Annotated in this window: 48 protein-coding genes (2 of these 48 cut by a window edge); 28 read left to right on the top strand and 20 right to left on the bottom strand. The window is 39.5% G+C overall.

Going from position 1 to position 57,671, the window contains the following annotated elements; translation table 11 throughout:
• The 3 genes from ABI125_14465 to kbl all read left to right on the top strand — a co-directional run.
• Positions 1-2,632: the 3' portion of a TonB-dependent receptor gene (locus ABI125_14465; GenBank protein XCF05907.1), read on the top strand. Its footprint begins 422 nt before the window's first position; only the last 2,632 of its 3,054 coding nucleotides appear in the window; the start codon falls outside the window, past its left edge; it ends in the stop codon at positions 2,630-2,632.
• 15 nt (positions 2,633-2,647) lie between these two features.
• Positions 2,648-4,390 carry a RagB/SusD family nutrient uptake outer membrane protein gene (locus tag ABI125_14460; protein XCF05906.1) on the top strand — a complete coding sequence of 581 codons (1,743 nt, stop codon included), beginning with the start codon at positions 2,648-2,650 and terminating at the stop codon, positions 4,388-4,390.
• A gap of 406 nt (positions 4,391-4,796) precedes the next feature.
• Positions 4,797-5,984 carry a glycine C-acetyltransferase gene (gene kbl, locus ABI125_14455; GenBank protein ID XCF05905.1) on the top strand — a complete coding sequence of 396 codons (1,188 nt, stop codon included), beginning with the start codon at positions 4,797-4,799 and terminating at the stop codon, positions 5,982-5,984.
• A 194-nt stretch (positions 5,985-6,178) separates the two neighbouring features.
• On the opposite strand, the gene ABI125_14450 is transcribed toward kbl, so the two are convergent.
• The 4 genes from ABI125_14450 to ABI125_14435 are packed head-to-tail and all read right to left on the bottom strand — an operon-like array spanning position 6,179 to position 12,864.
• Entirely contained in the window at positions 6,179-9,706 is a 3,528-nt protein-coding gene (locus ABI125_14450) for an efflux RND transporter permease subunit (protein ID XCF05904.1), read from the bottom strand.
• A gap of 11 nt (positions 9,707-9,717) precedes the next feature.
• Positions 9,718-10,890, bottom strand: a complete 1,173-nt coding sequence (locus ABI125_14445) for an efflux RND transporter periplasmic adaptor subunit (protein ID XCF05903.1) — start codon at positions 10,888-10,890, stop codon at positions 9,718-9,720.
• A gap of 24 nt (positions 10,891-10,914) precedes the next feature.
• A complete protein-coding gene (locus ABI125_14440) occupies positions 10,915-12,255 on the bottom strand; it encodes a TolC family protein (protein XCF05902.1) in 1,341 nt (446 codons plus the stop codon).
• Between the two features lie 3 nt (positions 12,256-12,258).
• On the bottom strand, positions 12,259-12,864 hold the full coding sequence (locus tag ABI125_14435) for a TetR/AcrR family transcriptional regulator (GenBank protein ID XCF05901.1): 606 nt from the start codon (positions 12,862-12,864) through the stop codon (positions 12,259-12,261).
• Between the two features lie 123 nt (positions 12,865-12,987).
• Between ABI125_14435 and ABI125_14430 the strand changes: the two genes are divergently transcribed.
• Both ABI125_14430 and ABI125_14425 read left to right on the top strand, forming a co-directional pair.
• Positions 12,988-13,962 carry a polyprenyl synthetase family protein gene (locus ABI125_14430; GenBank protein XCF05900.1) on the top strand — a complete coding sequence of 325 codons (975 nt, stop codon included), beginning with the start codon at positions 12,988-12,990 and terminating at the stop codon, positions 13,960-13,962.
• On the top strand, positions 13,962-14,315 hold the full coding sequence (locus ABI125_14425) for a hypothetical protein (protein ID XCF07915.1): 354 nt from the start codon (positions 13,962-13,964) through the stop codon (positions 14,313-14,315). The genes ABI125_14430 and ABI125_14425 overlap by 1 nt, the downstream gene beginning before the upstream one ends.
• Positions 14,316-14,321: 6 nt before the next feature.
• On the opposite strand, the gene ABI125_14420 is transcribed toward ABI125_14425, so the two are convergent.
• The gene (locus ABI125_14420) at positions 14,322-14,852 is read right to left on the bottom strand and encodes an alpha-ketoglutarate decarboxylase (protein ID XCF05899.1); all 531 of its coding nucleotides are present in this window, start codon (positions 14,850-14,852) and stop codon (positions 14,322-14,324) included.
• 157 nt (positions 14,853-15,009) lie between these two features.
• On the opposite strand from ABI125_14420, the gene ABI125_14415 reads away from it, so the two are divergent.
• From ABI125_14415 to pth, 3 genes are all read left to right on the top strand, one after another.
• On the top strand, positions 15,010-17,751 hold the full coding sequence (locus tag ABI125_14415; GenBank protein XCF05898.1) for a 2-oxoglutarate dehydrogenase E1 component: 2,742 nt from the start codon (positions 15,010-15,012) through the stop codon (positions 17,749-17,751).
• Positions 17,752-17,785: 34 nt separating this feature from the next.
• Complete coding sequence (gene odhB, locus ABI125_14410; protein XCF05897.1) at positions 17,786-18,997, top strand: 2-oxoglutarate dehydrogenase complex dihydrolipoyllysine-residue succinyltransferase; 1,212 nt, start codon at positions 17,786-17,788, stop codon at positions 18,995-18,997.
• Positions 18,998-19,102: 105 nt separating this feature from the next.
• Positions 19,103-19,729 carry an aminoacyl-tRNA hydrolase gene (gene pth / locus ABI125_14405; GenBank protein XCF05896.1) on the top strand — a complete coding sequence of 209 codons (627 nt, stop codon included), beginning with the start codon at positions 19,103-19,105 and terminating at the stop codon, positions 19,727-19,729.
• 257 nt (positions 19,730-19,986) lie between these two features.
• On the opposite strand, the gene ABI125_14400 is transcribed toward pth, so the two are convergent.
• Positions 19,987-23,025 carry a reprolysin-like metallopeptidase gene (locus ABI125_14400; GenBank protein ID XCF05895.1) on the bottom strand — a complete coding sequence of 1,013 codons (3,039 nt, stop codon included), beginning with the start codon at positions 23,023-23,025 and terminating at the stop codon, positions 19,987-19,989.
• A 173-nt stretch (positions 23,026-23,198) separates the two neighbouring features.
• On the opposite strand from ABI125_14400, the gene ABI125_14395 reads away from it, so the two are divergent.
• The 15 genes from ABI125_14395 (at position 23,199) to ABI125_14325 (ending at position 36,817) form a co-directional block, all read left to right on the top strand.
• Positions 23,199-23,717 carry a hypothetical protein gene (locus ABI125_14395; GenBank protein ID XCF05894.1) on the top strand — a complete coding sequence of 173 codons (519 nt, stop codon included), beginning with the start codon at positions 23,199-23,201 and terminating at the stop codon, positions 23,715-23,717.
• Positions 23,718-23,773: 56 nt separating this feature from the next.
• A complete protein-coding gene (locus ABI125_14390) occupies positions 23,774-24,706 on the top strand; it encodes a bifunctional riboflavin kinase/FAD synthetase (GenBank protein ID XCF05893.1) in 933 nt (310 codons plus the stop codon).
• Complete coding sequence (locus ABI125_14385; protein XCF05892.1) at positions 24,699-26,036, top strand: HTTM domain-containing protein; 1,338 nt, start codon at positions 24,699-24,701, stop codon at positions 26,034-26,036. The genes ABI125_14390 and ABI125_14385 overlap by 8 nt, the downstream gene beginning before the upstream one ends.
• A 24-nt stretch (positions 26,037-26,060) precedes the next feature.
• Positions 26,061-27,332 (top strand): serine--tRNA ligase, encoded by a 1,272-nt coding sequence (gene serS, locus ABI125_14380; protein ID XCF05891.1) that lies wholly within the window; start codon positions 26,061-26,063, stop codon positions 27,330-27,332.
• A gap of 512 nt (positions 27,333-27,844) precedes the next feature.
• A complete protein-coding gene (locus ABI125_14375) occupies positions 27,845-29,620 on the top strand; it encodes a tetratricopeptide repeat protein (protein XCF05890.1) in 1,776 nt (591 codons plus the stop codon).
• 195 nt (positions 29,621-29,815) lie between these two features.
• A complete protein-coding gene (locus ABI125_14370; protein ID XCF05889.1) occupies positions 29,816-30,139 on the top strand; it encodes a DUF4286 family protein in 324 nt (107 codons plus the stop codon).
• Positions 30,140-30,165: 26 nt separating this feature from the next.
• On the top strand, positions 30,166-30,618 hold the full coding sequence (locus ABI125_14365; protein ID XCF05888.1) for a GNAT family N-acetyltransferase: 453 nt from the start codon (positions 30,166-30,168) through the stop codon (positions 30,616-30,618).
• 60 nt (positions 30,619-30,678) lie between these two features.
• The gene (rsmA, locus tag ABI125_14360; protein XCF05887.1) at positions 30,679-31,473 is read left to right on the top strand and encodes a 16S rRNA (adenine(1518)-N(6)/adenine(1519)-N(6))-dimethyltransferase RsmA; all 795 of its coding nucleotides are present in this window, start codon (positions 30,679-30,681) and stop codon (positions 31,471-31,473) included.
• A gap of 18 nt (positions 31,474-31,491) precedes the next feature.
• On the top strand, positions 31,492-32,868 hold the full coding sequence (mgtE, locus tag ABI125_14355; GenBank protein XCF05886.1) for a magnesium transporter: 1,377 nt from the start codon (positions 31,492-31,494) through the stop codon (positions 32,866-32,868).
• A gap of 269 nt (positions 32,869-33,137) precedes the next feature.
• Entirely contained in the window at positions 33,138-34,118 is a 981-nt protein-coding gene (locus ABI125_14350; GenBank protein ID XCF05885.1) for a 2-hydroxyacid dehydrogenase, read from the top strand.
• A gap of 24 nt (positions 34,119-34,142) precedes the next feature.
• Positions 34,143-34,598 (top strand): DUF1801 domain-containing protein, encoded by a 456-nt coding sequence (locus ABI125_14345; GenBank protein XCF05884.1) that lies wholly within the window; start codon positions 34,143-34,145, stop codon positions 34,596-34,598.
• A gap of 17 nt (positions 34,599-34,615) precedes the next feature.
• A complete protein-coding gene (locus ABI125_14340; protein ID XCF05883.1) occupies positions 34,616-34,987 on the top strand; it encodes a VOC family protein in 372 nt (123 codons plus the stop codon).
• A gap of 154 nt (positions 34,988-35,141) precedes the next feature.
• The gene (locus tag ABI125_14335; protein ID XCF05882.1) at positions 35,142-35,528 is read left to right on the top strand and encodes a VOC family protein; all 387 of its coding nucleotides are present in this window, start codon (positions 35,142-35,144) and stop codon (positions 35,526-35,528) included.
• Positions 35,529-35,577: 49 nt separating this feature from the next.
• Complete coding sequence (locus ABI125_14330; protein ID XCF05881.1) at positions 35,578-36,342, top strand: sulfite exporter TauE/SafE family protein; 765 nt, start codon at positions 35,578-35,580, stop codon at positions 36,340-36,342.
• A gap of 106 nt (positions 36,343-36,448) precedes the next feature.
• A complete protein-coding gene (locus ABI125_14325) occupies positions 36,449-36,817 on the top strand; it encodes a TM2 domain-containing protein (protein XCF05880.1) in 369 nt (122 codons plus the stop codon).
• A gap of 177 nt (positions 36,818-36,994) precedes the next feature.
• Here the strand turns inward: ABI125_14325 and ABI125_14320 are convergent, their stop codons facing one another.
• On the bottom strand, positions 36,995-37,288 hold the full coding sequence (locus ABI125_14320; protein XCF05879.1) for a hypothetical protein: 294 nt from the start codon (positions 37,286-37,288) through the stop codon (positions 36,995-36,997).
• Between the two features lie 99 nt (positions 37,289-37,387).
• The gene (locus ABI125_14315; GenBank protein XCF05878.1) at positions 37,388-38,629 is read right to left on the bottom strand and encodes a glycosyltransferase N-terminal domain-containing protein; all 1,242 of its coding nucleotides are present in this window, start codon (positions 38,627-38,629) and stop codon (positions 37,388-37,390) included.
• A 258-nt stretch (positions 38,630-38,887) separates the two neighbouring features.
• Between ABI125_14315 and ABI125_14310 the strand changes: the two genes are divergently transcribed.
• Complete coding sequence (locus ABI125_14310) at positions 38,888-40,021, top strand: DegT/DnrJ/EryC1/StrS family aminotransferase (GenBank protein ID XCF05877.1); 1,134 nt, start codon at positions 38,888-38,890, stop codon at positions 40,019-40,021.
• Positions 40,014-41,033 carry a UDP-glucose 4-epimerase GalE gene (galE, locus tag ABI125_14305; GenBank protein XCF05876.1) on the top strand — a complete coding sequence of 340 codons (1,020 nt, stop codon included), beginning with the start codon at positions 40,014-40,016 and terminating at the stop codon, positions 41,031-41,033. The genes ABI125_14310 and galE overlap by 8 nt, the downstream gene beginning before the upstream one ends.
• A gap of 55 nt (positions 41,034-41,088) precedes the next feature.
• On the opposite strand, the gene lspA is transcribed toward galE, so the two are convergent.
• From lspA to ABI125_14275, 6 genes are all read right to left on the bottom strand, one after another.
• Positions 41,089-41,604 carry a signal peptidase II gene (lspA, locus tag ABI125_14300; protein XCF05875.1) on the bottom strand — a complete coding sequence of 172 codons (516 nt, stop codon included), beginning with the start codon at positions 41,602-41,604 and terminating at the stop codon, positions 41,089-41,091.
• A complete protein-coding gene (gene fabD / locus ABI125_14295) occupies positions 41,605-42,498 on the bottom strand; it encodes an ACP S-malonyltransferase (protein XCF05874.1) in 894 nt (297 codons plus the stop codon).
• Positions 42,499-42,534: 36 nt separating this feature from the next.
• The gene (locus ABI125_14290) at positions 42,535-43,095 is read right to left on the bottom strand and encodes a sugar O-acetyltransferase (protein ID XCF05873.1); all 561 of its coding nucleotides are present in this window, start codon (positions 43,093-43,095) and stop codon (positions 42,535-42,537) included.
• An 18-nt stretch (positions 43,096-43,113) separates the two neighbouring features.
• Positions 43,114-43,530 carry an SRPBCC family protein gene (locus ABI125_14285; GenBank protein ID XCF05872.1) on the bottom strand — a complete coding sequence of 139 codons (417 nt, stop codon included), beginning with the start codon at positions 43,528-43,530 and terminating at the stop codon, positions 43,114-43,116.
• 222 nt (positions 43,531-43,752) lie between these two features.
• Positions 43,753-45,309, bottom strand: a complete 1,557-nt coding sequence (locus ABI125_14280) for an FAD-dependent protein (protein ID XCF05871.1) — start codon at positions 45,307-45,309, stop codon at positions 43,753-43,755.
• A 419-nt stretch (positions 45,310-45,728) separates the two neighbouring features.
• Positions 45,729-46,649: a dihydrofolate reductase gene (locus ABI125_14275; GenBank protein XCF05870.1), complete on the bottom strand. Its 921-nt coding sequence runs from the start codon at positions 46,647-46,649 to the stop codon at positions 45,729-45,731.
• Positions 46,650-46,964: 315 nt separating this feature from the next.
• On the opposite strand from ABI125_14275, the gene ABI125_14270 reads away from it, so the two are divergent.
• Positions 46,965-47,261 (top strand): isoamylase early set domain-containing protein, encoded by a 297-nt coding sequence (locus ABI125_14270; GenBank protein XCF05869.1) that lies wholly within the window; start codon positions 46,965-46,967, stop codon positions 47,259-47,261.
• Between the two features lie 73 nt (positions 47,262-47,334).
• Here ABI125_14270 and ABI125_14265 read toward each other — a convergent pair whose 3' ends face one another.
• The 6 genes from ABI125_14265 to ABI125_14240 all read right to left on the bottom strand — a co-directional run bounded on the left by ABI125_14265 (position 47,335) and on the right by ABI125_14240 (position 54,814).
• A complete protein-coding gene (locus tag ABI125_14265; GenBank protein XCF05868.1) occupies positions 47,335-48,159 on the bottom strand; it encodes a thymidylate synthase in 825 nt (274 codons plus the stop codon).
• A gap of 247 nt (positions 48,160-48,406) precedes the next feature.
• On the bottom strand, positions 48,407-50,494 hold the full coding sequence (locus ABI125_14260) for a M13 family metallopeptidase (protein ID XCF05867.1): 2,088 nt from the start codon (positions 50,492-50,494) through the stop codon (positions 48,407-48,409).
• Between the two features lie 117 nt (positions 50,495-50,611).
• The gene (locus ABI125_14255; protein ID XCF05866.1) at positions 50,612-52,135 is read right to left on the bottom strand and encodes a nucleoside transporter C-terminal domain-containing protein; all 1,524 of its coding nucleotides are present in this window, start codon (positions 52,133-52,135) and stop codon (positions 50,612-50,614) included.
• Positions 52,136-52,150: 15 nt separating this feature from the next.
• Positions 52,151-52,771, bottom strand: a complete 621-nt coding sequence (locus ABI125_14250) for a bifunctional nuclease domain-containing protein (protein ID XCF05865.1) — start codon at positions 52,769-52,771, stop codon at positions 52,151-52,153.
• Between the two features lie 209 nt (positions 52,772-52,980).
• On the bottom strand, positions 52,981-53,940 hold the full coding sequence (locus tag ABI125_14245; protein XCF05864.1) for an electron transfer flavoprotein subunit alpha/FixB family protein: 960 nt from the start codon (positions 53,938-53,940) through the stop codon (positions 52,981-52,983).
• 127 nt (positions 53,941-54,067) lie between these two features.
• Positions 54,068-54,814, bottom strand: a complete 747-nt coding sequence (locus ABI125_14240) for an electron transfer flavoprotein subunit beta/FixA family protein (GenBank protein ID XCF05863.1) — start codon at positions 54,812-54,814, stop codon at positions 54,068-54,070.
• 497 nt (positions 54,815-55,311) lie between these two features.
• Here ABI125_14240 and ABI125_14235 point away from each other — a divergent pair, with 497 nt between their 5' ends.
• Together ABI125_14235 and ABI125_14230 are read left to right on the top strand one after the other, a co-directional pair.
• Entirely contained in the window at positions 55,312-56,292 is a 981-nt protein-coding gene (locus ABI125_14235; GenBank protein XCF05862.1) for a pyruvate dehydrogenase complex E1 component subunit beta, read from the top strand.
• Positions 56,293-56,356: 64 nt separating this feature from the next.
• Positions 56,357-57,671: the 5' portion of a DUF5686 family protein gene (locus ABI125_14230; protein XCF05861.1), read on the top strand. 1,190 nt of this gene lie beyond the right edge of the window; the window shows 1,315 of its 2,505 coding nt (coding positions 1-1,315); its start codon is at positions 56,357-56,359; its stop codon lies beyond the right edge, outside the window.

Raw genomic sequence — 57,671 nt, 5'->3', positions numbered from 1 at the left:
CCTGGCAGTTACGCTAGCTGGACGATTACCTGGGCTTACATCAATTCAAACATCTGGTGAACCAGGGAGAGACGTTACCCAGCTTTTTATTAGGGGGCAAGGTACCATCAATGCCAGATCTCCAATTATTTTGGTAGATGGGGTAGAGCGTGATTTAACCTATATGGATCCAAACGAAGTAGAGTCGGTAACCATTTTAAAAGATGCATCATCGACGGCAATTTTTGGAGTTAGGGGGGCTAATGGTGTGATTTTGGTAACTACTAAGCGCGGAAGTTCTGAAATTCCAGAGGTTAATTTGTCGGTAGAGTCGGGTGTTCAGAGTTTTACTCGAGTAGCAAAACCAGTAAACGCTTTTGAATTTGCCACGTTGCGAAATTTGGCTCAAAACAATGACGGCCTAGGAGATGCTTATTCAGCCGAAGCGTTGGAGGCATACCGAACACATTCTGATCCAGAACGATATCCCGATACCGATTGGGCAGGTCTTTTAATGGAAGATTTTGCTCAGCAACAGAGGGTAAATCTTAATATCTCTGGTGCAGGTAAGGCTGTTAAGTACTATGTTAATGCAGGGTATTTAAATCAAGGAGGGTTATTTAGAACTGAAAAGAATCTAGATTACGACCCTAGTTTTAAGTTAGATCGTTATAATTTTAGGTCTAATATTGATATGCAGGTAAACCCAAGTCTAAAAGCATTTTTAAACTTGGCTGGTTACGTTGAAAAACAGAATTCGCCATTTTCTGTGAGTACAGCATCTACAGGACAAGGAGGTACCTCCCCATCTGTTAATATATTGGCGGGTATTTTAGATATACCATCAAATGTGCCTGGGCCAACATCTCCAAGTGGTGCTGTAGTAACAACTCCTGAACTTCCTAACCCAGCATACGGTCTGCTTAACAGAACGGGGTATAGACAGCAAACACGAAACAATATAACCTCTACTTTTGGAATAGAGCAAAAATTGGACTTTATCACTAAAGGATTGTCGGCCAAGGCAGTAATGTCTTTTGATACTAGGGCTACCAATAATTTAGATGCCAATAAAAATTATGTGCGTGAAGTTCAAGTTATAGAACAAACAACGACAGGAAAAGATACGATTTACTACAGAAATTTTTCTGACGATGTAGAAACCCCTCTTAACATTACCGGAAGCCGGTCGTTTCAAAGTTTTTCCAATTTCCAGGCATATTTAAATTATAAGAGGTCTTTTAAAAAGCACGATGTTAGTGCTCTTGTGCTTTATCAGCACCAGAAAAGAATAATCAATGAACAGTTGCCTTATAACCTTATTGGGGTGTCCTCAAGGTTTACGTATGGGTACAATGGTAAGTATTTCTTTGAATTTAATGCTGGTTATAACGGGTCAGAACAGTTTGCACCTGGAAGACGTTTTGGTTTTTTTCCAGCTGTTTCTGCCGGTTGGTTAATCTCAAAAGAAAAGTTTTGGAATGTAAAAGGTATAGATCGATTAAAAATTAGAGGATCTTACGGTGAGGTAGGTAATGACCGTATTGGAAACGACAGGTTCCTTTACCTGGATGATATTTCAGTAAACGGAGGAGGATATTCTTCAAGTTTGAACGAAGGACGAAGAATAGCGATCAACCAGCTGAAAAATGGAGAGTTACAATGGGAAGTAGCCAAAAAAGTAAATATTGGTTTTGAAATGGGCTTTTTAAATGCATTTGATTTAATAGTGGATGTGTTTACTGAAAATCGAGACAATATTTTAAGGAATAGAGGAACCATTCCAATTCTAAACGGATTGCCCAACGGAACCTTGCCTCCTGTTAACATTGGTGTTGTAGAGAACAAAGGATTTGAGGTAGAACTTAATTACAAAAAAGCATTTTCGCCAGACTTTTTTGTTAGAGGAAGGGCATTTGTTGGTTACGCCACAAACAAGCAAAAATTTGCAGATGAACCCTTGCTCCCAGAAGATTATGCATACAGGTACAGGCAAACAGGTTACAGAATTGGGCAGAATTTTGGGTATGTGGTTGAAAAATATTTTGAAACACAGGAAGAAATCGATAACTCGCCAGAACAAATTGTTGGAGGGCATGAATCCAGACCGGGAGATTTTAAATATAAAGACCTTAACGGCGATGGTGTTGTTGATCAAAGAGATATTGCTCCTATAGGGGCTTCCACCGTGCCCGAAACCTCATTCGGTTTGGGGTTAAGTACTACTTATAAAAACTTCGATTTGAGTGTGTTGGTTCAAGGTGTTGCTAATGTAGACAAGTTTTATAGAGGTAGAGGTACTTACGCCAGCGGGCAAAACAACTTTTTTAGCCAACATTTGTCTAGTTGGACGCCCGAGCGTGCTGCAAATGGAGAACACATCGGTTTCCCTAGATTAAGTACAGAGCCTTCGCCAAGTGAAATTGAAAATTCCTTTTTTATAAGAGATGCCAGTTATGTGAGGTTAAAAAACTTAGAAATAGGATACCGAGTACCTTTAAAAGGTGTGGCAAACATGAGGCTGTACGTAAATGGTTTAAACTTGATAACTTGGGATAAACTACCAAACAAAAATTACGATCCTGAAGCTGCTAACGGACTTACATATCCACTTATTAAAGTTTACAGTTTAGGGGTTAATGTAAAATTTTAAAAATAAAATAGAAAAATGAAAAATAAATTTTTATACATACTAGTTAGTGCTGCACTCATACTGGGTTGCGACAAAGCATTGGATATAACACCTGATGGCAGGTTAACCTTAGATGATGTGTTTCAAGACGAAAACCATACTGAAGCATATTTAAATACTGTTTATTCCAGCATTCCGTCTTATTCTTATTATTATCACTTTTTTACATTTTTGGCAGGAGTTACCGATGAATGCCAAGATGCCGATGTAGGGAACACACCCGGTAATATTGCGAATATTTGGATAACTGGGTCCATGACGCCCAGCTTCAACCCTTTGGAAAATGGCCCTGCTGGTCACGGAAAGAATCATTACAATACATTCTGGACAGGAATAAGAAATGCCAATGTATTTTTGGCAAATATTGAAACTGCCAATATTAGCGCCGAAAAAGATAGAGAAAGGTACAAAGCAGAAGCACAATTACTAAGAGCATTTTATTATTTAGAGTTGATAAAACAATATGGACCAATGCCAATAGTCGATGAACCGTTTTCGCCGGCTTTCGATTATACATCATTAACTAGGCCTACATTCCAGGAGTGTATCGATTTTATAGTAAATGATTGTGATGAAGCTATAGCCAATCCAAACTTACCAATTAGGATAACACTAGAGCCAGAACGAGGACGTTTTACCAAAGCCGTAGCTCATGCAGTAAAATCGCAAGCTCTGCTTTACAATGCTAGCCCACTATGGAATCCTGAAAACAATACCGCTAAATGGCAAGCTGCTGCAACTGCTTCAAAAGAGGCTTTGGATGCATTAACACAAGGAGGTGAGTATCAGCTTTTCCCTGATTATGAAGAGTATTTTTTCTCAAGATCCGACGTGAACCCATCTCCAAGAGATAGAGAAACCATATTTGAACGAATGACCAATGGGCACCCTAGCTTTAGAAACACAAACGCACTACCTAGCATGCCAGGTCAGTTTAAGGTAGGGGTAACACCTACCCAAGAATTGGTGGATAGCTATGATATGGTAACAACTGGAGAACCTGCTATTTTAGGTTACAACGATGAAGATCACCTAGAACCCATAATTAACACAGAATCAGGATACGATCCAGATAATCCTTATGAAGGGAGAGATCCTAGATTTTACGCAACTGTTTGGTATAACGGAGCACTTTACGACAATATCGCAGGAAGGATTCATGTGGTGGAAACTTTTGCAGGAGGAGCAGATGCGCTTAAAAAAACACCTCCAAATAAAAAGAATACCCATACAGGATACTACTTAAGAAAGTTTCATGACCCTAAGCTTCAAAATAGACAAAATGCTCAATCAAGATGGAAAAAATATCATTTAGCAGAAATCTATCTTAATTATGCAGAAGCAGAGAATGAAGCCAATGGGCCTACAACAGAGGCTTACAATGCCATTAATGCCATTAGGCAAAGAGCCGGTATGCCAAATTTACGAACTGGTTTGTCGCAAGACGAATTCAGACAGCGAATCAGGAACGAACGAAGAGTAGAGCTAGTTATCGAAGAACATCGCTTTTGGGATGTAAGAAGATGGAAAATACTTGATCAAACTGACAAGTTGGTAACAGGTATGGAGGTTATTAAAAACGGAAATGATTTTGATTACAAGCGTTTTGTAACAGAAAGACGTAATGCATGGCAAGACAAGTTTCTTATTTTCCCTATTCCAATTAAAGATACTTCAATTATTCCAGATTTTAACCTTAACCAAAACCCAGGATGGTAATCATAATTAACATTGCCAAATAGTACAAGGTTTATTTACAGCCTAATGATTATTCATAAGGTTGAGATATAAACTTTAGTTTGTTGAATTTTAAAAACCTGTAGGCGAAATACTTATTTGGCTTGCAGGTTTTTTGTTTTTAAGCATTTTATTCAATGAATGAAAACATATAAATGAACGCAGGTAAAGGTTGTTTGAATCGGTAAAAACTTTCTCTCCAAGATGGACTGTCAAATCAGTAAATTAAATTTATCTTTATAAACTGTTTGGCTTTATTTGAGAATTAATAAGGGATATACCATGAAAAATCAAAAAAAACGCTTTTAAAGGCTCAAAATGTTAAATTGAACAAAAGGAGAAGATGGCTACATAAAAAACAGTCTATAATCATTAAAATATTAGAAATATGTACGGAACGGTTAAACAACAACTTGAAAACGAACTGAACGACATAAAAGCATCTGGACTTTATAAAAAGGAACGCATAATTACTACGCCACAAGGCGCCGAAATCAAGACCACGGCTGGTGGTGAAGTACTTAACTTTTGTGCCAATAATTATTTGGGGCTATCATCACATCCAGATGTGGTTGAAGCTGGTATTGAGGCCATGAAAACGCATGGTTTTGGCCTGTCGTCGGTACGGTTTATTTGTGGTACGCAAGATATCCACAAAGCATTGGAACAAAAAACCGCAGAGTTTTTAGGCATGGAAGATTGTATTCTCTACGCTGCTGCTTTTGATGCCAACGGTGGGGTTTTTGAGCCTATTCTTTCAAAGGAAGACGCCATAATTTCAGATGAATTAAACCATGCCTCTATTATTGATGGGATCCGGTTGTGCAAAGCTGCAAGGTATCGCTATTCGCACAATAATATGGAAGCGTTGGAAGAACAGTTGAAAGCTGCTTCGGGAGCGAGAAGAAAATTGATTGTTACCGATGGCGTGTTTTCTATGGACGGCACCATTGCCCAGCTTGATAAAATATGCGATTTAGCCGAAAAATACGAAGCCATGGTGATGGTTGATGAGTGCCACGCTACAGGATTTATTGGGAAAACAGGTCGTGGCACCCACGAATACAGAGCCGTTATGGGCAGGATAGACATCATCACCGGAACCTACGGAAAGGCCCTTGGAGGTGCTTCCGGCGGATTTACGGCGGCTAAAAAGGAAATAGTGGAGATGCTAAGACAAAAATCCCGACCATATTTATTTTCCAACACTTTGGCGCCTGCCATTGCAGGAGCTTCAATTGCTGTACTTGATAAGTTGAAAACTTCAACCGATTTAATTGAAAAAGTACAGAACAATACCAAGCGTTTCAGAAGTAAAATGACCGAAGCGGGATTCGATATCATTCCTGGTGAACATCCCATTGTTCCGGTGATGTTGTACGATGCTAAATTGGCACAGGAATTTGCTGCACAATTGCTGGACGAAGGTATTTATGTAATTGCTTTTTTCTATCCAGTTGTGCCCAAAGAAAAGGCTAGAATCCGAGTACAGCTTTCTGCTTCGCACGATACAGAGCACATCGATAAAGCCGTAGAAGCTTTCACCAAAGTAGGCAGAGCTTTAAATGTTATTTAATGTAATGTTAAAAGTGATTTTATTCTGTTTTGTAATTACAATAGGGTAGATAAAAGTTTTCGGCCACTCAGTGAAATCAAAAAGCCCCAACAATTGTTGGGGCTTTTCTTCGCTATTAACTAATCCTTTTTTATCTAAGAAAAAGGATCTCTTTAAAGCAACTAAAAGCTGTTGCTTTAAACTGTGACTAGATGTTACTCTAGCCTTTTATCCATATTAAAAACTTCTTCATTAAGAGGTTCTTCCTGTTTGGCAACACGATTTTTAAATAACCACATTTTCAATTTCATTGAAAGGAAAAACAAAACGGGTACAATTATTAGTGTTAAGAAAGTAGCAATTAATAATCCGTAAATTACTGTCCATGCTAACGGACCCCAAAATACTACATTATCTCCACCCATGTAAATATTGGGGTTAAAATCTTTAAACAGCGAAAAGAAGTTGATGTTCAAACCAATAGCCAATGGGATTAAACCTAGTATGGTGGTAATGGCTGTAAGTAACACCGGGCGCAAACGTGCTTTTCCTGCTTTTACAATGCTTTCAAACAGATCTTCATTGGTTAAATATTGGTCGTCTTCCAAATCTCTAAGCGCTTTCTTTCTGTCAATCAGCAGTTGTGCGTAATCGAGCAGCACCACCCCATTATTTACCACGATTCCGGCAAGTGAAATAATACCTACCATGGTCATCATAATAACGAAGGCTTTTCCGGTGATAACCAATCCACCAAATACTCCAATAAAACTTAAGAAAATAGCCAACATAATGATGGCAGGTTTTGAAACGGAGTTAAATTGGAAAATCAAAATAAAGAAAATCAACCCAAGACCAGTAAAAAACGCTCCCATCAAAAAGGCCATTTGCTTTTGCTGTTCTTCAATCTGTCCGGTGTAGTCAATTTTAATGCCTTCGGGAAGTTCTTCAAAACTTTTCATTTCGTTTTGAATTTGGTTTACGATTGCCTGTGCATCTGTGTAGCCCGGTGCCAATGCAGAATACACCGTTACCACTCGCTTGGTGTCTTTGTGCTTGATGGCACTGAACCCTGAAGTGTTTTCGTATTTTGAAACTGCCGAAAGTGGAATCTCCTTCAACTGCCCGGTATTATCCCTAAAAGTGATATTCTGGTTGAACAGCGCACTGGTGTTGTATCGGTTGTCTTGATTGAAACGCACGTAAATGTCGTAATCATCACCACCTTCTTTGTAAATGCCGGCTTTAGCTCCAAAAATGGAGTTTCGCAATTGTTGGCCCACTTGTGCGGCACTTACTCCTAATTCGCCTGCTTTTTCTCTGTCTACCGAAACTTGCATTGATGGTTTGTCTTTATTCACATCAATTTTAAGCTCATCAATTCCCGGGATATTTTTGGTGTTGATGAACTCGCGCATGTTTTCGGCCACGGCAATCAATTCGTTGTAATCGTCACCTTCAATTTCAATATTGATGGGCGAACCTGCTGGCGGACCGTTGGCATCCTTTTCAACTGAAATTAAAACTCCCGGATAAATGCCCACCAAGGCTTCCTGTACTTTTTGACGCAACAGCTCACTGTCTTCCCCGCGACGGTATTTGTACTCGCGCATGGAGGCCGTAATTTTTGCTTTATGAGGCATTTCGGCAGCAGAACCGCCATCGGTTTGAGGGTTCCCGGCACCTTCGCCAACTTGCGATACGGCACTTTCTACCAAAAAGTTGTAGCCGTTGTCTTGGTATTGATCTTGGCTGATAACTTTATAGACCCGTTTTTCAATTTCCTTGGTAATGGCGTTGGTTTTTTCAATGGCCGTACCTTGAGGGTATTCAATATAGACAATAATCTGGTTGGGCTTATTGTCTGGGAAAAACTCGACTTTGGTACGTTGCGTTGCCAATGAAATTCCGAATGTAATAAACGAAACAATGAGCAACAGAAATATGCCGACGCTTAAAAAATAGGGCTTTCTACCTGAAAGGGCCCATCGTAACTGACTTTCGTACCATCTTTCCAATTTTACCAAGGTTTTGGTCTGGAAGTTGTTTGCCCATTTTCTTAAAAACAGTCGATACACCCAAAGCATAATGGCGGTAAATACCATAAGCGTTCCCAGTGCACGGTACTCGCCACCTGTAATGAATACCAGTATGCCGAGAACGGCCATGATAACCGTAGTTCTGATTATTTTGTTTAGAGGCATGTCTTTGTCTTCGGTATTCATAAATTGGGAAACCAATACCGAGTTGAAAAATATGGCTACGAATAACGATGACCCTAAAACAATGGATAATGTGATGGGTAAAATCATCATAAACTCACCCATAATGCCCGGCCATAGCCCCAGCGGTATAAAAGCAGCTACCGTAGTTGCCGTAGAAATGATAATAGGAAAGGCAATTTCTCCAATTCCTTTTTTGGCGGCTTCAATACGGCTCATGCCTTCTTCATCCATCAATCGGTACACGTTTTCAACTACCACAATACCGTTGTCCACCAGCATACCTAAGCCCATAATTAAGCCGAAAAGCACCATGGTATTCAAACTATAGCCAAAAATGTTCAGAATCATGAGCGACATGAACATAGACATCGGGATGGCAAAACCAACGAAAATGGCGTTTTTAAATCCTAAAAAGAACATTAAAACGGTTACTACCAATAGTACCCCGAAAATGATGTTGTTTACCAAATCGTCCACCTGGCCAATGGTTACGGAAGATTGGTCGTTGGTGATGCTCACTTTTAAGTCTTGCGGAAATACATTTTCAATGGCATCTTCAACAATAACTTGAATTTGTTCGGCCGCAGCCACCATGTTTTTTCCGGCGCGTTTTTTAACGTCGAGCATCACAACGGGCTCACCGTATTCGCGCGCATAAGTGGTTTTGTCTTCTTCTTTAAACGATACTTGGGCCACATCTTTTAGGTAAATGGCGTTTCCGTTTTCTGATTTTACAACAAAATTTTCTAAATCGGAAGGCTTATCTATTTCACCTAAAATACGGATGGTGCGTCGTTGCCCACTAGCTTTTAAGTTTCCGGCAGACATGGTAACGTTGCCATTATTTATGGCGCCAATAATATCGCCAAAGGTTACTTTGGCAGCCATCATTTTGTAAATATCAACCGCTACTTCAACTTCTTTTTCCTGAGCACCACGGATATCGGCCTTTTTAATTTCCAATAAATCTTCAATTTCGTCTTGAAGGTATTCGGCGTATTCCTTTAGTTTTTCTATAGGATAATCGCCAGAAATATTAATGTTTAAAATGGGCATTTCTTCCGAAAGGCTCAACTCGAACACGTCGGGTTCTACTTTGGCACCGTTAAAGGTTGGCCAATCTTCACCAGAGGTTTCGGTGTCAATTTCGTCCTTAACCTTTTGTTTGGCTTGTTCAACGGTGATGTTTTCATCGAACTCGACCATAATCATTCCGTAATCTTCTTGGGAAGTAGAGGTGATTTCTACCACATTACTCACCGTTTTTAACTTGTCTTCAAGCGGGTCTGTAATGAGTTTTTCAATGTCTTCAGCCGTATTTCCAGGAAACACCGAACTCACGTAGATTTTAGTCTCGTTTACTTCGGGGAAATTTTCTCGGGGCATATCGAAAAATGCAGATGCACCAATGTAGAAGAATACAGCAATAAGTACATACATCGTGGTTTTGTTGTTGATGGCCCACGACGACAAACCAAATTCTTTATCGACTTGTTTTTTGTTCTTTTTGTTAGTCATTAGTCTTCCGGTTAGTAGTTAATCACTTTAACGGTTTGTCCGTCTTTAACGCTTCGAGCGCCTTCTTTGATAATTTCGGTGCCATTGCTAACACCTTCTAAAATTTCAATGACATCGCCTTGGGTTTTGCCCGTTTTAACAATAACGCGGTTGGCAACGCCCTCGTTGTTTCCATTTTTATCTTTTATGGTGTAAACGTATTGCTCGCCATTGGCATTTTCTGAAATGATACTCTGCGGTACCAAAATAGCCTCGTTATTGGTGTAATCGTTAATCTTCAGTTTTGCTGTTAAGTTGGGCTTGATGTTTTCGTTTTTATTGGGAATCCCCACTTCGATTTTAAATGTTCTGTTGTCCGGATTGATGAAATCGCTGGCTTGGCGCACTTCGGTTTCAACGCTTTCGCCCAAAATAGGAAACTCGACCACAACGTGTTTTCCTTTGGTAACATCGGGGATGTAGCTTTCCGGTACGCTGGTTTCAATGTACATATCGTTGAGGTTTACCAAGCGCATTAAAGGGGTTTGCCCAGCTGCAACTACGCTACCTTGTTCGGTGATAACATCGTCGATAGTACCAGAAAATGGAGCCGTTACACTAGTTTTGGCCACTTGTTTTTTAAGTTGGTTGACTGTTTCCTGTTGCGCTTCGTAATTTGATTTAGCCTGTAAATATTGAATTTCACTACCAATGTTCTGTTCCCACAAACGCTTTTGGCGCTCGAAGGTGGTTTTTGCTAAATCGGTTTGAATTTGCAATTGAGCCAGCTGCTGGCTAAGTCCGCCATCATCTATTTTTGCAAGTAGTTGCCCTTTGTTAACGCGTTGTCCTTCTTTTACGTAAACCTGTGTTAAAATACCGTTGTACTCTGGGGTGATTACTAAAAGGTTTTTTGTGGTAACGTTACCTTGGATTTCCAGAACGTGTTTAAAAACTTCTTGCTTTGCCAAAAATGTTGTGATTAACGGTACGTGTCTTACCGTATCTAATTTTGATATGGCGGCGTCCAACTGCTTTATTTTGCTGTTGGTCATTTCCTGTTCGTTAACCAATTCCGCACGTTTTTGGCGAATGGTTTCTAAATTATTGCTTTCTAAAACGTTTTCAACAGAGTTTTTTTTGTTTTCGCCACCACAGGATACTAAAAGCAGCGCGATTATGATTAAAGAAAATGTATGTTTCATTTTTAGTGTTTTTCTGATTGGTGATTAGTTAATGGTATTAAGCGCGGTTTCTAAAGCGGCCTTTTTATTGATGACATCGAGCATGGCTTGAAGAAATTCCTGTTGCGCCGAATAGAGTTGGGTTTGAGCTTGGCGCAGTTCGAAACTGGAGCCCACACCCTCAAAAAACTTAGTTTGGTTTTTCGCTTCAATGCGTTCGGCAAGGTTTAGGTTTTGCTTTTTGTTGTCGTAATCTTCAACGGCGTATTGATAATCGCTTTTCGCGGAAGCAATTTGTAACCTGATTTTTTGCTCGGTTTCCGTAAGATCATCTTTGGCTTTTTCTAAGTTGATTTTGGCACGTTGCGTAGCGACACTTCTTCCCAATGAACTGAAAATGGGAATATTTAAACTTACGCCAAATAAAGAAAAGCCAAACCAATCTTGGTCGCTGTTTGCAAAATTAAACTCGTTACCAAAACCCGAATAACCTCCATTGATAAATGAATTTAAAGTAGGGAGCGCTTTGCTTTTTTCAAGTTTTAAAAGCAACTCTTTCGATTTTGTGTCGTTTTCTGCAATTCGGTAATCGATGGTGTTTTCAACGCTTTCTTCGGCGGCGAGCAAATCCAAGGTAATGTTTTGTGCTGTTAATTGTTCCAATTTATCGGTTAACACCGTTGGGTTATCAATGTCGAGGCCCAAGTTGATATTCAGCATTTGGTATGCTAAATCTTTTAAGCGGCTTACATTTTTTAGGTTGCTCTTCACACCCGAAAGGGTGATTTGAAGCTGTTCCACGCTTTCCTGTTCTTCCAATCCGTTTTCGTAAATTTTTTGGGTTTCGAACAGGTTTTTTTCCAAAGTTTTAATATTCCGTTGTAAAATATTTACACTTTCTTCGGCCATAAGCACATTGCCATAAGCTTCAATAACCGCTTTCCTAACTTCAAGGTCAGTTTTTTCCTTGGCGTTTTTTGAGATTTCCAAAAACACTTTAGCCGATTGTAGCCCAACAAGGTAAGAACCATCAAAAATCTTTTGGGTTAAGGTGGCTGTAGCCGTCATGTTTTGTTTCGGACTGAAGATAACGTCCTGAAACTCGCCGGGGTTTCCTCCAAAAAACTCTGCAGGAATTAGCGATACCTGTTGTTTTAAAAAGTTTTGGTAGTCAATTTTTGCATCAATTTGAGGCAAACCCGTTGCTGTGGTTTCCCATTTTTGTTTTTTTGCGGCTTCAATGTCGCGGGCGGCATTTTTGGCCGTTCGATTATGTTCCAAGGCATAATCAATGGCTTCCTGTATTGAGAATTGGGTTGGGGTTTCTTGTGAAAATCCTTTTAAAGCCAATAGAAAACCAAAGATTAAAATGAGTTTGTGCTTCATGTTTTATGATTGATTTGTTGTTAAATGATGATCTAATTGTTTAAGGCCCTCTGGGGTGCAAATACCACGCAAATGGTACTCTAAATAATTGTTGTTGAGTGTTAGCATTGAGTAATTATTTAAAGGGAAAAGTTCTTTGTCTTTTAGGGCAATCATGCAGGTAAAATAGATTTTAGAGATAAAATCGATATTAATATTTTTTCGGTATAGGCCAAGTTTTACGCCACGCTCCAGGTTACAGGCTACGCAATCTTCCATAACGCAAAATTGTTTTTCTTTAATGTCCTTAAATATCTTTGGGTAGTATTTCTCCAACTGATATTGGGGCGACGATTTTTCATCTTTTAGATGTTGCATCAAGAATTCTTTGATTTCCAAAATCTCCTCAATAGGGTTTTTCTCTAAGTCGCGAATGTCTTCAATGCCGCTCGAAATGGTTTGGAACAAATACATAACGGCCTCTTCAACAAGAACCGTTTTGTTTTCAAAATATTGATAAATCGTTTTTTTTGAGATGCCTTGGGCACTGGCTATATCGTCCATGGTCACGCTTTTAAACCCATAGTTTAAAAATAAATCAACAGCACTTTTTAAAATATCTTCCTTCATAATTTGGAGGCAAAAGTACAATAGGAAACTTTAAAAACAAAAAAAGTTTTCTGAGTTTTAACGATAATTTAATATTGTTGTTTTTTACTTTGTATAATGACGACAAAAACCGATTTTTGTTTCATGCTTTCAATAGAAGAATACCAACAGCATGTTGTTGCTTATTTAAAAGAATACGCCACAGCAAAAGAACCCGAAAACCTTTACCGTCCCATAGATTATATTTTAAATTTAGGAGGGAAGCGCCTGCGACCAGTGTTAACATTAATGGCTGCCGAAATTTTTAACGGAGATTACAAAGAAGCCCTCAATGCCGCATTGAGTATTGAAGTGTTCCATAATTTTTCGTTGGTGCACGACGATATTATGGACGGAGCTCCACTGCGCAGAGGCCAAAAAACTGTGCACGAAAAATGGGATGTCAATACGGGGATTCTTTCTGGCGATGCCATGCTGATTATGGCTTACCAATTGTTTGAGAATTACGAACCAATCACGTTTCAGGCGCTGGCCAAGTTGTTCAGTAAAACGGCATTGGAGGTTTGCGAAGGCCAACAATACGATATGGATTTCGAAACCCGAAACGATGTGTCGGTTCCTGAGTATCTCAAAATGATTGAGTACAAAACGGCCGTTTTAGTGGGGGCTGCGCTGCAAATGGGAGCGATTGTGGCTAAAGCGTCAGATGAAGACCAGCAAGCCATTTATGAGTTCGGTAGAAACTTGGGAATTGCATTTCAGCTTCAGGACGACTACTTAGATGCTTTTGGAGACCCGGAAACTTTTGGGAAGCAAGTGGGCGGCGATATTATAGAAAACAAAAAAACCTATCTGTACTTGAAAGCCTTGGAGTTTTCAAATGAAACTGAAAGGAAAGAATTAATGGCTTTGTTTTCGGAAACCCCAAAAGATACCAACGCTAAAATTGAGGTTGCTAAAAGGGCTTTTGTGTCTTCCGGCTCAGCTGAAGCCACAAAAAAAGCGATTGATGAATACACGCAAAAGGCATTCAAAACTTTGGAAAGCTTGAATATTTCAGAAGGTAAAAAAGAGCTTTTAAAACGTTTTGGTGTTAGTTTAATGAATCGCACTGTATGATGCAATTGCCAGCAACTTTTGAGGATTTGATTGTGGAAGCCAATCAATCCAATTTATACCAAAAATTGATTCTTCAGCTCAATAAAGATTTCCTTTTGGCTAATATCGATTTAGATTTTCATGAGGATATTTTGCCTTCCAGCTTAAAATTGATGCTTCACGAAACCGTTTATAAACTCATTCAAGAAAAATTTACCGAATACCTCAATTTACTTTATATCATCGATGTTTCGGAACATGCCGTTAAAGCTTTGGATGGTGAAGATGTGCTGAAACTTTCGGAAGACGTTTCGTTTTTAATCCTAAAGCGCGAATGGCAAAAAGTGTGGTTTAAAGAGCGTTATTCTAGCTGAAAAAACTTAGAAATAAAACCGTACGAAAGGCATCCAAGGGTCGGCATAAATACTTTTGCTACTGTCGTACAGCACGTCGTATCTCACCCCAAAGGTGACGTTGCCGCTTCTGTAACCAGCTCCTAAAAATAGGGCGGGCGACCAATAACTGTCGTCTTCGGTATTCAGGTTTACATTGTATCTTCGGTTAACATGTAATTGTTCAAATTCTGCCGAAAGCTGAAGCACGTTTAAAATATTGCTAAGCCCAATTAAGCTGCCTCCCAAGATGGTAGATTTATAAACACTTTTCTGATTGTTAAATGTCGCGTTTAGTCCCAAACCTGTCGCAAACGTACTGTTAAACTGATAGATAGCACTCGGGGCAACGGTAGCGCTAAAAAAGTTGTCGCCAAAGTTTAAGCCAAGGCCGCCACCAAAACGAACGTTTTCCCAAAACGCATTGTTGCTGCTTTGAGATATTCCAACGGAGGTAAAAAACGAGAAGATGCTAAAAAGCAATATGTATTTTTTGTTAATTGAGAAAAATGCATTCATAAAAGTAAGGAATTGATAAAAAATTAACAAATAATTAAAACATGTTTATTTAACAAGTTTTCGTGCTATAAATATAGTTAAACCAACTTCTAGTTTTACCAAATGTTGTATTTTTGAAAAATATTTTGACTAAACCTACACGGGATTAAAACAAACAATGGATAAATTTTCATTTTTAAACGCAGCACATACCGCATTTTTTGCAGATTTATACGAACAATATCTTGAAAACCCCGATGCCGTAGAGCCAAGTTGGAGAGCTTTTTTCCAAGGTTACGATTTTGGCAGTGAAAACTACGGATTGGATGGTGAAATTGTAGAGGGTGTTTCGGCCCAAATGCCAGAATATCTTCAAAAGGAATTCCAAGTTATCAAACTTATTGATGGCTACCGAATGAGGGGGCATTTGTTTACCAAAACTAACCCTGTTCGCGACAGAAGAACCTACTCGCCAACCTTAGATATTGAAAATTTCGGACTCACAGAAGCCGATTTGGATACCGTTTTTAATGCCGGTGAAATTTTAGGTATTGGTGCGCAAAGCCTACGTAAGATTTTAGTGCACTTAGAGCGTATTTATTGTAGCTCTATTGGTGTAGAATATATGTACTTGCGTAACCCGGAAGTGATTGCGTGGTGGCAGGAAAAATTGAATTTAAATGATAATCAACCTAATTTTTCGGTTGATAAAAAGAAATACATTCTATCAAAGTTAAATCAAGCCGTAACCTTCGAAAACTTTTTGCAAACCAAATATGTAGGGCAAAAGCGTTTTTCGCTTGAAGGAGGCGAGTCGTTGATTCCAGCCATTAGCAACGTGCTGTTTTATGCTTCAGAAAAATATGGGGTTAAAGAGTGCGTTTTAGGGATGGCACACCGCGGCCGATTGAGTACTTTGGTGAATATCTTCAGAAAACCGTTAAACGAACTGTTCAATGAGTTTGATGGTTTGGATTTCGAAGATGAAAATATTGATGGCGACGTAAAATACCACTTAGGTTTAACGCTTGATAAAACCTACCAAAACGGTAAAAATATCAAGATGAATTTGGTGCCAAACCCGTCGCATTTAGAAACCGTTGCTCCAGTGGCCGAGGGAATTACCCGAGCCAAAATCGATAACGATTATGATGGCGACGATTCTAAAATCATTCCTATTATCGTTCATGGTGATGCTGCAGTTGCAGGTCAAGGTGTGGTTTACGAAGTGGCCCAAATGAGCCAATTAAACGGTTATAAAACCGGTGGTACGGTTCATATTGTGGTGAATAACCAAATTGGATTTACTACCAATTACCTCGATGCCCGTTCCAGTACCTATTGTACCGATGTGGCCAAAGTAACCCTTTCGCCCGTTATGCACGTTAATGCTGATGATGCTGAAGCTGTGGTTCACGCTGTTGAATTGGCTTTGGAATACAGAATGCGTTACAAAAAAGACGTTTATATCGATTTGTTGGGCTATAGAAAATATGGGCATAACGAAGGGGATGAACCTCGATTTACCCAACCTAAATTATATAAAGAAATCTCAAAACACCCGAATCCATTTAAACTTTATTCCGATAAGCTAATTGCTGAAAATACGGTAGATAAAGATTATGTGGATGGTATTGTAAGTGAATTTAAAGACACTTTAGAGTCGGAATACGAAAAATCGAAAGAGGCTGAGTCGTCCAAAGTAAGAGAGTTTATGCAAGAGCGTTGGAAAGGGTTCGAACGTAGAGGCATTGAGGCGATGTTGGAATCGGATGAAACTGGCTACGATGAATCTAAGTTGAAAAACATTTCAAAAGTAGTTTCCACAGTTCCCGATGGCGTTAAGTTTTTAAGAAAAGCTGAGCGTATTTTGGAAGGTCGTGCCAAAATGGTTTTCGAAACCGATACTTTAGATTGGGGTATGGCCGAGACTTTAGCTTACGGAAGTTTGTTGGAAGAAGGCTATAACGTGCGTATTTCAGGTCAGGATGTGGAGCGTGGTACCTTTAGCCACCGTCATGCTATTTTAAGGGACGAAAAGTCTGAAGAGCGTATCAACCTACTAAATACCAACCCAGAGAATAAAGGCGAAATGTACATCTACAATTCGTTTTTATCAGAGTATGGCGTGTTAGGTTTCGATTACGGTTATGCATTGGCCAACCCAAATACATTAACTATTTGGGAGGCTCAGTTTGGTGACTTTAGTAACGGTGCACAGATTATTTTCGACCAATATTTATCGGCTGCCGAAGACAAGTGGAAATCGCAAAACGGCATTGTGGTATTGTTGCCACATGGTTACGAAGGGCAAGGTTCAGAGCACTCGTCTGCCAGAATTGAGCGTTATCTTCAGTTGTGCGGAAACGACAACATGGTTGTGGCGGATTGTACTACACCGGCAAACTTCTTTCACTTGCTGCGTCGCCAAATGAAGCGCAATTTCCGTAAGCCGTTAATTGTCTTCACACCAAAAAGTTTATTGCGTCACCCAAAAGCAGTGTCGTCCATTAGCGAGTTAACCTCTGGGAACTTCCAAGAAGTTATAGACGATACTGTAAACCCAGAAAACGTAAAGAAATTGGTGTTCTGTACCGGTAAATTCTATTACGATTTGTTGGAAGAAAGAGAATCGTTGGGCAGGGAAGATGTAGCATTGGTAAGAATAGAGCAGTTGTTCCCGCTTCATTTAGATAAAATACAAGGCGTGATTAATCGTTATAGCAACGTTGAAAAATACGTTTGGGCACAAGAGGAACCTAAAAATATGGGGGCTTGGACGCACATGGCACAACGCATGGATTTAGTGAAATTAGAAGTGTGCTCAAGACCATACAGTTCAGTTCCTGCACCAGGATCCAGCACCAGAGATAAAAGAAGACAAAGACAAGTAATTAACGCTGTTTTTGATATAGAATAAAAATTAGATTTAGATACCATTAAAATTATAAAGAATGATTTTAGAAATGAAAGTTCCCTCGCCAGGGGAATCCATCACAGAAGTTGAAATAGCAACATGGTTGGTTGAAGAAGGAGATTATGTTGAAAAAGACCAAGCCATTGCAGAGGTAGATAGCGACAAGGCTACTTTAGAATTGCCTGCCGAAGCCAGTGGAACCATTACTTTTAAAGCAGAGGAAGGCGATGCCGTTGCAGTTGGTGCAGTGGTTTGTTTGATTGACACAGCTGCCGAAAAACCAGAAGGTGGCGACGCTCCAAAGGCTGAGAAAAAGGAAGAAGCTCCAAAAGCTGAAGCGCCTAAAACACCTGCTGCCGAAACCAAAACTTATGCTACTGGTAGCGCGAGCCCAGCTGCAAAAAAGATTTTGGCCGAAAAAGGTATGGATGCCGCTTCTGTTACCGGAACAGGTAAAGATGGTAGGGTAACTAAAGATGATGCCGTTAAAGCGGTACCGTCTATGGGAACACCAACTGGTGGAAACCGAGGAACTTCACGTACTAAAATGTCAATGCTGCGCCGTAAGGTAGCCGAGCGTTTGGTGGAAGCCAAAAACACTACGGCTATGTTAACGACCTTTAACGAGGTAGACATGTCGCCTATTTTCGCATTGCGTTCAGAATATAAAGAAACTTTCAAATCCAAGCACGGTGTTGGTTTAGGGTTTATGAGTTTCTTCACTTTGGCTGTGGTTAGGGCATTAAAAATGTATCCAGCCGTAAATTCCATGATTGATGGGAAAGAAATGCTTACTTACGATTTCTGTGATATCAGTATTGCCGTTTCTGGACCAAAAGGTTTAATGGTACCTGTAATCAGAAATGCCGAAAACTTAAGTTTTAGAGGTGTGGAATCTGAAGTAAAGCGTTTGGCTTTGCGTGCCAGAGACGGACAAATCACTGTTGATGAAATGACTGGTGGTACTTTTACCATCACCAACGGTGGTGTATTCGGTAGTATGTTGTCAACGCCAATTATCAACCCACCACAAAGCGGTATTTTAGGTATGCACAACATTGTTGAGCGTCCAGTAGCGGTTGATGGTAAGGTTGAAATTCGCCCAATAATGTACGTAGCGCTTTCTTACGACCATAGAATCATCGACGGTAAGGAAAGTGTTGGGTTCTTGGTAGCGGTTAAAGAAGCTTTGGAAAATCCAACCGAGTTATTGATGGATAACGACGTTAAAAAAGCGTTGGAGTTATAAAGACAGAAAAGGAAACCTCCCCTTTTTAAAATTCAAATTATAGAACAAAGAGCATTCCGGTTTATTCGGAATGCTTTTTTATTTTTGCAACCAAAATGAATGTTTATGTGGTCATTTTTAAAAGGGTTATTTGCAAAGAAAACAAAGGTTGAAGAACAGGACGTTATGAAGAAATTTTTAATAGTTGGTTTAGGGAACATTGGTGAAAAATATGAAAACACCCGTCACAATATCGGTTTTAAGGTGTTGGATTATTTTGCCGATAAAGAAGGCTTTTCGTTTGAAACCCAAAAACTGGGCGATGTAGCTACTTATAAATTAAAAGGGCGAACGTTTATATTTATGAAACCCAATACTTATATGAATTTAAGCGGAAAAGCGGTGCTGTATTGGTTAACCAAAGAAAACATCCCGATGGAAAACCTCTTGGTGATTACTGACGATTTAAACTTGCCTTTCGGGAGCATCCGATTAAAAACCAAAGGTAGCGATGGCGGCCACAATGGGTTGAAAGATATTCAAGATAAACTCAATACCGTAAAATACAACCGCTTCAGATTTGGCATTAGCGATGCCTTTAGCAAAGGCCGACAAGTGGATTACGTGTTGGGCGAATGGACCGATGAGGAAAGCAGCAAACTTAAAGAGCGCTTGGAAAAATCAAACGAATTGATAAAATCATTTGTGTTGGCCGGGGTCAATAATACCATGAATGCTTTTAATGGGAAGTAATCCTTAAATAGTAAAAAGAAATTCTGTTGAAATTGTTGGTTTCAAGTTTTGATAGTTATTTTCACTAAAGTAGTATTGGAATAAAACCTCTTTGTTTTTTTGAATGTACACTTTAATAAAATTCGTCAATTCGAGTGGATTTCACGAAAAAATGAGTGAAATTTGTATCGAGAATTAGAATTTTAGTAAACAAAAAAGTTCTCGATATAATTTTTCGTTCCTCAAAATCACTCGAACAGACGATGCTAAACTAAACTTTATCGATCAACAACAATCTTTTTAGTAGCCCGTCTTAATCCATCACTCACGCGTAAAAGATAAATGCCCGATTGCGCATGTTTTAATGAAACGGTTTCATTAAAATCGCCCCCTTCTTCATAAAGATTTTGATAAATCATGCGTCCGCTAACGTCGTAAACTTCCACATTTATTTTGCTAGTTGAAGCGCTATTCAGTTTGATGTTGAATTCACCTTGATTCGGATTGGGGAAAACGTTGAAATTGGCAAACCCAAATTCTTGAATGCTCAATGCAGCTTCAACGTTTATGGTATAATCTTCCACTTCACCGTCAAAATCATTTTCACACGAAGTTGGGGCCCCATCCTGTTTATATTTGGTGGCTACACGCATGATGGTGTTTCCAAGAACGGCATTATTCGGAATGGTTATTGAAACCGGTGAATTGCCCGTTGGTCCATCAGAAACATCGGTAGCATCTCCTAAATTGTATTCTTCATCAGGGTCGTCAAAACTACAGTTTTGGTTCCAGTCTATCCATACTTTGGTGCTAACGGTAAAGTTGCCATCTGTGTTGGCGTTTACGGTTAAATCGTAACTGCTGTTTCGGTTAACATCGGTTGAAATGTTCGTGAAATCTGAATAGGCAGATTTTGCAGAAGCATTATCAATAGTATTGAACTGAACGCGTGTTGTACTGGTTTGATACTCCAAACTGCCCGATGCGGTGCAGATGGAATTGAAAAAAGGAAAGTCCACATTTTTATTTTTGGTTTGCGTAGTGGCCGTTCCTGTGATAATAATCGTGTAATCGCCTTGGGATACATCATCTAAGTTTCCGAGGGTCAATGTGACTGCGCCCGAGCTGCTCAAATTGGTTGGTGAAAACGTAGCGGTGGCGCCGCCCGGAATGTTGGACGCACTAAACGTAGTATTTTCAGAAAACCCGTTGGCTATTACGTAATCAAAAGTAAATACCGCACTATCGTCACCACAATTTACAGGTGTTAGTTCTTCTTCAACTATAAAGAAATCAGGGTTGGCGGAAATACTGAAATCAAAATCAGAAATATCATAAAAAATATTGTCGGCAGCCTCAATAAGCAATCTTGCAGAACTGGTATCTGAAATAGACGGAACAGTAAAAGTATGTTCGCCGTCGTTTGGTGTGTTTGACGCGATTGTGGTTGGGAAGGTCAATCCGCCATCTGTCGATAGTTTGATGTTTACAAACTGGCAATTAATAGTGCCAACATCAGCGGTTTGCCCCACATTCCAGTTAATGGTTTCTGTGGTGGTTTGAGCCCAATTTACGGGGTTGCTAACTGTGAAAGGTTCGGTGCTGTTTACGGTAACGTTCATAAAATCAACAGCGGTTTGTCCGCCGCCGTTAGTGCCAACAACGTCATTGTCTCTTACCGTTAAAGCAAAACGCATGGTTCTGTTAACTGCAGGCAGTTTTTCCCAATCGGTTGAACCGTTTGTGGTGAGGTAATCTTCAAAATCTGGAAAATATCTTACGGGGTCGGTAGTGCCTTCAAAAGAACGAAACAACGGGCCCGTAACGTTGGTTTCTTCCGGAGCGCCTGCTGCGCCTAAGTCGTATTGCTCCCAAGTGTAAGTGTGGGTACTGGTGCCGTCTGGATCGGTTGAATTTCCTGTAAGTTTGAATGCTGTTGAAATAGGAATGGTATAATCGGCACCTGCATTGGCAATAGGTGCGTTATTTCCGGTTGCGGTTTGTGTGCCGCAGGTACTGCTGCCAGTGGTAATGTTATCCCACATCATTTGGATACTTTTTTGATGGAAATATGCGTCGCTGTTTGATTGAACATTTTGTGAAGAACATAGCCCGGCATAGCCCATAATGGTACTGCCGCTTCCGGGTTCGTAAGCATTGCTAGCTGTTCGGTTGCCACTTCCACAACCTCCGGCGTTACCATTGAAAGTATGTGGCGCCCCAAATTGATGTCCCATTTCGTGGGCTACGTAGTCAATGTCATAAGCATCGCCCACGGGAATTTGAGAGCCTGTATAACCCATCGCTTTTACATCGTTTACACAGACTGAGCCTAACATTTGTACAATACCGCCATTACCGGTCATAAAAGTATGGCCTATATCGTAATTTGCAGGCTGTATTAGGTCGTCTGTTAAAGTTTGTATTTGACTGAATACAGTTTGTACTTCATTATCATCAGGGTTGTTGGTAATGTTATCCGTATTAATAAAGATAATATCGGTATTGTCCACCAAAACCATTTTTACGGACAGGTCGCGCTGAAAAATGCCATTTACTCGTGTCATCGTCACGACCATGGCATTGAGCACAGCATTTTTTTTGTCGGCTTCGCTGTCGCCGGCATTAAGTCCGGCCGCTACCCAATGGTATTGGGAATATTCAACGGTAGATGCTAATGCCAATCGAAACGTTCTTAACATGCTGTCGTTCGCATTAGCCAAAGCTTTAGAGTGGTTTTCCGATTTACTGGCAACGGTAATATCTTCAGGCAAGTGGCATTCAAATCCTTTTTTCAAAGTAGGCAGGTCGCCTTTATTGTAAACAATATATTGATTGGTGCTTTTTGAATACGGATCAATAAACTGTACGCCATTATCTGTGGCAAATGTCATGGCGTGCAGTCCCTGCGATGTTAAACTAAAAGTTATGGTTGAGGCTGGATGGTTAACGTTTTGCCCGATATAGGTTCTAATTTCGGGATGTTTCGCTTGGAAATCGGCTTCCAAAATAGAAGATTCGGTGATGCGGAATGTTTCCAAATTCCCATTGCTATTGGGGAAATTTACCAGAATATTTTCCGCCGCTTTTGTTTTGTTTTTATGGGCTTTACTCAAAACCGTTTTTAAACTTTCAATATCCAATTGATAAAACTGTGCTTTTTTTGGCTCTGTTTTTCTAGCCAGTTTCTTTGCGTTTGATGCTTTTTCAGAAGATATTGCTGTCCAAATTGGATTTTGGTTTTGTGCTGCAAGATTAAAAACAAGGCAGAAAAAAAACAGAGACTGTAGGGCGGTTTTTGAGTAAAAACGTTTCATTCGGTTAAATTTTTGTGGCAATTTACTTTTTAAATTGTTGACAATCCTTGCCAAAAGGCCGTTGAGGGCTATCATGGCAATTGCGATTTGGGCGTTACAATTGGCTAAAAATACTCTGTATAAATATCAATTGCAAAAAATAATCCGTCATTTTAAAATACATATATTTGTTTATGAAGCATTTGTACCTACTTATTTTACTTGTTTTTACACTTTCCTGTAAAAGTGAAAACACAGCGGTAACCCAAAAGAATAGTGAGTTAAATTCAATTGTTTGTCCTGAAAACGGCGTTTGTGCATTTAAAGTTTTGCAGAACAAATCATTAGCGATTAAAACCGATGGATTGGGAGATTTGTTTTTGGAAACCGTTGAAGGTAAAAAACTAGTTTTAAAATTTGAGTACAGTAAAAATCACGATAAAAAACTCGAAGACGGCAGTTACAGAGAGGAAGTTTTTTTAGAGCTGAACCCAAACGATTTAAAAATAGAAACAAAAGACTTGGTAAATCAGAAACTCTATTTTGCACGATGGTGTTATTGTAAGGGGGAAACCGGGTACTATAAAATCAAGGAAGGCCTGTTGAAAGTTGAGAAATTGAATGATGGGAGTTTTCAGCTTTATTTAAGTTTTAAAATAGACGAAGTGCCGCAGGTAGTTACCCAAATAAATGAAACCTTCAGTTTACAATAAATGCTTTCAGTTTGTTTTAAAAGGGATTATACCTAGTTTTGTAGAAAATTCATAGCTTGGAAACGAAGAGTAATTTAAACGCCCTGGGCAAAGAAGGTGCCGTAGTAACCATCGGTACTTTTGACGGTGTGCACATTGGGCATCAAAAAATAATAAAGCGACTTATAAAAACGGGAGAGGAATTTGGTTTAAAATCGGTAATCCTTACGTTTTTTCCGCATCCTCGAATGGTGCTGCAGAAAGATTCCAATATAAAACTCATCAATACTATTGAGGAGCGCCACCGCATTTTAAACGATTTAGGTTTAGATTACTTGCTTATAAAGGAGTTTACACAGGAGTTTTCAAGACTTTCGGCCGAAGATTTTGTAAAACAAATTTTGGTTGATAAACTACACGCCCGAAGAGTGATTATTGGTTACGATCATCGTTTTGGACGAAACAGGAATGCCGACATTAACGACTTAAAACAGTTTGGTGAAACCTACGGTTTTGAAGTGGAAGAAATTTCGGCTCAAGATATTGATGATGTTTCGGTAAGTTCCACAAAAATTAGAACAGCTCTGCAGGAAGGCGATATTGCCAAAGCAAATGCTTATTTGGGCTATCCGTTTATGTTAACTGGAGTGGTGGCAAAGGGAAAAGGTTTGGGAAGGCAACTCAATTTCCCCACGGCAAACATTCAGATTCCCGAAGACTATAAGCTTATTCCCAAACAGGGAGCGTACATCGTCAGTTCAAAAATCAACAATAAAACGGTTTTTGGAATGATGAATATTGGTACTAATCCCACGGTAAATGGCAGCCAACAAACCATAGAGGTGCACTTTTTTGATTTTGATGCCGATATTTACGGCGAAACCATCCAAGTAGATTTGTTGCAACGCATCCGTGACGAGCAGCGATTCGAATCGGTGGAAGCACTAAAAGCACAATTATCGCTCGATAAACAAACCGCACTACATTTTATTTCAAACCAAAATGGGTAATAACGGGCTGTTCAAGCGAATTGATAATTCGGCATTAATTGTATTCCGAATTATTTTTGGACTGCTTTGTTTTTTAGAATCGGTGGGAGCTATTTTTACCGACTGGGTAAAAACAACCTTAATCGATCCGCAATTTACCTTTTCCTTTATTGGTTTTGAATGGTTGCAGCCATTGCCGGGGAACGGCATGTACATTTATTATGTATTGATGGGCGTTTTCGGTTTGTTCATTATGCTGGGCTATAAATACCGATTTAGTATGTTGGCGTTTACGTTGATGTGGTCGGCCACGTATTTAATGCAGAAGTCGTCGTACAACAACCATTATTATTTGTTGATGTTAGTCAGTGCCATTATGGTTTGTCTTCCAGCCCATCGTTATGCTTCACTCGATGCTAAACGCCATCCAGAAATTAAAAATATTTCCATGCCGCAATGGTGCCGTTGGGTGATTATTTTACAACTTTTTATTGTTTACACTTATGCTTCGGTGGCTAAGTTTTATCCCGATTGGTTGGATACCACGGTTATTGAAGTGTTTATGAAAAACAAGCAAAACTATTTTTTGGTGGGCGATTTGCTCCAACAAAAATGGATGCACTATATTATGGCTTACGGTGGCATTTTGTTCGACGGATTGATAGTTCCACTGCTATTGTACAAACCCACCCGAAAATATGCATTTGCGGTTGCGGTGTTTTTTCATCTGTTCAATTCGGCGGTATTTCAAATTGGTATCTTTCCGTATCTGGCTTTGGCGTTCACATTGTTCTTTTTTGAACCGAAAACCATTCAAAAGTTATTCTTAAAAAAGAAACCGTTTTATGAAGGAAATGAAATTGAACTTCCGAAGTATAAAGACGCATGGATAACGGTTTTTTCAATCTATTTTATCGTCCAAATAGCTTTGCCGTTGCGACATCATTTTTTTGAGGATGATGTGTTATGGACAGAAGAAGGCCACCGATTGGCTTGGCGCATGATGCTTCGGACCAAAGGAGCCCAAATTGCTTATTGGGTTGAAGATAAGCAAAGCGGCAAGCGCGAACACATTAATTTAAGTGAGTACCTTACCCCAAAACAAAAGCGGGCCGCCAGCACCAAACCCGATGTGATTTGGCAATTTGCACAACATTTAAAAAACAAGTATAAAGCTGAAGGAAAAGATGTTGCGGTTTATGTAAATAGTAAAGTTAGCGTTAACGGAAAGCCGTTTAAAACCTTGATAAATCCCGATGTGGATTTGGCCAGTGTAGAATGGCAGCACTTTAAACACAGCGACTGGATTTTACCTTCAAAAACGGCGGTAATTGAGGAAGTAATTCCTTAAATTTGTCGCTTAAATTTTCATTGCATGTTACAAGTTCCCTTTATTAGAGAAAACAAAGATTTAGTGATAGAGCGGTTGGCAAAACGAAACATTGATGCCACGCAAATGATAAACGGTGTCATTACTTTTGATGAGGACAGAAGGCGTCTTCAAACGGAGTTGGACAATACTTTGGCCGAATCGAACACCCTTTCAAAAGAAATAGGAAACTTGTACAAATCCGGCGAAGTTCAAAAAGCCAATGTGCTCAAGGATAAAACGAGCCAGTTGAAAGAGGCCTCGAAAGAATTGACCGAAGCTTTAAACCAAAAAGCCGAAGCGCTTAACGAATTGCTTTATAAAATACCCAATGTGCCCAACGACATTGTGCCACAAGGCGGTACCGATGCCGATAACGAAGAAGTTTTTCGTGCAGGCGATATCCCCAAACTTCATCAAGGGGCATTGCCGCACTGGGAATTGGCGAAAAAATACGATATTATCGATTTCGAATTGGGCAATAAAATTACAGGTGCCGGATTTCCCGTTTACAAAGGAAAAGGAGCACGATTACAACGCGCGTTGATTGCTTATTTTCTGGATAAAAATACTGCAGCTGGTTATACCGAATATCAATTGCCGCATTTAGTGAACGAAGCTTCTGGCTTTGGCACCGGGCAGTTGCCCGATAAAGAAGGGCAGATGTACCAAGTAACGGCCGATAATTTATATTTGATCCCAACAGCCGAGGTGCCTGGAACCAACATTTTTAGAGATGTGGTTTTAAATGAAAGCGATTTGCCTATTGGCATTACGGGCTATACACCGTGTTTCCGTCGTGAGGCTGGAAGTTACGGGGCGCACGTTCGCGGACTCAACCGTTTGCACCAATTTGATAAGGTGGAGATTTTACGTGTAGAGCACCCAAGTAAATCTTATGAAGCTTTAGATGGTATGGTGGCGCATGTAAAAACCATTTTGGAAGAATTAAAATTACCTTACAGAATTTTAAGGTTGTGTGGTGGCGACTTAGGGTTTACGTCTGCACTGACTTACGATTTTGAAGTGTTTTCAACAGCGCAAGACCGTTGGCTGGAAATTTCATCGGTGTCTAACTTTGAGACTTTCCAGGCCAATCGTTTAAAATTGCGATTTAAAAATAGCGATGGAAAAAACGAATTGGCTCATACCTTAAACGGAAGTTCTTTGGCATTGCCGCGCGTACTGGCCGGGATTTTGGAAAATTTCCAAACCGAATCGGGTATCGTTATTCCTGAGGTTTTACAACCGTACACTGGTTTCAAAATTATTGATTAAAATGTAGGTTAAAACGTTCTTTTTTAGGGTGTTTGATTTAAAATAATCGACAAAATACACAAAACACATGTTGTTTGGTGTGTTTTTTGTCGATTTTCTTGTTTTTTTAAATTTTATTTCCCAAGTTCGTCTTCCCAAATCTAATTAACCTGCTGATTATGAAAAATGTTAAACGCATTGTTTTATTAATTGCTCTCATTTTTTTCGCGACAAAAGTTTTGTCTTCAGATTTTAAGCTATTTAAATCTGAAGGAGAAACAAGAGCGATTGTTAGCAAATAAATATTTCCTGTTTATTTACTTGATAAGAAAAATAGCCTGTCTTGCAGAGCAGGAGTATAATGGCTGTCCCCAATCGAGTAGTTAATTAACAAGTAGTTAATGGAACATTATTTTTGGTTGGTTAGTGCCCGGATTGTTGTCCGGGCATTTTTTGTTACTCAGATTTCCAAAAACTGCCAAAAATATCCCGTCTTATCTAAAACTGAAATTCACATTTGTTATATTTACCGCATGAGGCCTCTATTTATCATATTGTTTTTCATAACTACAAGCGTTTTCTCCCAAAATGAGCTAATTGCAAATGAATATTTTAAGAACGGTGAATTCGAAAAAGCCTTATTGGAGTATAAAAAAGTCTATGCCCAGTCGCCGTCCAATATTAACGTTATCAATCAAATTATAAGTGCGCACCAGCAGTTGGAGCAATATGATGAAGCCGAAAGCTTTTTGGTACAGCTTATGGATCGGGTAAAATATCCAGCGTTTTATGTAGAGCTGGGTTATAATTACCAGCTTAAAAGCGATTTGGAAAATGCTAAGGTAAATTACAATATGGCATTACAATCGATTGACGAGCGACCGTCGAATGTATTTTCGGTTGCCCGAGGATTTCAAAACCATACGCTTTTAGAAGAAGCAGCAACAGCTTATGAAAAAGCCATGACCCTAAACCCCGATTATAATTTTAACGTGCAATTGGCACAGGTTTACGGTGAACAAGGGCAGATTGAAAAAATGTTTGGGAGTTATCTGGATTTTGCCATGTCGAACCCTATTGTTTTGAGTGATGTAAAACGTAATATAAACGAGTTTGTATCTGAAGATGCCAACAACGAAAACAATATTCTGTTCCGAAAAATGCTACTGAAAAAAATGCAGGAACAGCCAGATGTGTTATGGAATGAGCTGCTCAGTTGGTTGTTTATTCAACAAAATGACTATAAAAAAGCATTTATTCAGGAAAAAGCCATTTATAACAGGGAGCAGGCCGGCTTGCAACGCATTGAGGAACTGGCAGCGATTTGCGTAAATGAAGACGAGCCCGAAACCGCCAAAGAAATTTATAATTACCTGATTGAAACGGCACAAAACCCCGATACGAAACTCAATGCCCATTATCATTTGCTTCAGATTCAAATAGGGGAAAGTTCGGCTAAAGATTATCCTCAGATTAAAAATCAATATTTGGAATTGTTGAATGATTTTGGAAATGAAGCCAATCTGCTGAGTTTGCAAATATCGTATGCGCATTTTTTAGCCTTTTATATGGACGACCCTAAATCCGCCAGTGCATTTTTGGAAAACCTTTTGGAAGAACCTTTGTCGCAAATGGAACAGGCGCAACTTAAATTGGAACTCGGCGATATTTTAGTGCTTCAGGAAAAATTCAATCAGGCGTTGATTTACTATACGCAAATCCAGCGTAATTTAAAAAACAGTACCATTTCGCAAGAAGCACGCTTTAAGGTGGCCAAAGCCAGTTATTACAAAGGCGATTTTAAATGGGCCGAGTCGCAATTGAAAATATTAAAATCGTCTACCTCGCAACTCATTGCCAACGATGCACTCGATTTAAAGTTGCTAATAACCGATAACAAATACGAAGATTCGCTTCAAACGGCATTGAAAAAATACGCAAAGGCTGATTTACTGGCCTTCCAAAACAAAAATAATGAAGCCATAAACTTGCTCGACGGCATTTTAAACGAACATAAAACTGAACCCATTATTGCTCAAGCATTATACAAGCAAGCCCAATTGTTCGAGTTGAAAAAAGAATTTGAAAAAGCCAAAGCCAATTACGAAGTGCTTATTGAAAATTACCGTGATGGAATTTTGGTGGACGATGCCCTGTTTCATTTGGCTAAAATTTTTGAGAACAAATTAAGCCAACCCGAAAAGGCCAAACAGCTTTACGAAAGCATTATTTTTAACCACGCTGATAGTATTTATTTTGTCGATGCCAGAAAACGTTTTAGGGCACTTCGGGGCGATGCGATTAATTAATTTTCAAATCTCAAAAACTAAATTCCAAAAATATTCATTCTTGTGATTTAGAATTTAAACATATTCTCAAATTTCACTAATATTGTCACCTTGAGCGGAGTCGGAAGGTAATAAAACATCTCGACTCCGCTCGATGTGACGACTTTTTGGAACTACTGCATTATAGAGTATTTACAAATTAAATATTGAAATTTTATGATAATTTACAACGTAACCGTAAATATTGACGAAAGCATTCACGGCGAATGGCTAAAATGGATAAAAGAGCACATTCCGCAAGTATTGGGCACGGGCAAATTTGAAAAAGCCACATTAACCCGAGTGTTGGTTGAAGAGGATATGGGCGGTGTAACCTATTCCATTCAATACCGCACATATTCCCGCGAAGCTTTAGATGCTTACTACCGAGAAGATGCTGACAGACTGCGCACGGAAGGTTCAAAAAAGTTTGCCGATAAAATGCTGGCATTCCGGACTGAGCTTCAAATCATCGATGAATATTCGGTAGATTTTAATTGATTTTTCGGCACTAAAAAACGAAACCTATGAACTTTAGAAAAGCAACCGAACAGGATGTTCCTGAAATAGTGGCTTTGTATGCTGACGATGAACTCGGTAAAACCAGAGAAGACTACCAATTGCCATTGCCCAAAGTTTATTTTGATGCTTTTAAAAACATCGTGGCCGATCCTAATCAAGAATTGGTGGTGGCTGAAAATGACGACGGAGAGATTTTGGGCACGCTACAACTTACATTTATTCAATATTTAAACCGCTTGGGTGCGTTAAGAGCCCAAATTGAATCAGTGCATGTAAAATCAAACCAAAGAGGAAAAGGCTTGGGAAAAGAAATGTTTAAGTGGGCTATAAACCGAGCCAAGGAAAAAAATGCCATAATCATACAGTTGACATCCGATAAAAAAAGACCTAAAGCCATTAAGTTTTACGAGCAATTAGGTTTTGAAGCTTCCCACGAAGGACTCAAATTACATTTTTAAGTATAAGGCTAATAGAAGTAAGCGCTTTTGTATCTTTGCTAACTTAAATTGTTATATCCCGTGGCGCAACATTCCAATCAACATCAAGTAAAGGCAAAGAAACATTTAGGTCAGCATTTCTTAAATGACGAATCGGTGGCCCAAAAAATAGCCGATACCTTAAGCTTAAACGGCTATAAGAATGTTTTGGAAATTGGCCCGGGTATGGGCGTGCTCACCAAGTATCTTTTAAAAAAGGACATCACCACTTATGTTATTGAAATCGATACCGAGTCGGTGGAATATTTAAAAGCCAATTACTTGAATTTGGCACCTAGAATCATTGGAAAAGACTTTTTAAAGTACGATTTAAACGAGGTGTTTAAAGGAGAGCCGCTTGCCATAATTGGAAATTATCCTTACAATATTTCGAGCCAGATTGTTTTTAAGGCTTTGGAAATGCGCAATCAAATCCCTGAATTTTCGGGGATGTTCCAAAAGGAAGTGGCACAGCGCATCTGTTCAAAAGAAGGGAGCAAAGTGTACGGAATCCTTTCGGTACTTACCCAAGCGTTTTATGATGCCGAATACTTATTTACCGTACCGCCAAATGTGTTCAATCCGCCACCTAAAGTAGATTCGGGTGTATTGCGACTCACCAGAAAAGAAAACTTCACGCTTCCATGCGACGAAAAACTATTTTTCAGAGTGGTGAAAATGGCTTTTCAGCAGCGCCGAAAAACCATTCGTAACAGTTTAAAAACATTGAATTTGTCCGATAATTTAAAAGCAAATAGTATATTTGGCAAGCGTCCCGAACAGTTGAGTGTTCCGGAGTTTATAGAGCTAACCCAATTAATCGAAGCAGATATTTAATCCTTAAAACTTTTCCATTTGTCAGAAGAAAAAGAAAACATACAATTTCAACTCACAGATGAACTCTTAGAGCAGGTTGAGCAACTTATCGAATCGCAAAGTGATAAGCAGCTCAAAAAGCTTATGGATGATTTTCATTATGCCGATATCGCCGAAATCTTGGATGAGCTCGATTTAGACGGTGCCATGTATGTAATCAAACTTCTGGATTCTGAAACCACTTCCGATATTTTAATGGAATTGGATGAAGACAACCGTGAAAAAGTTTTAAAAAATCTATCGGCACAAGAAATTGCAGAAGAAGTTGAAGAGCTCGATACCGATGATGCTGCCGACATCATTGCCGAACTTCCCGAAGAACGCCGGCAAGAAGTTATTTCTAGAATTGAAGACGAAGCCCACCAAGCAGAAATCAGGGAACTTTTGGCTTACGATGAAGATACCGCTGGTGGACTCATGGCTAAAGAGTTGGTTAAGGTTTACGATACTTGGACGGTGGCCGGTTGCTTGCGCCGTATTCGTGGACAGGCCAAAGAAGTGACGCGGGTGCATTCGGTTTATGTGGTCGATAAACAGGAAAAACTCATTGGTCGTTTATCTTTAAAGGATTTAATTGTAGCCAAAAGCGAACAGAAAATCGCAGACATTTATATTTCCAGTGTCGATTACGTTAATGTGAACGAAGATGTGGAAGAAGTCGCCAGAATTATGGCCAAGTACGATTTAGAAGCTATTCCGGTGGTTGAAAGTGACGAAAACAAGGTGCTACTAGGAAGAATCACCATTGACGATGTTGTAGATGTCATGAAAGAGGAAGCCGATAAAGATTACCAAATGGCAGCGGGTATTACGGGCGATGTCGATTCTGATGATAGTATCCTTCAACTTACCAAAGCACGTTTACCATGGTTGTTTTTAGGGCTTGTTGGTGGCGTGGGTGCCTTTTTGATTATGGAAGGGTTTCACGAAGCGTTCAGTAAATATGCCGTGTTGTTTTTCTTTACACCACTAATTGCTGCGATGGCGGGTAACGTTGGGGTGCAATCTTCAGCGATTATCGTACAAGGTTTGGCCAACGACGATGTAAAAGGCAGTGTTAACAGCCGCTTGTTGAAGGAAATGCTTTTGGCAGCCTTAAACGGTGTGGTCTTGGCCCTGTTTTTGTTTTTGTTTGTATGGGCTATAGAGAACGATTTCAATACGGCTCTTGCCGTTTCAATTTCGTTGGTTGCGGTTATTGTTGTGGCAGGATTAATCGGTACTTTTGTGCCGTTGTTTTTAGATAAACGTGGCATTGATCCGGCCATAGCCACCGGTCCGTTTATAACTACCAGTAACGATATTTTTGGTATTCTTATTTACTTTTCAATCGCCAAACTAATTTTAGGAATTTAAGGTAGATAGGCCGAACTTGTTTTTAGTTTCGTATTTGGGTGTTACCCTTCGACAAGCTCCGGGTCGGGCTTTCCGTTTTATCTTTTTAAAAGGTCATGGCGAGTAGGAAACGCCAAAGCGTCCATTAAATTTCAGCCAGGCATATTGCGCATCGCCTTTTTAGCCTTTTAAAAAGGATGCCACTGCAATCCCTAACGCAAACTTCAGCAGTTCTAAAATTTGTTCGGTGCTACATTATTTTTAATTTTGGGTTATATATAATATTCAAAATGAAAATTCTTCACTTAGATACCAATCACGAACTTATTATTAATCAACTAAACGATTTAGGCTTTCAAAACGACGAAGATTATCTTTCCTCAAAAGAAACCATCGAAAAAAAGATAGACCAATACGACGGCATTATTATCAGGAGCCGTTTTACCATCGATAAACAGTTTCTCGATGCTGCCACCAACCTGAAATTTATTGGTAGGGTAGGTGCCGGACTCGAAAATATAGACTGCGAGTACGCCGAAAAAAAAGGCGTGTATTTAATTTCAGCGCCCGAAGGAAATCGCAACGCCGTAGGTGAGCACGCCTTGGGGATGCTGCTTTCGTTATTCAATAAACTGAACAAGGCCGATGCCGAAGTGCGTTTGGGCCAATGGTTGCGCGAAGATAACCGAGGTATAGAACTCGATGGCCGAACAATAGGTGTTATAGGCTACGGAAATATGGGTAAGGCCTTTGCGAAAAAATTACGCGGATTTGATGTTGAGGTACTGTGTTACGATATTAAAGACAATGTGGGCGATGCCAATGCCAAGCAAGTGTCGTTAAAGGAATTTCAGGAAAAGGTAGATGTGGTGAGCCTAAACACACCGCAAACCCCATTAACATTGAAGATGGTAAACACCGAGTTCATCAACCAGTTTAAAAAGCCGTTTTGGTTTATTAATACGGCCCGCGGAAAAAGTGTGGTGACCCAAGATTTAGTGGAAGCCCTGCAATCGGGTAAAATTCTGGGTGCGGGACTCGATGTTTTGGAATACGAAAAAGACTCGTTCGAAAATTTATTTAAAACGCCCGATACCTCCGGAAATGTAGAAAAAGGGTTGCTTAGCGAAGTGGAAGCCACCAAAGCCTTTCAGTATTTAATACGTTCAAAAAAAGTATTGTTAACACCTCATGTTGCGGGATGGACGGTGGAAAGCAAAGAAAAACTGGCACAAACTATTGTTGATAAGATTAAGGCAAAATTTTGTTAATTTTAGGTTCGTAAAAAAGAACCGATGCAATACAACGCTACATCACCCGAAGATTACATTAGTCAAGTACCTGAAGAACGGCAGGAGGCCTTAATAGAGCTTCGTAAAGTTATAAACGACAATTTGCCTAAAGGTTTTGAGGAAGGCATCCAATACGGTATGGTCGGCTATTACGTACCGCATTCCGTTTACCCCGACGGCTATCATTGTAATCCCAAAGAACCCTTGCCGTTTATGAGTTTCGCTTCACAGAAAAATTCGGTGAATCTTTACCATAGCGGAATTTATGCCGTGCCCGAAATTCACGATTGGTTTGTGGCCGAGTATCCGAAGCATAGCAAACGCAAACTGGATATGGGCAAAAGTTGCATTCGGTTTAAAAAAGTGGACGATATCCCATTGAAATTAATTGCCGAATTGTGCCAAAAGCTAACGGTTAACGAATGGGTAAACATTTACGAAACCGCCATTAAAAAGTAACCAACAATACCAATATTATGAAATTAGGAGCATTTTCGGTAAGTCTTAATGTGAAGGATATTAAGGCATCTAAACACTTTTACGAAACCTTGGGTTTTTCGCAATTTGCAGGCGATATCGAGCAAAATTATCTCATTATGAAAAATGGCAATGCTTTAATAGGGCTTTTTCAAGGGATGTTCGAGCAAAATATTTTGACTTTTAATCCTGGTTGGGACGAAAATGCGGAAAATGTTGAGCCTTTTGATGATGTCCGTGCCATTCAAAAGCATTTGAAAAACAATAACATTAAATTGGAAAGCGAGGCCGATGAGAGCACCTCTGGTCCCGGCAGCACCGTACTTTTTGACCCCGACGGAAATACCATTTTAATCGATCAACACGTTTAATTAGTAAAAATTGAGATGGTTTAAAAGGCGTCATTCCGAACATCGTGAAGGAATCTTTTTAAATCAAGTTGTTGATTATAAGATTGCTTCGAAATGTAATTTGTCCCCAAAGACGTTAATTAAATACTTTTTAAATAACCTTTAAAGACAAGCAATGAAAAAACGAGTAACAGGCATAGGCGGATTGTTTTTTAAAACCAAAGACCCCAAGGCCACAAAAGTGTGGTACAAAAAACATCTGGGATTTAATACCGACGATTACGGTTGCACCTTTTGGTGGAAGGATGAAAAAGGTAAGGATTGCTCTACGCAATGGAGTCCGTTTCCTGAAGACACCAAATATTACGAGCCATCCAAAAAAGATTTCATGTTTAATTATCGGGTGGAGAACCTGAAGGAATTATTGGAGATTTTAAAAGCAGAAGGCGTTACCGTTGTAGGTGAAATTGAAGAATACGAATACGGAAAGTTCGGCTGGATTTTAGATAACGACGGCAATAAAATTGAGCTTTGGGAACCCGTTGACGAAGCTTTTTTGTAGTTTTGGTCAATAGTCAATAGTCAATAGTCAATAGTCAATCAAAATCCCCTTGTCTTATTTAGAAATTTTACAATCTTTTCACTTGTCGGTTTGGCAATGGTTGGCCATTGGTTTTGCCGTTTTCCTTTTGGGCTTATCGAAGTCGGGTATTAAAGGCATCGGTATTATCATCGTGGTTATTTTGGCTTTTGTGTTTGGTGAAAAAGCGTCCACGGGTGTGTTGCTGCCCATGCTTATCGCTGCCGATATTTTTGCAGTCACCTATTATTTCAAACATGTAAAATGGGATATCATTAAAAAACTAATTCCCTGGATGATTGTCGGGGTACTCGTTGGCGTGTGGGTAGGTAACGATATTTCGGAGTTGCTTTTTAAACGCATGATGGCCGTTATCATTATCGTTTCGGTGTTTATTATGTTTTATACCGAAAGGCGCTCTTCGCCCAAAGTGCCCACCAGCAAATGGTTCGGAATTATTATGGGGTTTTTGGCGGGCTTTACCACCATGATCGGGAATTTAGCGGGGCCCATTTCCAATATCTATTTTTTGGCCATGCGATTTCCGAAGAATCAATTTATTGGCACGGCAGCTTGGTTGTTTTTTATAATCAATGTATTTAAACTGCCCTTTCATATTTTGGTGTGGAAAACCGTTACTACCGAAACTTTGGTGCTTAATTCAGTACTTATCCCCTTAGTAATTGTTGGTTTTTTCTTGGGAGCAAGAATTGTTAGGTTGATTTCAAACACCCACTACAGGCGTTTTGTGTTTTTGGTTACAGCCTTGGGTGGCATTATCATGTTGTTTAGGTAGCTATCGTGTTTTCGGTTGAAGATTATTTTATTGTTTATAGGTTTATAAAGCAAACTGATTTTTTACTACATTTATAATCAATTTACTAACCAATAAAAATATTTTTATGTCTGATGAAAAAAATCTGGGCGACGACCTAAACGATATGTTGGGCGACGCCAAAGAAGGTGCAAAAAAAGCAGCCAACGAAGCTAAAGAAACCGCAGCAGAGTTTGCTAGTAATGCCAAACAAACATTTGATTCTACTGATAACAAGAAAATTTTAGCCGGAGTTTTAGGGATTCTTTTTGGAGGACTGGGTATACACAAGTTTGTGTTAGGTTACAACAAAGAAGGCGTTATTTTATTAATTGCAACCATACTTACTTGTGGTGTAGCAAGTATCATAGGGTTTATTGAAGGAATTATCTATTTAACAAAATCAGATGCTGATTTTTATAATACATATCAAGTGGGCAAAAAGCCTTGGTTTTAGTTTTTAAGACCAGTAATCAAGTAAAATAAAAAAGCCGAAAACTTAGTTTTTGGCTTTTTTATTTTACGAGAATCAAATGGGTTCAATGTTCAATAATAAAGGGGTGAGGTTCGTGTTTAAATAAAAAAACCAGTGAATATTTTCACTGGTTAATTTTAAAGTTTGCAAAAAATAGAATTATTCTTCTAATTCTTTAGCTTTATTTTCAACGGCATCGCCAGCTTCTTTAATGGCATCTCCTGTTTCTTTAATAGCGTTATCTGTTGCGTCAACAGCTTCATCCATAGCTTTTCCTGCTTCTTCTAAAGCGCCTTCGGTAGCGTCGGCAGCATCATCAGCAGCTTCTTCCATGGCATCACCGGCATTTTCAATGGCGTCTTCAATAGAGTCAGCTTTTTTAGTGTCTCTGCAAGAGGTGAAACTTAAGGCAAGTGCCACTAACATAACGGTACTTAAAAATAATTTTTTCATTGGTTTTTTCATTTTAGTGTTAATTATTAAAGTTGATGCTTAATTTAATAACTTTATTTGTTAATAATGTTAAAATTTTAACAAATAAATTTTTCAACTTCAAGTGTATATACGAAGGTAGTCGAGTATTTGGATTACGGCACCTTTATTTTTCATAATGAAAGTAGCGTTGGCCAAACCCGTTTTGCGACGTTTCGCTTCGTTATTGATTAACTTATCTAAAATGTTGTTGAGTTCTGTTTGGTTAGAAATAGAAAACATACCGCCATTGGCAATAAGGTCTTTGGCCTCGGGAAACTTGTCGTAGTTTTTTCCGATAATAACGGGTACTCCAAATACGGCAGGCTCTAAAGTGTTGTGCAGTCCGGTGTTGCCCATGGCGCCTCCAACATAGGCGATATCGGCATAATTGTAAATTTTTGTGAGTAGCCCAATGGTATCGATTATAAAAACGTTTACGCTTTTTAGGTTGGCATTGTCTTTTTTTGAAAAAAGCACGTATGGTGCTCTTAGTTGGTTTTCAATATCTTTAATATGGCTAGACTTAATATCGTGCGGTGCTATAATGAATTTTACATTTTTCGGAGCTTTGGTGTTTATGTATTCCGACAAAAGTATTTCGTCCTCTGGCCACGAGCTGCCAATAACCACGCAAAGCTGATTGCTTTTGAATTCCTCAACAAAAGGCAGGGTGTTGTCCTGCTTCAGTTGGTTTGAAACTCTGTCGAACCTTGTGTCACCGCTTACCGTAACATGGTTAAAGTTTATGGATTCCAACAACGTTTTGGACACTTCGTTTTGGGTGAAAATATGTTCGAACGCAAAAAGGGCTTCGCGCAAAGGTTTGCCGAATGGCTTAAAGTAGGCTTGGTTTTCCCTAAAGGCTGCCGAAATTAAAATAGCCCGGAGTTGATGTTTTTTAATTTCATTTAAATAGTTGGGCCAAATATCATATTTTACAAAAACAGTGAGTTCGGGTTGCAACAAGTTTATAAAACGTTCAGCATTTTTTGGGGTATCCATGGGCAGGTAGACTACCACATCTGCAATGGGTGCATTTTTCCTCACTTCGTAGCCCGAAGGCGAAAAAAAAGTCAGTATAATTTTATGTTTAGGATATTCTTTTCTGAGGACTTCAAAAATAGGAAGCCCCTGTTCGTATTCGCCCAAAGACGCACAATGGAACCACAGGGTTTTGTCGTTTGGGGTTAAGGCCGATTTTAAGGTTTTAAAGCTCTGTTTTCTGCCATCAACTCCGTTTTTAATTTTAGCATTAAATATTGAAGCACAGTGTAGTACAAAATCCGCTAAATAAATGCCTATGTTGTAAATGAAGTTCAAAATACATTTTATTTGCCGCTAAAATACATCACTTTAAATAAACAGGCCGTAAATTCCGTAGAAATCAAAAGTTTCAAATAAAATGTAATCGATGACCTTAAATAATAGCAAATGTTTGATTGTTTGTAGTCAATGATTTTTGTAGTTTTGAAAACTATTATTCTGAAAGATTTTCGGTTGAAAAGCATTTCAAATAAAGGGAAAGGCTATAACGCTTTTAAATGTCATGGCATTTGAAAGTTATAAATTTTTGAGCGCGTGAGAAAAATTCAAATGGTAGACCTAAAAGGTCAGTACAACTACATAAAAGATGTTGTTAATCCCTCAATCCACGAGGTTATTGAAACCACTGCATTTATAAACGGACCAAAGGTTCACGAATTTCAGAAAAATTTAGAGGAATATTTGGGCGTAAAGCATGTTATTCCGTGCGCCAACGGCACCGATGCGCTTCAGATTGCGATGATGGGCTTGGGCCTCAAACCCGGTGATGAGGTGATTACGGCCGATTTTACCTTTGCGGCAACTGTTGAGGTGATCGCTTTGCTGCAACTAACACCCGTTTTGGTTGATGTTAATCCAGACGATTTCAACATTAACATCGAAGCCATTAAAAAGGCCATTACACCAAAAACCAAGGCTATTGTTCCGGTGCACTTGTTCGGGCAGTGTGCTGACATGGAAGCTATAATGAACATCGCAGAAGAACACAATTTATTCGTTATTGAAGATAATGCTCAAGCCATTGGGGCTACCTACACCTATAAAAACGGAAAAAAAGTTAAAGTGGGTACTATTGGCGATGTAGGAGCGACGTCATTCTTTCCGTCTAAAAACTTGGGTTGCTATGGAGATGGTGGTGCGATTTTTACCAATAACGACGAGTTGGCCCATACCATTCGCGGTATTGTAAACCACGGGATGTATGAGCGTTACCACCACGATGTGGTAGGGGTAAATTCTAGATTGGACAGTATCCAAGCTGCGGTTTTGAATGCTAAATTGCCGTATTTGGATAGGTATAACGAAAGAAGAAATCTGGCAGCCACAAAATACGACGAAGCTTTAAAAAATATAGATGGCATTATAACACCGTTTAGGTCGGGTGAAGCTGATAATCACGTATTCCACCAATATACCTTACAGATAAAGGGGATTGACCGAGATGCGTTGGTGAAGCATTTAAACGAAAACGACATTCCGTGTGGGGTGTACTATCCCATTCCTTTGCACAGGCAAAAGGCTTATTTTGACGACAGATACAACGAAGCCGATTTTGAAGTGACCAACCAATTGGTAAAGGAAGTCATTTCATTGCCCATGCACACCGAATTGGACGACGAACAAATTGAATTTATAACTTCAACCATAATAAACTTTATAAATGGATAAAATTTTAGTTACCGGCGGCCTTGGTTTCATTGGTTCGCACACCGTTGTAGAATTACAGAGCGAAGGCTACGAAGTAGTGATAATTGACGATTTATCGAATTCTTCGGAAAACGTATTGGAAGGCATCACCGCCATAACCGGTAAAACGCCCATTTTTGAAAAGCTCGATTTAAAGGATAAAGCCGGGGTTGAGGCCTTTTTTGCAAAACACAGCGATGTAAAAGGCGTTATTCATTTTGCGGCTAGCAAAGCCGTTGGCGAAAGCGTACAAGAGCCGTTGTTGTATTATGAAAACAACATTGGTACGCTGGTATATATTTTGAAGGAATTGAAAAAATTACCGGAAGCTAGTTTTATTTTCAGTTCGTCGTGTACGGTTTACGGTCAAGCTGATGAATTGCCAATTACTGAAAATGCTCCTGTAAAACAAGCTGAGTCGCCTTACGGAAACACCAAACAAATTGGGGAGGAAATCATTCGAGATACCTGTAAAGTAACACCAAGTCTCAAAGCCATTGCATTGCGTTATTTCAACCCAGTTGGAGCGCACGAATCTGCTAATATTGGGGAGTTGCCAATCGGAGTGCCTCAAAACTTAGTGCCGTTTATCACGCAAACGGCCATAGGATTACGTGAGAAGCTGTCTGTTTTTGGAGATGATTACCCTACGCCAGATGGTACTTGCATCCGCGATTATATCCATGTGGTCGATTTAGCGAAAGCACATGTTGTGGCACTTCAACGGTTATTGGGCAATAAAAACAAATCAAACTACGAAACCTTCAATTTAGGAACCGGTAAAGGGAGTTCTGTTTTAGAAGTGGTGAAAGCTTTTGAAAAAGTATCCGGTGAAAAACTGAACTACCAAATTGTTGGTCGTCGTGAGGGCGATATTATTTCAGCTTATGCCGACACTACAAAAGCTAATAACGAATTGGGCTGGAAAACCAAGTTGACTTTAGATGATGCCATGCGTTCGGCATGGAAATGGGAACAGAAAGTTAGAGGATAGATTATATCAAATAACAATAAAAAAAGGTTGCTTTATTTTAAGCAACCTTTTTTGTTTATGCAGTTTGTGTTTTCTTTTTTCTGAAACTGACAAGAACCAAAATTATCATTCCCGTGGTGACCGAAAGATCAGCCAGATTGAAAATGCCCGTTCTAAAAACGCCGCCCAAATCAATAAACAGAAAATCGGTTACTTTTCCATAAACGATGCGGTCGTAAACGTTGGCGATACCTCCTCCTATAATGCTGGAAAAAGCAAATAACGACCACTTATCCAAGCTTTTGTCTTTTATAATATGGCGCAGTACAAACCCCAAAACCAAAATTGGAAGTACGAGCAATAAAAGAACACGCAGAGTTTCGTTCAGTTCGCTACCCATACCCAAAAAGGCACCGGTATTTTCAACGTGCATTAAAACAAAGGCATCGCCAATTAATGGAATGCGTTCGCCGGGACTAATTTCATTTCTTAACCCGACGTTGGCTCGAACCAATACTTTTGAAATTTGATCGGCCGCTATGGTTAAAACAATAACCACAATAATAAAGATGGAGCGTTTGCTGAGCTTCATTTAGTTGTTGGTTTCAAAAGTTGCAGAAACGGTTTCAGATTGGCGGTTTATTTTCTTTACCAAACCTTGTAAAACTTTACCAGGACCTACTTCTGTGAAAAGAGTAGCGCCATCAGCAATCATTTGTTGTACGGATTGCGTCCAACGCACCGGAGCGGTAAGCTGTGAAATTAAATTTGTTTTTATCGCTGCCTCATCAATCACGGCATTGGCCGTTACATTTTGATAAATCGGGCAGTTGGGTTTATTGAAAGTCGTGTTTTCGATGGCTGCCGCCAATTCTTCGCGGGCAGGCTCCATTAATGGCGAGTGGAACGCACCGCCAACAGGCAATACCAAAGCACGTTTTGCTCCTTCTGTTTTGAGAGCTTCACAAGCTTTATTGATGGCTTCAACTTCACCTGAAATCACTAATTGACCGGGGCAGTTGTAGTTTGCAGCAACCACTACACCTTCGGTAGTTGCGCATATTTTTTCAACAATATCGTCGTCCAAACCTAAAACGGCAGCCATAGTGCTTGGTTGTAATTCGCATGCTTTTTGCATAGCTAATGCACGTTGCGAAACCAATTTTAATCCGTCTTCAAAATTTAAAGTACCATTGGCTACCAAAGCTGAAAATTCCCCTAACGAATGCCCAGCAACCATATCGGGCTTAAAGCTGTCGCCTAAAGTTTTGGCTAATATCACGGAGTGCAAAAATATAGCGGGTTGGGTAACTTTTGTTTGTTTTAGGTCTTCGGCCGAACCTTCAAACATGGTATCGGTAATGGAAAAACCTAATATTTCGTTAGCTTGTTCAAACAATTCTTGAGCCAATGGTGAGTTTTCGTAAAGGTCTAAGCCCATTCCTGAAAATTGTGCCCCTTGGCCCGGAAAAATATATGCGTTCATAATGTTGTCTTTTTTGTGGAGCAAAAATAAGAATAATTAACTATTATCGATGCTTTTAATGATTTTAGCTGGATTTCCGGCAATAACCACATCATCGGGAAAACTTTTTGTAACCACCGAACCAGCCCCGACAACTACGTTGTTTCCCAAAGTCACCCCAGGACAAATGGTACTGTTGCCACCAATCCAAACGTTATTACCGATTTTAATGGGTTTGGCAAATTCTTTTCTGCTATTGCGTGCTTTGGATTCTATGGGATGCGTGGCTGTATAGATTTGCACATTGGGAGCGAACATGCAATTGTCGCCAATTGTCACTTCAGCAACATCTAAAATGCAGCAGTTAAAGTTCATGAATACGTTTTTGCCTGCTTTGATGTTCGAGCCATAATCACAGAAAAATGGCGGTTCTACAAACAAGTTTTCCCCAGCTTCACCAAAAATTTCATAAAGTACTTTGGTGCGTTCCTCCAAGTGCTCTTCACTTAAATGGTTGAATTTATGAAATAACAAACGCACTTTTTGGCGTTCGGCCATTAATGTGGGGTCCGACGGACTGTACATTAACCCGGCGAGCATTTTTTCTTTTTCGGTCATGGGTGTTTTTTGAGGTTTCTATTTCGATTCGGCGTAAGCCTTAAAGTTATTGAGGATGGCTTGCCAACCATCACGTTGCATGTCAACAGGATTCATATTTTCGGCTTCAAATACAACGCTTACTTTGGTTTTTCCGTTTTCATCCTTAAAATCGATGTTCACTGTTCTGCCGTCTTCAATGGTATAGACGATTTTTTTGAATTCTGAAATAATGTTGTAAGTCGCCTCAAAATCAAACCCAAAACTGCCATCTTTGGCTTCCATTCGGGATTTCATTTTTCCGTTTACTTTTAAATCGATTTCAGCTTTTGGGCAATGCCAATCTTCTGAAGCAAAATTCCAGTTAACAATGTGCTCTGGCTGATTGTAGTATGCCCAAACTGATTCAATCGGTCTGTCGATTGTAGCTTCAATGGTGATTTTTTCGTGTGCCATTTTTTATAACATTTTATTTATTGAAACGCAGTTCTATTTAATAATTGCTGGTTGAGGGTCATTCCGAATTTATTTCGGAATCCCATCATGTTAATTTAAGCAATTTAATGAGAACCTGAAACAAGTTCAGGTTGACGAAAGTCCCCTTGTTTATGATGAAATTGGAGAAATAAATCAACTTTAATTCTAGTTGGTTTCCAGCGGATAAAAGATATAAAAAATTTACATGCTCCCAACAGCCGCTTCGGCACAACGTTCGCCATCCATAGCCGCCGAAACTATGCCTCCAGCATAGCCAGCACCTTCGCCACAGGGGTAAAGATTGGTAATTTGTAAGTGCGCTAATTTTTCATTTCTGGGGATGGAAACCGGTGATGAGGTTCGCGATTCTACCCCAACAATATTGGCTTCGTGGGTGTAGTAACCTTTCATTTTTTTTCCGAATGCATCAAAACCTTTTCGCAATCGGCTGCCAATCAATTTGGGTAATAATGAATGTAAAGGTGAGGAATTTAATCCCGGTTGATACGATGAATCGTTTAAGCTGTTCGATAGTTTGCCTTCTACAAAATCGGTGAGTCGTTGGGCGGGTGCGGTTTGGCTTCTTCCGCCAGCGGTAAAGGCCAATTTTTCTAAATCCTTTTGGTATTCCAAACCTTTTAAAACGCCGAATTTTTCATATTTGAGAAGATCTTTATCCACATTAATTTCAACCACGATGCCCGAATTGGCGTAAAGGTTATTCCGTTTGGATGGCGACATCCCGTTGACCACCACTTCGCCGTTGGCGGTTGCTGCCGGAACGATAAATCCACCGGGGCACATGCAAAAAGAGTACACGCCACGGTTATTGACTTGCTGCACTAAACTATACGAAGCTGCTGGCAATAATTCTGAACGTTCACCCGAACAATGGTATTGAATGGAATCGATAATGTGTTGCGGATGCTCGACACGAACGCCCATTGCAAACGATTTGGCTTCTATAGCCACTTCCTTTTCGTGGAGCATATAAAAGATGTCGCGCGCTGAATGTCCCGTAGCTAAAATGACTTTATTCACATCCAATTCATCACCATTTTTTAATAGAATGGATTGTATTTTGTTTTCCCGGATTTTAAAGTCGGTAACACGGGTTTCAAAATGAATTTCGCCACCGTAATTTAAAATAGTCTCCCTGATGTTTTTAACTACTTTGGGGAGTTTATTGGTGCCAATATGCGGATGAGCATCTACCAAAATTTGATCGGTGGCGCCATGATAAACCAAGTTTTCGAAAATACGGCGTACATCACCACGTTTCAGGCTTCGGGTGTACAGTTTGCCGTCGCTATATGTGCCGGCACCGCCTTCGCCAAAGCAGTAATTGGAGTCTTCGTTTACGAAATGGTGCTGGTTAATGGCCCGTAAATCGCGACGACGGTCTTGTACGTTTTTGCCGCGCTCCAAAACAATGGGCTTGAATCCCAATTCGATACAACGCAGGGCAGCGTACATTCCCGCCGGACCAAAACCAATGATATGAATGGGTTTTGCGTTTGAAACGTCCCTATAATCGAACTGGTATCCGGAAGTTTGGGGAACGTCTTCGTTGATAAAAACAGCGACTTTATAGTTGAAAACGATATTGGGTTTTCGTGCGTCAATCGACTTTCGAAGTACTTTAATGCCCGAAATATCAGTTTGGTTTATCGCTAATTTTTCAGCAGATTTTACCAGAAGAATATTGCTGATTTCTTCCTCTTTTAAGCTAACCCGAAGCTGAATGTCTTTTATCATACTGCAAAAATACTTGAATTTTTTATTCCGAAATTCACAAAAACTGAATAAAAATTCATGGATAAATGGAGTGACCAATGGTGTGAAACTTTTATTACAACAAAACTTAGTTTTACGGAATTATTAAGAGAAAAAGTTTTTGGTTTATGGTTATCCGAAAAAATACTTAGTAATAATAAAAAGTTGAGTCTTTAAGGTTATATATTCTTTTCTAAACCTATTGATAGCTTGTTAAAATCTACGGTGTTCTATAAACTACTGCCAATTTTAAAAATTAACGATTGAAAGAGTTAGTGGGAAAACGTTATGAAGCAATTTAGTTAATCTAAAAACCGAATTCGGCATTTTCCACATAATCCCATCAAATCCTGTAAATCATTATACTTTAAAAGTAACAGTAAATCAAATTTAGTAGTAACCTATTTCCTTTCGTAAGTAATGAACGAAAACTCGAACTCGTTATCGCTGTCTTTTTTATGGAAGGTGTTGTTGGTTTCTTTCCAAACGCTAAAGTCTATTTCGGGGAAAAAGGCATCGGCCTCAAAACTTCCGTGTACACGAGTGAGCTCGATTTTATCTGCAATGCCCATGGCTTGTTTGTAAATTTGGCCGCCGCCAATAATAAATGGTTGTTTGTCACTTTTAGAGGCATCAATGGCATCTTCCAAACTGTTTACAATAATAACACCGTCGGGCGCTTGGTAATCGGCTTGTCGTGTAATCACCACGTGTATTCGGTTGGGTAAAGGTTTTGGGAAGCTTTCAAAAGTTTTGCGTCCCATAATAATATGGTGTCCGCTGGTTAAGGCCTTAAAACGTTTTAAGTCGTCGCTTAAATGCCAAATGAGTTGGTTGTCTTTTCCAATGGCATTATTTTCGGCTGCCGCAGCAATAATGGTCAATGTCGATTTCTTTTTAATCGAGGGTTTTGGCTTAGTTTCGTTATAGACCTCGCTTTTGGCCAAAAGGGTTTCTTCCTTTACAAGCCCCTGTTTTATTTTTTCAATACGGTCTTGCTGTTTGGCCACAAGCTTTTCAAGTTGTTGCTTTTCCCATGCTTTTCCCATGAATTTGTGCGTTACAAAAACATTAAAAAGGTGGTACAAAAAGAAAAATAGCCATAACAGGATAGCGAACAAAAACCATTCTTTACCAAAAAGGGTAACATCTTCACCAATACCCAAAACAGTATTGGCTACAATTAAAAATATGGCACCGATTAAAAACAATACAAAATGAACATAAAGGCGTTTTTTTTGCTTGATGCGTTTTTGGGCATTTTCAATAAGCTCTAACTGCTCTTTGTCTATTTGCGGACTGGATTTTTTCTTTCCGAACATATCTAAATCTATAAGGGTTGTAAAGTTAAAGTCTTTTTTGGTGAAAGCATAATGATTGTGCAAATACAGGAAAATAAAGTGACGATTAATATTGTATAAATTTAAATAGTCTGAAAATCAGTGCGAAACGTAAAAGTTTAGGTTGCTGATAATATAAATTAGTCGGCGTTTTTTTTCTTTGCTTTAATTTTTATCGATTGCATGTTAACAAAATGATAATTCTTTAGGCTAAAGTGGCTTAAAGTGAAGGCTGTAGTAAATTGTTTTATAAATTTGTACCATATTACAACATACAACACAATTAAAATTTGAATTATGGCTATTAAAAAACAATTCTTAAAAAGCAAGCCGGTTTGTAAGGTTACATTTTCGTTACCTGCTGAAGATGCAAAAAAAGTTTCTGTAGTGGGATCTTTTAACGATTGGAATGAAAAGAAAGTGGTGCTTAAAAAATTAAAAAACGGAACATTTAAAGGTACTGTAGATTTAGAAACAGGAAACTCTTACGAGTTTAAATATCTTGTTGACGGTGTTTACGTAAACGATACTGAAGCCGATGCTTATGCATGGAACGATTTCGCCGGAGCAGAAAACAGTGTTATAAACCTGTAATTTTCCAAAACATATAAAACGAAAAAAATGCTTCCAATTTGGGAGCATTTTTTGTTTTATAAAAATCGATAATTTAAACCGCCACAGCTCCTTTTATATGAGGGTGTGGGTTGTATCCCTCTAAGGTAAAGTCATCGAAAGTAAAGTCGAAAATATCTTTTACTTCGGGATTTAAAATCATTTTTGGCAACGGTCTAGGCTCTCTGGAAAGTTGCAGTTCCAATTGCTCGAAATGGTTACTGTAAATATGGGCATCTCCAAATGTGTGGATAAATTCACCAGCTTCGTAACCACAAACTTGGGCCATCATCATAGTGAACAATGCATACGACGCAATGTTGAACGGTACACCCAAAAAGATGTCGGCACTACGTTGGTACAATTGGCATGATAATTTTCCGTTGGCCACATAAAACTGAAAAAACGCGTGGCAGGGTGGAAGTGCTGCTTTTCCATTAGCCACGTTCTCGCTAAAGCTTTTTGAAGTATCGGGCAGCACCGAAGGGTTCCAGGCAGAGACCAGCATCCTGCGACTGTTGGGGTTGTTTTTTAGGGTGTCTATTACCTCCTTAACCTGGTCGATTTCGTCATTGTTCCAATTGCGCCACTGGTGACCGTAAACAGGACCCAAATCGCCATTTTTGTCGGCCCATTCGTTCCAAATTCTAACGCCGTTCTCCGTGAGGTATTTTATGTTGGTATCGCCTTTTAAAAACCATAATAATTCGTGAATAATCGATTTTAAGTGCAGTTTTTTGGTGGTTACCATAGGGAACCCCTCACTTAAATCGAATCGCATTTGGTAGCCAAAAACACTTTTGGTGCCAGTACCGGTGCGGTCGCCTTTTTCGTTGCCGTTTTCTAAAACATGCTTTACTAAGTCGTGGTATTGTTTCATAAGCTTATTCCTAGAGAAGCAGGATTTTTTTTAATTATAAATAGCCAGAATAATCAATATTTAGCAAAAGCGAAATTAAGAAATATGTCGCTGGTCAAATTGATTTTTAGCGAGTTAATATTAAAAAGTTATCAACGGTAATTAGAGGTGAAAAGGAGGGATGAAAGTTATTTGTGCCAATCTTGTAATGATGTTCGTGGAAAAAGTAAAAAGGCATTTTCAATTTTAATGAAAATGCCTTTTTATATTACCAGATTTTTACGCGCTTATTGGGTTCTAAGTACATTGAATCGGTTTCTTTTATGTTAAAAGCAGCATAAAATGAATCCAAATTTAGGAGAGGTTGCACGGCTCTGGTCATACCAGGAGAATGCGGGTCGGTTTTAATTTGATTTTTTAGGGCGTTATCTCTAATTTTAGTTCTCCATACGGTCGTCCAAGACATGAAAAAACGCTGCTCTGGTGTAAATCCGTCGATGTTTTCTGGTCGTCTGTTTTCTTCAAGGCTCAACTGCAAGGCGTCATAAGCAGCATTTACACCACCTAAGTCGCCAATATTTTCACCTAATGTAAACGGACCATTTATGTGCGTTTCAGGTAATACTTCAATAGCGCTGTATTGGTCTGCCAGCTTTTGGCCTAAGGCTTCAAATTGCTTTAAATCTTCGTCGGTCCACCAGTTGTTTAAGTTGCCGTTTTTATCGTAACGTGAACCAGAATCATCAAAACAATGTGATATTTCATGACCAATTACAGCACCAATGCCACCGTAATTTACCGCGTCATCTGCTTCAAAATTAAAAAATGGAGGTTGTAAAATAGCTGCAGGGAAAACAATCTCGTTAAAAGTTGGACTAAAATAGGCGTTTACGGTTTGTGGCGACATGCCCCAACGGGTTTTGTCAACAGGGTTCCCTAGGTCTTCTAGATTCTTTTTGTGGTTCCAAGCACTAATATTATATAGGTTTTGTAAATAGGAACCATTGTTTTCTATCGAGTTTATTTCAAGTTCTGAATAGTCTTTCCATTTATTTGGATACCCAATTTTAACGTTTAGGGCGCGCAATTTTTCTACAGCTTTCATTTTGGTTTCATCGGTCATCCAGTCCACCGCGTTAATGCGGTTCTCGTAAGCTTGTATTACATTGGCAATCATTTTTTCAGCACGCTCCTTGGCTTTAGGGGGGAAAAACTGTTCAACATATAATTTACCTAGAGCTTCGCCTACAGTGCCATTTACAATTTGTAAGGCGCGTTCGTCCAGCGGCCGCTGCTGTTGTGCTCCTCTAAGGGTTTTGCTGTAAAACTCCCATTTTACGGCTTCCAGTTCGGTACTTAAGGCGCTCGCAGCATGATTAAAAACAGACCAGCGTAAATAGGCTTTCCAATCGGCTATATTGTTTTCAGCAAGAATGGATTGTAAATTCTGGGTGTATTTTAATTCGCTAACAATTATGGTATCTATTTGTTTTACCCCAATACCTTCAAAATAAGCATTCCAATTTATAGCGGGTACCATATTTTGAAGTTCGGCTATAGATTTAGGGTTGTAACGTTTTCGGGCATCGCGGCGGTCTACCTTATCCATTTTAGGTTCGGCAAGACGCGTTTCAAAAGCTAAAATTTGTTTAGCTTGATTATGAGCTTTTGTTTCGCTGTCACCCAGATATTGAAGCATTTTGGTAATATAGGCTACGTATTGTTCACGTTTTTCCTTAGAGTCACTATCATCTTTTACATAGTAATCTCTGTCGGGCAAACCTAAACGTCCAGAACCTAAGAAAGCAACATTCATGTTACTGTTTTTAGGGTTGGAGCCTACATAAAACCCAAAAAATCCGGCGCCTCCTTTGGGCTCCATTTCAATTAAGAAATTTTGGAGGTCATTGGTGTTTTTAATGGCATCGATCTTTGCCAAAATTGACTGTACCGGAGCGATACCTATAGCATTACGACTTGTGGTGTCTATAATGGTTTTATAAAGCGTTAGAGCCTTTTCTTGATCGGATCCAGAGAGGATTTTTATTGTTCCAGAAGACGCGTCATTGGTTGTGGCAGCATTTAAAATTCCTAGAGCATCATCGTCAGTTTTTTTTCTTAGCTCATAAAAACTTCCCCAACGGGTTTGGTCGTCTGGGATTTGGGTGTTTTTCAACCATTGTCCGTTAACATACTTAAAGAAGTTGTTTCCCGGACTTACAGAGGGATCCATAAACTCTAAGTTTATGCCAGGAGTTTTTACGGATTGGGCAGTGTCGCTTTTGGTTTCGTTTTTGCAAGAAGCTATAGCCAAAACAAGGCTTAGCCCAAGAATAGGTTTTAAAGGTGTTTTCATTTGAATTAGTCATTAAAAGTAGAAGGCAATTTACTATAGTTAAGTGCTTTCGTGGTGGAGATTATGAAAACATTAACTAAAATAAGGAAGGTTTGGATTAAGTTCTAAAAATCGAAACTAGCCTATAATCATCCCGGCGATGGTGGCCGAAATCAAAGAGGCGATGGTTCCGCCAATTAAGGCTTTCATGCCAAATTTAGATAGTGTTTTGCGTTGCCCCGGTGCCAATGAGCCTATACCACCAATTTGAATGCCAATGGACGCAAAATTGGCAAAACCGCAGAGCATGTAAGTGGCCATGATAATCGATTTTTCGTAAGTTAAATGGATGCTGCTCGTGGCATTTTTTAAGTCGGCCAATTGAATGTAACCAATAAATTCGCTAGCAGCCAATTTAATACCCAGCAACTGCCCCATAAGTGCCATATCTTCTTGGGCTACGCCAATAAGCCACATTAAAGGCGCAAATATGTAACCGAGTATAAATTCCAATGAAAAACTATCGTATGAGGTGTTTGTTGCAATCCATATGTTTAAAGACGACCAATCGCCAACCCAACCCAAAATACCATTAAACATGGCTATAAAAGCCACAAAAACCAAAAGCATAGCACCTACGTTAACCGCCAATTTTAAGCCTTCGGTAGTACCATTGGCAATGGCATCCAAAAAATTGGAGCCTATTACTTCTTCCGAAACGGTTACGTCGGTATTCACGTTTTCGGTTTGTGGATATAGAATTTTGGAAATAACTATGGCGCCCGGTGCAGCCATAACCGAAGCAGCCAATAAGTGTTTAGCGTAAAACAATCGCAAGGCAATATCGTCTCCTCCTAAAAAGCCAATGTAAGCCGCCAAAACGGCGCCGGCAACCGTAGCCATACCACCAATCATCACCAAAAGGATCTCACTTTTGTTCATTTTTTCCAAGTATGCTTTGATTAAAAGTGGGGCTTCGGTTTGTCCTAAAAAGATGTTTCCGGCAACGCTTAAACTTTCGGCTCCAGAAATTTTCAATGCTTTTGAGAGTAGCCAAGCCATGGCTTTTACCACTTTTTGAATGATACCTAAATAGAACAGAACCGAGGTTAACGCCGAAAAGAAAATAATGGTAGGTAATACTTGGAATGCGAAAATAAATCCGAAGGTATCCATGTCGACCACCAAACCTTCAAAGAGGAATTTGCTTCCAGCTTTGGTGAATTCCAAAATCTGAACGAAGAGTCCGCCAATAAATTCAAAAGCCGATTTTATAAAGTCAATCTTTAAAACTCCAATGGCAATAAGTAGTTGAAACGCCAAACCAATCCCAACAATTTTCCAGTTTATAGCCCTGCGGTTACTACTAAAAAGAAATGCCAAAAATACTAAGGCCACCATACCCAAAATACCGCGAAATAGGCTGTTTAAGGAAAAACCTGCGCTGGGGATAATTTCTGATTGACTTAGGTTTTCAGGCGTAGTTTCGGCTACTTTGGTGGGTTGGCTATTTATTGCAGCTTCGGTTAACGAATCTTGCGGGGTGTTAACCACCGTAACAGATTGTACAGCACCGTTTAGAGTGTCGTTGTTATTATTTTGAGCTGAAATGTGCGCATTGAGCAAAAAACAGACAGCAAAAAATAAAAACAATTTTTTCATAAAAAGATTTTAGGGTTATTCCCGTTTAGAGATTTCATCACGAATGTGGGCCGCCTTTTCGTAGTCTTCCTGTGCGACGGCTTCATCCAACATTTTTTGAAGCTCGTCTAAAGTTTTACTTCTTAGGCTTTCTTTGGGAGACTCGGGTTCCAACTCCTTGGCTACCATTTCGTCCATTAAAATGCTGTCTTCCGTACTTTCCTCTTCTTCCTTTTTAGGATTTACCTTTAGGTAAATTCCGGCTTTATCGAGAATGTTTTTGTATGTAAAAATAGGCGCCTGAAAACGTAGCGCCAAAGCAATGGCATCGCTGGTTCTGGCATCAATAATTTCTTCAATTTTATCGCGCTCGCAAATCAAGCTGGAATAAAAAACGCCATCAACCAACTTGTGGATAATCACCTGTTTTACTACAATTTCAAAACGGTCGGCAAAATTTTTAAAAAGATCGTGTGTTAATGGTCGCGGCGGACTGATTTCCTTTTCTAAAGCTATAGCTATAGATTGGGCTTCAAAAGCACCAATAACTATAGGGAGTTTACGGTCGCCATCCACTTCATTTAAAATTAAGGCATAAGCACCATTTTGGGTTTGGCTGTATGAAATGCCTTTTATATTTAATCGTACTAAACTCATAATTTTTTTCAAAACGCAAAGAACCGTTTAAATTAGAACTTTACCAAGTGCTAAAGCACAATTATGTATAAAATGCTAATTTAAGCAGTTAAAAAGGACTATACAATTTATGAAAAAAATAAATGACTCAATCAATGAGGTTTACTTTTCTGGTTTAGTCGCTACTAAAAGTTAGTTTTTATACCTAATTGTGTTGGCAATATATGGGTTTATTGTTGCGCTTTAAAGGCTTTTAATTTTTCGGTGAGTTCTGGAACCACTTGAAAGGCATCGCCAACTACGCCATAATCGGCGGCTTTAAAAAACGGTGCTTCGGGATCGGTGTTGATCACTACTTTTACTTTTGAAGCGTTTACACCAGCCAGATGCTGAATAGCGCCCGAAATACCAACGGCAATGTAAAGGTTCGCGGCTACGGGTTTCCCGGTTTGACCTACGTGCTCGCCGTGCGGTCTCCAGCCTAAATCGGAAACGGGTTTAGAGCAGGCTGTTGCAGCACCCAATACATCGGCTAACTCTTCAATCAAACCCCAGTTTTCTGGACCTTTTAAGCCTCTTCCGCCAGAAACCACGATTTCGGCATCGGCAATGGTTACTTTGTCGGTGGCTTTATCAACCGATTCTACTTTTACGGTCAATTCTGGAATGGCAGGCGAAAAGTCTTCCGCGGAAGCGCTACCACTATTTTCAACCAAACCGAAAGCATTGTTTGAAACACCAACAATTTTTACATCTGTATTGATTTGGGTGTTTTCAAAAGCTTTATTGGTAAACGCCGAACGTTTTACGGTAAACGGGCTGGTGCTTGAAGGTGCAGCAACCACATTGGAAGCGTAACCGGCATTTAAACCAACGGCCAAAAGCGGAGCCAAGTATTTGCTATCGGCACTAGAGCTTACTACCACAACCTTGCTGCCTTCCTGTTCAGCAGCTTGTTGTATGGCTGCAGCGTAGGCTTTAGCGTTGAATTTATTTAATTGTTCGTTACTTACTTTTAAAACTTTATCGACACCGTAGTTGGCTAAAGCCGAAGTGTCGTTGTTATTTATGGCAATGGCGGTAACAGACGTTCCTAATTGGTCTGCCACGGCTTTGGCGTACGAAGCCACTTCGAAAGCCGCTTTTTTAAATGTACCTTGTTCTGATTCTGTATATACTAAAACTGACATAAAAATTTCTTTAATTTTTTCCTGAACTCGTTTCAGGAACTCATGAATATTCCTCTATCTTTTTAAATGATTCCGAAACAACACTTCGACTGCGCTCAGTGTGACAGTTCGGAATGATTTAGTGGCCTTAAATCACTTTAGCTTCGTTGTGAAGTAAGTTTACCAATTCGTCTAAATTATCGGGTTCTACCAATTTAACCGCACCTTTTGGAGCTGGTTTTTCAAAGGACACTGAATGGGTTTCGGCCTCGGCATCAACAGGGCCCAAAACATTTAGCGGTTTTTTTCTGGCCATCATAATACCACGCATGTTTGGTATACGAAGATCACTTTCTTGAACCAAACCTTTTTGCCCGCCAATAACCAGTGGAAGTGCTGTGGAAACTGTTTCCTTTCCGCCATCAATTTCACGTATGGCTGTAGCCGAGGTGCCGTCAATTTCCAAACCAATACAGTTATTCACAAAATTGGCATCAGTTAATGCAGCAATCATACCGGGTACCATGCCGCCGTTGTAGTCGATAGACTCCCTACCGGCAATAACCAAATCGTAAACACCTTCTTTTGCTACTTTTGCTAATTGTTTGGCAACGGAAAACGCATCGGTAGCAGCGGTATCTACGCGAATAGCATCATCGGCACCAATAGCCAATGCTTTACGCAGCGTAGGTTCTGTTTCTGGGCCGCCTACGTTAACCACACTAACCGTAGCGCCTTGTTTTTCCTTAAACCACATGGCTCGGGTTAAGCCAAATTCATCGTTTGGGTTAATAACAAATTGTACGCCGTTGGTTTCGAACTTGGTGTCGCCATCGGTAAAATTGATTTTTGATGTAGTGTCGGGAACATGACTGATACACACTAATATTTTCATGGTGAATGGTATATTAAAATCTCTTATTTTTTTCAGGTTACGAAGTTAATTATTTTATTCTGAATATTTGTTATGCATGCATAGTAAATTTTAAAAAATCCCCGCCTTTTTTTACGAAAACCTATGTTTTTGTATAAAATGGTGATGTTTAAAGCTTATTTCAACGTGCTAGTAACAGTAGTTTTATGATGAAATTATAGCCAAAACGGAAACGATGCAGAGGCAATTATGGCATAAATAACGAATTAGCATAAAATACCTTGAAAGTAATTATAATTCAGTAAAAAAGTATTTTCACCGCAAAACCTAAAAAAAATAACAGGAATTAATGCGAATTAGATACCAAGTTTTTGCCAAAATTCTAATGAATAATTACTATTTTTGCTTTTCGAAAAAAATACACTTAATGAAACATCCATAACTAAAAATTTGGCATAATTGCGAAATTAATGGAGTGGGTGTTACATGTGACCGTTGAAAAACAATAGAAAAAACACATGAAAACAATTCAATTTAGAGAGGCTATTTGCGAAGCCATGAGCGAGGAAATGCGCCGCGATGAAAGCGTTTATTTAATGGGTGAAGAGGTAGCCGAGTATAATGGTGCCTATAAAGCATCAAAAGGTATGTTGGACGAATTTGGGCCAAAGCGTGTTATCGATACACCTATTGCCGAGCTAGGTTTTGCTGGGGTGGCTATTGGTTCTACCATGACGGGCAACAGACCGATTGTAGAATATATGACCTTTAACTTCTCTTTAGTTGGAATTGATCAAATTATAAACAACGCTGCCAAAATCCGCCAAATGTCGGGTGGGCAGTTTAAGTGTCCTATTGTATTCCGTGGCCCAACAGCTTCGGCGGGACAATTGGGAGCGACGCACTCACAAGCTTTCGAAAACTGGTTTGCAAATACACCAGGTTTAAAAGTGGTAGTGCCATCAAATCCATATGATGCGAAGGGCTTATTAAAAGCGGCTATTCGCGATGACGATCCTGTAATTTTCATGGAAAGTGAGCAAATGTATGGTGATAAAGGCGAAGTGCCAGAAGGCGAATACATTTTGCCATTGGGTGTTGCCGATATTAAACGTAAGGGAGACAATGTAACCATTGTATCTTTCGGGAAAATTATAAAGGAAGCTTACAAAGCAGCCGATGAGTTGGAGAAAGAAGGTATTTCTTGTGAAATTATCGATTTGCGTACTGTACGCCCAATGGACAGAAAAGCCATTTTAGAGTCGGTTAAGAAAACCAACCGTTTGGTAGTATTGGAAGAAGCTTGGCCATTTGGAAACGTTGCCACAGAAATCACCTATTTGGTACAATCGGAAGCGTTTGATTATTTGGATGCACCTGTTGTAAAAATAAACACCGCCGATACGCCTGCACCTTACTCGCCAGTATTATTGGCCGAGTGGTTGCCAAATCACGAAGATGTGATTAAGGCCGTTAAAAAGGTGATGTACAAATTATAAATATTTATTTTTTTACGTTATATAAACTTCATCGGCTGTACTGCTGATGAAGTTTTTTTGTATTATGAACTTAAGACTACTTATTGCCCTGTTTTTAACCGTAACCAGTTCATTAATCGCCCAAACCAAGGTGAGCGGTCACGTATTCGATGAAAACGGCGAACCCATATCGTTCGCCAATGTTATTTTTGAAGGCTCCACACAGGGCACGATTACCGATGAAAACGGCCGATTTTATTTGGAGTCGGATGAAACATGGAGCGGAGTCACGGTATCGTTTATTGGTTACGAAACCCTAAATGCGCCCTTGGAAAAAAAGGTGAACTACAATTTAAAATATGTTTTAAAGGAAGAGCGTGCCGAATTGAGCGAAGTGTTGGTTGTGGCTGGAAAGCAACCCAAAAAGAACAATCCGGCGATTGATTTGCTTCGGAAAATTTGGGCACACAAACGCAGCAACGGCTTAAAGCAATTTGACCAATACCAATACGATAAATACGAAAAAGTTGAGTTCGATATCAATACCATCGACAGCGCACTCATTAAAAGTAGGTTGTTCCGTGGGATGGAATTTGTGTTCAACGAAGTGGATACCTCGCGGGTTACGGGTAAAACCTATTTGCCCATGTTCATTAACGAAGCGTTTTCAGAAGTATATGGCGATAACACCATCAACAAAACCAAAGAAATTTTAAAAGGGAATAAAAATTCTGGTTTTAGCGATAACCAAGTCATTATCGATTTTGTGGACGATTTGTACAACGATTTCAACGTGTACGATAATTACCTGCGCTTTTTCGATAAGAGTTTTGTGAGTCCCCTGTCCAAAACGGGTATCAGCACCTACAATTACAAATTGTTGGATAGTGCTTACATCGATAACAAATGGTGCTATAATGTGATGTATTATCCACGCCGAAAAAACGAACTCACCTTTAAGGGTGATTTTTGGGTGGCCGATACCACTTATGCCATTAAGGAAATCAATCTGCAGGCATCAAAAAGTGCGAATATCAACTGGGTGAAAGAGATTTATATTGAGCAGGAATTTGAGGTGCTCAGCGATTCGTTGTTTTTGATAAAACGCGATTATATGATGACCGATTTCGCGTTCAGTAAAAAGGAAAAATCGCGAGGCGTTTACGGCAAGCGCACCACGCTTTACGATAATTATAAGTTCGACATAAAAAAGGACGAAGCCTTTTACGAAAAAGACGTGTACAATTATAACGAAGATGTGTACAATCGCGATGATGCGTTTTGGGCACAAAACCGTTTGGAAGACCTCAATAAAGATGAAAAAGGCGTTTACAAAATGCTCGATACCCTGAAAACCGTAAAGAAGTTTAAACGACTTTATAATTTGGGAAGCATTTTGG

The sequence above is a fragment of the Tamlana crocina genome, assembly GCA_040429635.1.
Lineage (GTDB): Bacteria > Bacteroidota > Bacteroidia > Flavobacteriales > Flavobacteriaceae > Flavisericum > Flavisericum crocinum.
Note: the sequence above shows the minus strand (reverse complement) of the source record. Positions and strands in the feature narration are given on the sequence as shown.

What these genes read in the sequence shown, in the direction of transcription:
- ABI125_14420 (XCF05899.1), bottom strand. Translation starts at nt 14,852, where the DNA reads ATGAATGCATTTTTCTCAATTAACAAAAAATACATATTGCTTTTTAGC.
- ABI125_14325 (XCF05880.1), top strand. Translation starts at nt 36,449, where the DNA reads ATGTCTGATGAAAAAAATCTGGGCGACGACCTAAACGATATGTTGGGC.
- ABI125_14450 (XCF05904.1), bottom strand. Translation starts at nt 9,706, where the DNA reads ATGACTAACAAAAAGAACAAAAAACAAGTCGATAAAGAATTTGGTTTG.
- serS (XCF05891.1), top strand. Translation starts at nt 26,061, where the DNA reads ATGTTACAAGTTCCCTTTATTAGAGAAAACAAAGATTTAGTGATAGAG.
- ABI125_14400 (XCF05895.1), bottom strand. Translation starts at nt 23,025, where the DNA reads ATGAAACGTTTTTACTCAAAAACCGCCCTACAGTCTCTGTTTTTTTTC.
- odhB (XCF05897.1), top strand. Translation starts at nt 17,786, where the DNA reads ATGATTTTAGAAATGAAAGTTCCCTCGCCAGGGGAATCCATCACAGAA.
- ABI125_14350 (XCF05885.1), top strand. Translation starts at nt 33,138, where the DNA reads ATGAAAATTCTTCACTTAGATACCAATCACGAACTTATTATTAATCAA.
- ABI125_14275 (XCF05870.1), bottom strand. Translation starts at nt 46,649, where the DNA reads ATGTTCGGAAAGAAAAAATCCAGTCCGCAAATAGACAAAGAGCAGTTA.
- ABI125_14285 (XCF05872.1), bottom strand. Translation starts at nt 43,530, where the DNA reads ATGGCACACGAAAAAATCACCATTGAAGCTACAATCGACAGACCGATT.
- ABI125_14265 (XCF05868.1), bottom strand. Translation starts at nt 48,159, where the DNA reads ATGAAACAATACCACGACTTAGTAAAGCATGTTTTAGAAAACGGCAAC.
- ABI125_14375 (XCF05890.1), top strand. Translation starts at nt 27,845, where the DNA reads ATGAGGCCTCTATTTATCATATTGTTTTTCATAACTACAAGCGTTTTC.
- ABI125_14425 (XCF07915.1), top strand. Translation starts at nt 13,962, where the DNA reads ATGCAATTGCCAGCAACTTTTGAGGATTTGATTGTGGAAGCCAATCAA.
- ABI125_14255 (XCF05866.1), bottom strand. Translation starts at nt 52,135, where the DNA reads ATGAAAAAATTGTTTTTATTTTTTGCTGTCTGTTTTTTGCTCAATGCG.
- ABI125_14345 (XCF05884.1), top strand. Translation starts at nt 34,143, where the DNA reads ATGCAATACAACGCTACATCACCCGAAGATTACATTAGTCAAGTACCT.
- ABI125_14335 (XCF05882.1), top strand. Translation starts at nt 35,142, where the DNA reads ATGAAAAAACGAGTAACAGGCATAGGCGGATTGTTTTTTAAAACCAAA.
- kbl (XCF05905.1), top strand. Translation starts at nt 4,797, where the DNA reads ATGTACGGAACGGTTAAACAACAACTTGAAAACGAACTGAACGACATA.
- ABI125_14435 (XCF05901.1), bottom strand. Translation starts at nt 12,864, where the DNA reads ATGAAGGAAGATATTTTAAAAAGTGCTGTTGATTTATTTTTAAACTAT.
- ABI125_14340 (XCF05883.1), top strand. Translation starts at nt 34,616, where the DNA reads ATGAAATTAGGAGCATTTTCGGTAAGTCTTAATGTGAAGGATATTAAG.
- ABI125_14460 (XCF05906.1), top strand. Translation starts at nt 2,648, where the DNA reads ATGAAAAATAAATTTTTATACATACTAGTTAGTGCTGCACTCATACTG.
- ABI125_14280 (XCF05871.1), bottom strand. Translation starts at nt 45,309, where the DNA reads ATGATAAAAGACATTCAGCTTCGGGTTAGCTTAAAAGAGGAAGAAATC.
- fabD (XCF05874.1), bottom strand. Translation starts at nt 42,498, where the DNA reads ATGAACGCATATATTTTTCCGGGCCAAGGGGCACAATTTTCAGGAATG.
- ABI125_14320 (XCF05879.1), bottom strand. Translation starts at nt 37,288, where the DNA reads ATGAAAAAATTATTTTTAAGTACCGTTATGTTAGTGGCACTTGCCTTA.
- ABI125_14235 (XCF05862.1), top strand. Translation starts at nt 55,312, where the DNA reads ATGAAAACAATTCAATTTAGAGAGGCTATTTGCGAAGCCATGAGCGAG.
- ABI125_14240 (XCF05863.1), bottom strand. Translation starts at nt 54,814, where the DNA reads ATGAAAATATTAGTGTGTATCAGTCATGTTCCCGACACTACATCAAAA.
- ABI125_14370 (XCF05889.1), top strand. Translation starts at nt 29,816, where the DNA reads ATGATAATTTACAACGTAACCGTAAATATTGACGAAAGCATTCACGGC.
- ABI125_14250 (XCF05865.1), bottom strand. Translation starts at nt 52,771, where the DNA reads ATGAGTTTAGTACGATTAAATATAAAAGGCATTTCATACAGCCAAACC.
- ABI125_14260 (XCF05867.1), bottom strand. Translation starts at nt 50,494, where the DNA reads ATGAAAACACCTTTAAAACCTATTCTTGGGCTAAGCCTTGTTTTGGCT.
- ABI125_14385 (XCF05892.1), top strand. Translation starts at nt 24,699, where the DNA reads ATGGGTAATAACGGGCTGTTCAAGCGAATTGATAATTCGGCATTAATT.
- lspA (XCF05875.1), bottom strand. Translation starts at nt 41,604, where the DNA reads ATGAAGCTCAGCAAACGCTCCATCTTTATTATTGTGGTTATTGTTTTA.
- ABI125_14430 (XCF05900.1), top strand. Translation starts at nt 12,988, where the DNA reads ATGCTTTCAATAGAAGAATACCAACAGCATGTTGTTGCTTATTTAAAA.
- galE (XCF05876.1), top strand. Translation starts at nt 40,014, where the DNA reads ATGGATAAAATTTTAGTTACCGGCGGCCTTGGTTTCATTGGTTCGCAC.
- ABI125_14290 (XCF05873.1), bottom strand. Translation starts at nt 43,095, where the DNA reads ATGACCGAAAAAGAAAAAATGCTCGCCGGGTTAATGTACAGTCCGTCG.
- ABI125_14395 (XCF05894.1), top strand. Translation starts at nt 23,199, where the DNA reads ATGAAGCATTTGTACCTACTTATTTTACTTGTTTTTACACTTTCCTGT.
- ABI125_14365 (XCF05888.1), top strand. Translation starts at nt 30,166, where the DNA reads ATGAACTTTAGAAAAGCAACCGAACAGGATGTTCCTGAAATAGTGGCT.
- ABI125_14445 (XCF05903.1), bottom strand. Translation starts at nt 10,890, where the DNA reads ATGAAACATACATTTTCTTTAATCATAATCGCGCTGCTTTTAGTATCC.
- ABI125_14440 (XCF05902.1), bottom strand. Translation starts at nt 12,255, where the DNA reads ATGAAGCACAAACTCATTTTAATCTTTGGTTTTCTATTGGCTTTAAAA.
- ABI125_14270 (XCF05869.1), top strand. Translation starts at nt 46,965, where the DNA reads ATGGCTATTAAAAAACAATTCTTAAAAAGCAAGCCGGTTTGTAAGGTT.
- pth (XCF05896.1), top strand. Translation starts at nt 19,103, where the DNA reads ATGTGGTCATTTTTAAAAGGGTTATTTGCAAAGAAAACAAAGGTTGAA.
- ABI125_14415 (XCF05898.1), top strand. Translation starts at nt 15,010, where the DNA reads ATGGATAAATTTTCATTTTTAAACGCAGCACATACCGCATTTTTTGCA.
- ABI125_14245 (XCF05864.1), bottom strand. Translation starts at nt 53,940, where the DNA reads ATGTCAGTTTTAGTATATACAGAATCAGAACAAGGTACATTTAAAAAA.